Origin of the sequence: Ensifer sp. Root423 (assembly GCF_001426275.1) — a bacterium.
GTDB lineage: Bacteria > Pseudomonadota > Alphaproteobacteria > Rhizobiales > Rhizobiaceae > Ensifer > Ensifer adhaerens.
Map to the genome: position 1 here is coordinate 662,591 of NZ_LMEG01000045.1, position 57,671 is coordinate 720,261.

At 62.7% G+C, this 57,671-nt stretch carries 48 protein-coding genes and 1 tRNA gene (2 of these 49 running past the window's edge); 18 read left to right on the forward strand and 31 right to left on the reverse strand.

The genetic code is table 11. The features are described 5' to 3' along the window. Positions 1–768 carry the 3' portion of a LysR family transcriptional regulator gene (locus ASD01_RS31820; protein WP_034800840.1) on the forward strand. Its footprint begins 114 nt before the window's first position, so 768 of the gene's 882 nt are visible here — the last part of the coding sequence; the start codon falls outside the window, past its left edge; its stop codon occupies positions 766–768. A gap of 31 nt (positions 769–799) precedes the next feature. Here ASD01_RS31820 and ASD01_RS31825 read toward each other — a convergent pair whose 3' ends face one another. Beyond that, the gene (locus ASD01_RS31825; protein ID WP_034800838.1) at positions 800–2,563 is read right to left on the reverse strand and encodes an adenylate/guanylate cyclase domain-containing protein; all 1,764 of its coding nucleotides are present in this window, start codon (positions 2,561–2,563) and stop codon (positions 800–802) included. Between the two features lie 248 nt (positions 2,564–2,811). Between ASD01_RS31825 and ASD01_RS31830 the strand changes: the two genes are divergently transcribed. After that, positions 2,812–3,012: a hypothetical protein gene (locus ASD01_RS31830; protein WP_034800837.1), complete on the forward strand. Its 201-nt coding sequence runs from the start codon at positions 2,812–2,814 to the stop codon at positions 3,010–3,012. A gap of 49 nt (positions 3,013–3,061) precedes the next feature. Here the strand turns inward: ASD01_RS31830 and ASD01_RS31835 are convergent. Further along, positions 3,062–3,138 (reverse strand) — tRNA-His (locus ASD01_RS31835). A gap of 189 nt (positions 3,139–3,327) precedes the next feature. Beyond that, positions 3,328–3,777 carry a phasin gene (locus ASD01_RS31840; RefSeq protein ID WP_034800834.1) on the reverse strand — a complete coding sequence of 150 codons (450 nt, stop codon included), beginning with the start codon at positions 3,775–3,777 and terminating at the stop codon, positions 3,328–3,330. Positions 3,778–4,007: 230 nt separating this feature from the next. Between ASD01_RS31840 and ASD01_RS31845 the strand changes: the two genes are divergently transcribed. Beyond that, entirely contained in the window at positions 4,008–7,706 is a 3,699-nt protein-coding gene (locus ASD01_RS31845) for an ATP-binding protein (protein WP_034800832.1), read from the forward strand. A gap of 92 nt (positions 7,707–7,798) precedes the next feature. Beyond that, the gene (locus tag ASD01_RS31850) at positions 7,799–9,481 is read left to right on the forward strand and encodes an ABC transporter permease (RefSeq protein ID WP_034801377.1); all 1,683 of its coding nucleotides are present in this window, start codon (positions 7,799–7,801) and stop codon (positions 9,479–9,481) included. Positions 9,482–9,770: 289 nt separating this feature from the next. Here the strand turns inward: ASD01_RS31850 and ASD01_RS31855 are convergent, their stop codons facing one another. Next, positions 9,771–11,723 carry an acetoacetate--CoA ligase gene (locus tag ASD01_RS31855; protein WP_034800830.1) on the reverse strand — a complete coding sequence of 651 codons (1,953 nt, stop codon included), beginning with the start codon at positions 11,721–11,723 and terminating at the stop codon, positions 9,771–9,773. A gap of 186 nt (positions 11,724–11,909) precedes the next feature. Between ASD01_RS31855 and ASD01_RS31860 the strand changes: the two genes are divergently transcribed. Next, complete coding sequence (locus ASD01_RS31860; protein WP_034800829.1) at positions 11,910–13,727, forward strand: AsmA family protein; 1,818 nt, start codon at positions 11,910–11,912, stop codon at positions 13,725–13,727. A gap of 78 nt (positions 13,728–13,805) precedes the next feature. On the opposite strand, the gene ASD01_RS31865 is transcribed toward ASD01_RS31860, so the two are convergent. The 4 genes from ASD01_RS31865 to ASD01_RS31880 form a co-directional block, all read right to left on the reverse strand. Further along, positions 13,806–14,624 carry an ABC transporter permease subunit gene (locus ASD01_RS31865; RefSeq protein ID WP_034800828.1) on the reverse strand — a complete coding sequence of 273 codons (819 nt, stop codon included), beginning with the start codon at positions 14,622–14,624 and terminating at the stop codon, positions 13,806–13,808. Positions 14,625–14,627: 3 nt separating this feature from the next. Further along, complete coding sequence (locus ASD01_RS31870; RefSeq protein ID WP_034800826.1) at positions 14,628–15,539, reverse strand: ABC transporter permease subunit; 912 nt, start codon at positions 15,537–15,539, stop codon at positions 14,628–14,630. Between the two features lie 4 nt (positions 15,540–15,543). After that, positions 15,544–16,686, reverse strand: a complete 1,143-nt coding sequence (locus ASD01_RS31875; RefSeq protein WP_034801375.1) for an ABC transporter ATP-binding protein — start codon at positions 16,684–16,686, stop codon at positions 15,544–15,546. A 104-nt stretch (positions 16,687–16,790) separates the two neighbouring features. Further along, positions 16,791–17,885: a polyamine ABC transporter substrate-binding protein gene (locus ASD01_RS31880; RefSeq protein WP_034800823.1), complete on the reverse strand. Its 1,095-nt coding sequence runs from the start codon at positions 17,883–17,885 to the stop codon at positions 16,791–16,793. Positions 17,886–18,220: 335 nt separating this feature from the next. Between ASD01_RS31880 and ASD01_RS31885 the strand changes: the two genes are divergently transcribed. Further along, complete coding sequence (locus ASD01_RS31885; protein WP_051659564.1) at positions 18,221–19,189, forward strand: fatty acid desaturase family protein; 969 nt, start codon at positions 18,221–18,223, stop codon at positions 19,187–19,189. On the opposite strand, the gene ASD01_RS31890 is transcribed toward ASD01_RS31885, so the two are convergent. After that, the gene (locus ASD01_RS31890) at positions 19,183–20,592 is read right to left on the reverse strand and encodes a helix-turn-helix domain-containing protein (protein ID WP_034800820.1); all 1,410 of its coding nucleotides are present in this window, start codon (positions 20,590–20,592) and stop codon (positions 19,183–19,185) included. The two genes, ASD01_RS31885 and ASD01_RS31890, sit on opposite strands and share 7 nt — an antisense overlap. Before the next feature lie 228 nt (positions 20,593–20,820). Here ASD01_RS31890 and aceA point away from each other — a divergent pair, with 228 nt between their 5' ends. From aceA to ASD01_RS31905, 3 genes are all read left to right on the forward strand, one after another. Then, a complete protein-coding gene (gene aceA / locus ASD01_RS31895; protein ID WP_034800818.1) occupies positions 20,821–22,110 on the forward strand; it encodes an isocitrate lyase in 1,290 nt (429 codons plus the stop codon). 120 nt (positions 22,111–22,230) lie between these two features. Beyond that, positions 22,231–22,470: an SMc00767 family acetate metabolism repressor gene (locus ASD01_RS31900; protein ID WP_034800815.1), complete on the forward strand. Its 240-nt coding sequence runs from the start codon at positions 22,231–22,233 to the stop codon at positions 22,468–22,470. 269 nt (positions 22,471–22,739) lie between these two features. Next, on the forward strand, positions 22,740–23,849 hold the full coding sequence (locus tag ASD01_RS31905; protein ID WP_034800812.1) for a helix-turn-helix transcriptional regulator: 1,110 nt from the start codon (positions 22,740–22,742) through the stop codon (positions 23,847–23,849). Positions 23,850–23,913: 64 nt separating this feature from the next. Here the strand turns inward: ASD01_RS31905 and ASD01_RS31910 are convergent, their stop codons facing one another. Beyond that, entirely contained in the window at positions 23,914–24,795 is an 882-nt protein-coding gene (locus ASD01_RS31910) for a LysR family transcriptional regulator (RefSeq protein WP_034800810.1), read from the reverse strand. Between the two features lie 89 nt (positions 24,796–24,884). On the opposite strand from ASD01_RS31910, the gene ASD01_RS31915 reads away from it, so the two are divergent. Then, the gene (locus tag ASD01_RS31915) at positions 24,885–25,088 is read left to right on the forward strand and encodes a hypothetical protein (RefSeq protein ID WP_034800807.1); all 204 of its coding nucleotides are present in this window, start codon (positions 24,885–24,887) and stop codon (positions 25,086–25,088) included. Between the two features lie 90 nt (positions 25,089–25,178). Here ASD01_RS31915 and ASD01_RS31920 read toward each other — a convergent pair whose 3' ends face one another. From ASD01_RS31920 to ASD01_RS31925, 3 genes are all read right to left on the reverse strand, one after another. Beyond that, positions 25,179–27,704 carry a methyl-accepting chemotaxis protein gene (locus ASD01_RS31920; protein WP_034800805.1) on the reverse strand — a complete coding sequence of 842 codons (2,526 nt, stop codon included), beginning with the start codon at positions 27,702–27,704 and terminating at the stop codon, positions 25,179–25,181. Between the two features lie 354 nt (positions 27,705–28,058). Continuing rightward, positions 28,059–28,205 (reverse strand): hypothetical protein, encoded by a 147-nt coding sequence (locus ASD01_RS36330; RefSeq protein WP_089044690.1) that lies wholly within the window; start codon positions 28,203–28,205, stop codon positions 28,059–28,061. Positions 28,206–28,440: 235 nt separating this feature from the next. Next, complete coding sequence (locus ASD01_RS31925; RefSeq protein ID WP_034800802.1) at positions 28,441–29,625, reverse strand: BaiN/RdsA family NAD(P)/FAD-dependent oxidoreductase; 1,185 nt, start codon at positions 29,623–29,625, stop codon at positions 28,441–28,443. A gap of 123 nt (positions 29,626–29,748) precedes the next feature. Here ASD01_RS31925 and ASD01_RS31930 point away from each other — a divergent pair, with 123 nt between their 5' ends. The 5 genes from ASD01_RS31930 to edd all read left to right on the forward strand — a co-directional run bounded on the left by ASD01_RS31930 (position 29,749) and on the right by edd (position 36,782). Next, complete coding sequence (locus ASD01_RS31930) at positions 29,749–31,185, forward strand: glutamine synthetase family protein (RefSeq protein ID WP_034800800.1); 1,437 nt, start codon at positions 29,749–29,751, stop codon at positions 31,183–31,185. Between the two features lie 15 nt (positions 31,186–31,200). Next, a complete protein-coding gene (locus tag ASD01_RS31935) occupies positions 31,201–32,487 on the forward strand; it encodes an NAD(P)/FAD-dependent oxidoreductase (RefSeq protein ID WP_034800797.1) in 1,287 nt (428 codons plus the stop codon). 96 nt (positions 32,488–32,583) lie between these two features. Continuing rightward, positions 32,584–34,059 (forward strand): glucose-6-phosphate dehydrogenase, encoded by a 1,476-nt coding sequence (gene zwf, locus ASD01_RS31940; protein WP_034800796.1) that lies wholly within the window; start codon positions 32,584–32,586, stop codon positions 34,057–34,059. An 8-nt stretch (positions 34,060–34,067) separates the two neighbouring features. Beyond that, the gene (pgl, locus tag ASD01_RS31945) at positions 34,068–34,766 is read left to right on the forward strand and encodes a 6-phosphogluconolactonase (RefSeq protein ID WP_034800794.1); all 699 of its coding nucleotides are present in this window, start codon (positions 34,068–34,070) and stop codon (positions 34,764–34,766) included. Positions 34,767–34,961: 195 nt separating this feature from the next. After that, positions 34,962–36,782: a phosphogluconate dehydratase gene (edd, locus tag ASD01_RS31950; RefSeq protein ID WP_034800791.1), complete on the forward strand. Its 1,821-nt coding sequence runs from the start codon at positions 34,962–34,964 to the stop codon at positions 36,780–36,782. 40 nt (positions 36,783–36,822) lie between these two features. Here edd and ASD01_RS31955 read toward each other — a convergent pair whose 3' ends face one another. The 7 genes from ASD01_RS31955 to ASD01_RS31985 all read right to left on the reverse strand — a co-directional run bounded on the left by ASD01_RS31955 (position 36,823) and on the right by ASD01_RS31985 (position 44,450). Continuing rightward, positions 36,823–37,206, reverse strand: coding sequence for a GFA family protein (locus ASD01_RS31955; protein ID WP_234798730.1), 384 nt, complete (start codon positions 37,204–37,206; stop codon positions 36,823–36,825). A gap of 77 nt (positions 37,207–37,283) precedes the next feature. Further along, positions 37,284–37,691 carry a hypothetical protein gene (locus tag ASD01_RS31960; protein WP_034800789.1) on the reverse strand — a complete coding sequence of 136 codons (408 nt, stop codon included), beginning with the start codon at positions 37,689–37,691 and terminating at the stop codon, positions 37,284–37,286. Between the two features lie 228 nt (positions 37,692–37,919). After that, a complete protein-coding gene (locus ASD01_RS31965) occupies positions 37,920–39,008 on the reverse strand; it encodes an ABC transporter ATP-binding protein (RefSeq protein WP_034800786.1) in 1,089 nt (362 codons plus the stop codon). A 49-nt stretch (positions 39,009–39,057) separates the two neighbouring features. Continuing rightward, positions 39,058–40,710 carry a beta-galactosidase BglA gene (gene bglA, locus ASD01_RS31970; RefSeq protein ID WP_458574512.1) on the reverse strand — a complete coding sequence of 551 codons (1,653 nt, stop codon included), beginning with the start codon at positions 40,708–40,710 and terminating at the stop codon, positions 39,058–39,060. Between the two features lie 28 nt (positions 40,711–40,738). Continuing rightward, a complete protein-coding gene (locus ASD01_RS31975) occupies positions 40,739–41,884 on the reverse strand; it encodes a carbohydrate ABC transporter permease (protein ID WP_034800782.1) in 1,146 nt (381 codons plus the stop codon). A 1-nt stretch (position 41,885) separates the two neighbouring features. Further along, positions 41,886–42,899: a carbohydrate ABC transporter permease gene (locus ASD01_RS31980; RefSeq protein ID WP_034800780.1), complete on the reverse strand. Its 1,014-nt coding sequence runs from the start codon at positions 42,897–42,899 to the stop codon at positions 41,886–41,888. Between the two features lie 192 nt (positions 42,900–43,091). After that, the gene (locus tag ASD01_RS31985) at positions 43,092–44,450 is read right to left on the reverse strand and encodes an ABC transporter substrate-binding protein (RefSeq protein WP_034800777.1); all 1,359 of its coding nucleotides are present in this window, start codon (positions 44,448–44,450) and stop codon (positions 43,092–43,094) included. A 294-nt stretch (positions 44,451–44,744) separates the two neighbouring features. On the opposite strand from ASD01_RS31985, the gene ASD01_RS31990 reads away from it, so the two are divergent. Then, a complete protein-coding gene (locus tag ASD01_RS31990) occupies positions 44,745–45,776 on the forward strand; it encodes a substrate-binding domain-containing protein (RefSeq protein WP_034800775.1) in 1,032 nt (343 codons plus the stop codon). Positions 45,777–45,824: 48 nt separating this feature from the next. Here ASD01_RS31990 and folD read toward each other — a convergent pair whose 3' ends face one another. Together folD and ASD01_RS32000 are read right to left on the reverse strand one after the other, a co-directional pair. Continuing rightward, positions 45,825–46,724, reverse strand: coding sequence for a bifunctional methylenetetrahydrofolate dehydrogenase/methenyltetrahydrofolate cyclohydrolase FolD (folD, locus tag ASD01_RS31995; RefSeq protein WP_034800773.1), 900 nt, complete (start codon positions 46,722–46,724; stop codon positions 45,825–45,827). A 251-nt stretch (positions 46,725–46,975) separates the two neighbouring features. Further along, positions 46,976–48,988: a GumC family protein gene (locus tag ASD01_RS32000; RefSeq protein ID WP_051659563.1), complete on the reverse strand. Its 2,013-nt coding sequence runs from the start codon at positions 48,986–48,988 to the stop codon at positions 46,976–46,978. 260 nt (positions 48,989–49,248) lie between these two features. Here ASD01_RS32000 and ASD01_RS32010 point away from each other — a divergent pair, with 260 nt between their 5' ends. Beyond that, on the forward strand, positions 49,249–50,523 hold the full coding sequence (locus tag ASD01_RS32010; RefSeq protein WP_034800771.1) for a lipopolysaccharide biosynthesis protein: 1,275 nt from the start codon (positions 49,249–49,251) through the stop codon (positions 50,521–50,523). Between the two features lie 15 nt (positions 50,524–50,538). On the opposite strand, the gene ASD01_RS32015 is transcribed toward ASD01_RS32010, so the two are convergent. The 3 genes from ASD01_RS32015 to ASD01_RS32025 are packed head-to-tail and all read right to left on the reverse strand — an operon-like array spanning position 50,539 to position 53,473. Further along, complete coding sequence (locus ASD01_RS32015; protein ID WP_034801367.1) at positions 50,539–51,417, reverse strand: DUF6492 family protein; 879 nt, start codon at positions 51,415–51,417, stop codon at positions 50,539–50,541. An 11-nt stretch (positions 51,418–51,428) separates the two neighbouring features. After that, on the reverse strand, positions 51,429–52,244 hold the full coding sequence (locus tag ASD01_RS32020) for a WecB/TagA/CpsF family glycosyltransferase (protein WP_034800768.1): 816 nt from the start codon (positions 52,242–52,244) through the stop codon (positions 51,429–51,431). Beyond that, positions 52,241–53,473 (reverse strand): glycosyltransferase family 4 protein, encoded by a 1,233-nt coding sequence (locus ASD01_RS32025; protein ID WP_060516518.1) that lies wholly within the window; start codon positions 53,471–53,473, stop codon positions 52,241–52,243. Before ASD01_RS32025 ends, ASD01_RS32020 begins: the two co-directional genes overlap by 4 nt. 155 nt (positions 53,474–53,628) lie before the next feature. On the opposite strand from ASD01_RS32025, the gene ASD01_RS32030 reads away from it, so the two are divergent. After that, the gene (locus ASD01_RS32030) at positions 53,629–54,618 is read left to right on the forward strand and encodes a glycosyltransferase family 2 protein (protein WP_034800766.1); all 990 of its coding nucleotides are present in this window, start codon (positions 53,629–53,631) and stop codon (positions 54,616–54,618) included. Positions 54,619–54,685: 67 nt separating this feature from the next. Here the strand turns inward: ASD01_RS32030 and ASD01_RS32035 are convergent, their stop codons facing one another. The 6 genes from ASD01_RS32035 to flhA all read right to left on the reverse strand — a co-directional run. Beyond that, entirely contained in the window at positions 54,686–55,252 is a 567-nt protein-coding gene (locus ASD01_RS32035) for a hypothetical protein (RefSeq protein WP_034800764.1), read from the reverse strand. Further along, the gene (locus tag ASD01_RS32040; RefSeq protein WP_034800762.1) at positions 55,252–55,620 is read right to left on the reverse strand and encodes a hypothetical protein; all 369 of its coding nucleotides are present in this window, start codon (positions 55,618–55,620) and stop codon (positions 55,252–55,254) included. Before ASD01_RS32040 ends, ASD01_RS32035 begins: the two co-directional genes overlap by 1 nt. Before the next feature lie 124 nt (positions 55,621–55,744). Then, on the reverse strand, positions 55,745–56,299 hold the full coding sequence (locus ASD01_RS32045; RefSeq protein ID WP_034800760.1) for a rod-binding protein: 555 nt from the start codon (positions 56,297–56,299) through the stop codon (positions 55,745–55,747). A gap of 80 nt (positions 56,300–56,379) precedes the next feature. Beyond that, positions 56,380–56,793: a hypothetical protein gene (locus ASD01_RS32050; RefSeq protein ID WP_034800758.1), complete on the reverse strand. Its 414-nt coding sequence runs from the start codon at positions 56,791–56,793 to the stop codon at positions 56,380–56,382. Positions 56,794–56,797: 4 nt separating this feature from the next. Further along, positions 56,798–57,550 (reverse strand): flagellar biosynthetic protein FliR, encoded by a 753-nt coding sequence (gene fliR, locus ASD01_RS32055; RefSeq protein ID WP_034800756.1) that lies wholly within the window; start codon positions 57,548–57,550, stop codon positions 56,798–56,800. Next, positions 57,547–57,671: the 3' end of a flagellar biosynthesis protein FlhA gene (flhA, locus tag ASD01_RS32060; protein ID WP_034800753.1), read on the reverse strand. 1,963 nt of this gene lie beyond the right edge of the window; 125 of the gene's 2,088 nt are visible here — the last part of the coding sequence; its start codon lies beyond the right edge, outside the window; the stop codon is at positions 57,547–57,549. Before flhA ends, fliR begins: the two co-directional genes overlap by 4 nt.

The window sequence follows — 57,671 nt, forward strand, 5'->3', positions numbered from 1 at the left end:
CTGGAAGAGGCGATGAAGACACGGTTGCTCGTTCGTCGGCCGAACGGTTGCGAACTGACCGCCGAGGGCGAAATCTTCCTTGCGGCAGCCGAGCGCATGGAAACGGAAATGCTGGCGGCGCAATCGCAGATCGGCCGGATCGACACGGCGATCGCCGGCACGGTGCGCATCGGTGCACCCGACGGTTTCGGTGTTTCTTTCCTCGCACCCCGGCTCGGCCGGCTGACGGCGCGCTATCCGGAATTGAAACTGCAGCTCGTGCCGGTCCCTCGGTCGTTCTCGCTGTCGCAGCGCGAGGCCGATATCGCGATCACCATCGAACGTCCGGAACAGGGGCGCCTCGTTTCCTCGAAACTCACCGACTATACGCTCGGCCTCTACGCCTCGGCCGACTATCTCGAAAAGCACGGCACGCCGCAGACGATCGACGACCTCAGGGAGCACCGCCGCATCGGCTACGTCGAGGATCTGATCTTCACGCCGTCGCTGAATTTTTCCGCCGAGATCATGCGCAGCTGGGATGCCTCGTTCGAGATATCGAGCGCCACCGGCCAGACGGAGGCGGTGCGTTCCAGCGCCGGCATCGGCATTCTGCACAATTACATTGCCCGCCATGCGCCGGAACTAAAACGTATCCTGCCGGAAACGACCATCCGCCGTGCCTACTGGACCACCTATCACGAAAGCGCGCGCGATCTCGTGCGCGTTCGCACCGTCGTCGCCTTTCTGCAGGAACTGGTGACCGCGGAGCACCAGATCTTCATATGAAGCGCTCAAACGCCTGACGTCGGCGCCGCACCTATAGCGAAATCCCGGCCTCCCGCAGGCCGTCAATCAGCCGCGGAATGACGGCCGGATCCTCGTAAGGCATCGCCCGCTTGAAGTGGTCGATGGAAAAGTCCGGATTGACCTCGAAGACCTCGTGCCAGTAGCGCCGCGCCTCCTCATGGCGTCCGGTGCGGCCATAAAGACAGGCGAGATAGAAGCGCGTCATGTCCGAACGCGGTGCCAAGGCCAGGCGCCGCTTGAAGGCAATCTCGGCTTCGTCGAAACGGCCGAGATTGAGCAGGGTCCGGCCGAGGAAATGCAGCGCCAGGTCGAACTGCGGATCGAGCCTGTGGGCGCGGGTATAGAAGGGCAAGGCCTCCTCGAACTGGCCCAGGAAATCTCTGATCGTGCCGAGCTGCGTGTGGCCGCCGGCGGAGTTCGGGTCGAGCTCGATCGTGCGTTGGGCGGCCCGCTCGGCCTCGTCGAAGCGGCGCTTCCAGCAGAGCGCAATCGCGAGCGCGTGGTGGCCGTGGGGTTCATGCTCGTCGGTCTCGACGGCCTTCTGTGCAAGCTTGAGAGCGCGCTCGATATTGTCGACGGTGCCACCGTTCCACCGGTTGATGTAGTCGGTCATGGCAATGATCGCGAGCGACCCATACGCCGCGGCAAGCGCCGGGTCGATGGCGATCGCACGTTCGAGCATGCTGCGCGCCTCCGCAGACGATACCGCGTCGAACCGCAGGATCGCCTGGCGCGACCGTACGAGCAGATCATAGGCCTCCGGATCGACCTTGCCGCGCCCCTCGCGCCGCTCCGTTTCTCCGGCCGTCAGCTTCACCTTGAGCGCCGTCACGATGGTGCGCGTCACCTCGTCCTGAACCTCGAAAATATCCTCGATGCCGCGATCGTAGCGCTCGGCCCAGAGATGGCCCCCGGTGGTGCCGTCGATCATCTGAGCGTTGATGCGAATGCGGTTGGCGGCGCGGCGCACGCTGCCTTCGAGCACATAGCGAACGCCGAGGTCGCGGCTCACCTGGCGGATATCCGCCGACTTGCCCTTATAGGCGAAGGAGGAATTGCGGGCGATCACGAAGAGACCGGAGACCTTCGAGAGATCGGTGATGATGTCCTCGGTAATGCCGTCGGCGAAATAGCCCTGCTCCGGATCGCCGGACATATTGTCGAACGGCAGCACGGCGATCGACGGCCGGCTCGGAAGCTGCGGTGGCACCTCGGCGGCGACCTTGATGGGCGCGTCGGCATACTCGTCCGGCGACCAGCTCCAGATATGCACCGGCCGCTCGATGTTCTTGACCTCGTGATGGCCGCTGTCGACGAAAATGAGATCGATGCGGCCGTGCACATATTCGTGCACCCCGTCCGAAATCGCCACGCCGCCGGGCCTCGCAAGCGCCTCGATCCGGGCTGCGACATTGACGCCGTCGCCGTAGAGGTCGCTGTCGGCGACCATGATGTCGCCCATGTTGATGCCGACGCGCAGCACGATTTGCTGATCGTGGGGCACGTCCGCATTGGCGGAGATCATCGCCCGCTGCAAGGCAGCCGCACATTCGACCGCATTGACCGCGCTGGAAAACTCGACCAGCACGCCGTCGCCCGTTCGCTTGAACACCCGGCCCTGGTGGGTTTCGACGAGCGGTTCCAGCACTTCGCTCCAGCGCGCCATGAGCTGCGTATAGGTGGTTTTCTCGTCTCGCTCCATCAGCCGGCTATAGCCAACGACATCAGCAGCCAGGATGGCGGCAAGCCGCCGTGTGATGGATTCTTTGGCCATGGATTGCGACGCCTTACTGGGAATCCTCTTGGCGAAATTTTACCGGCGGATGAGCCCTATGTCCATTCGAACCGGATCCGACCCGCGCCCAAGCGCTAGCCCGAATTGGGTATTGCCGCGACAGGAACCTGGCGCGGTATCCCGACGTTGCCTTCACAGGGAATTGAGCTGCTTGCTCAAGGCGATGGCTGCGAGCACGCCGGTCGCAATCGGCTCGCGCTCCCATTTCGACAAAGGAGTGTGAAAGGATGCTTGTGTCCATACCGGGCCCGCCGATCCTGCCGGGTGAACTCACCAAGATCGACGATGTCTTCAAGGAAACACTAAGAGAGCGAGAGCTGTCGCGCCAGTCGGGAGAGGCAACGGCGCTCGCCGCCCGGCTGATCGAACTTTATCAGAATGGCGTACAGGACGTGGTGGCGCTCAGAGCCTTGGCCAAGCTGTTCTGAAGAAGCAAGGCGCCCCGCAAATCGCGATACCTATCGTATAGGGAAGAAATGGTACGGTTGGTGGGAATCGAACCTACGACCTCAGGTGCCACAAACCTGCGCTCTAACCAACTGAGCTACAACCGCACATAAAGCGACATCAGTCGCTTGGCGGCTCACATACGGAGACTTCCGTCGCTTTGCAAGCCTTAACTTGAGATTATCCTGGAAAAAATCCGGATGGCAAGCCATCCGGATTCTTGGTTTTGGGCGCAGATGGCAGAATTCGGCGACAGCAGTCTGTCGCCATCGTTCAGCCGGCGCGCTCGGTTGACTTTAGACCTTCTTGAAGGACGACATCGCTTTTTCAGCGGCGTCCTTGCCCGGCTTGGTGACGTTTTCGGCAACCTTCTTGGTGGCTTCCTGCATCGACTTCGCCTGCTCGACGGCGAGTTCGGCCTGCTTGCGGACAAAGCTCGTCTGCAGTTCGACGAATTCCGACAGCGACTTCACGCCGAGCAGCGCTTCCATGTGAGACAGCGAGTTTTCGGCATTGGTGCGCAGTGCGTCGATGGCCTTGAGACCGAGTTCGACGGAGCCGGTCTGGGCGCTTTCGAGCGTTGCTTCAACGGTCTTCGTTGCCTCTTCGGCAGCGGTCTTCATCTTGGCATAGGCTTCCTTCGACTGGACGGCACCCTTTTCCGCGAAGTCGCGGAAGCTGTCGGTGAACTTCGCCGGGTCGAAAGAGGAAAGGGAAAATACGTCGTCGGTCTTCTTGGTAGCCATGAAAGCGCTCCTTGGTGTCTGGCCCTCTTCAGAGGCGCCGTTGATTGATGCGCATTATATAAACTACTTGCTTGTGCATTGCAATAAAATTGTGCAGTGCACAAAATCCGGAGAATTAACCTTTCGCGCTGAAAGCCGTGACGAAGCTCCGGCCCTCGCTGGACCCTTGCGGGCCTGCCGGGTATTAATAGAGTGTTAACCCGCAAGCGATCCGTCAATAGGCCCCCTTTATGCCCGCGAGACAGTATCCCTTCATTGATATCGCCGTGCATGCGCGGGTGCGGGAGCATTTTGCCCGCGGCGACGCGGCGATCCTGTTTTCGCGGGACTTTGCGCGCATTCTCTGGGCCAACGACCAGGGCGCGGCCTTTTTCGGCGCCGGGTCGATCTATGATTTCATCGATGCGGGACCGGACCAGGGCGAGCTGTCGCTGCGTCAGCTCAAGGCCGCGGGAGCGCAGCTCGTGCGCGCCGGCGACCGGCGCCAGCTTTCGATCCGGAAGTTCTCGGGTTTCCGCGGCACACCGCTGAATGTGAGCGTGGAGATGATCCGCGTGCGCCCGGACGAGGACGCGGTGCTCTTTACTGCACCGCATTCGGGCACGCCGCTGTCGCTTGAGGATCGCGCTGCGCGCATGATCGCCGGCCTCGACGGCCCGGACACCCACATGGCCGTTCTCGATGGCAACGGCGGCATCATCGCACACTCGCCGGGCTTCATCGATCTCGGCATGTCGGACGAGACGCGCAAGCAGCTCGTCGATACGGTCGGCCGAGACCACGACTGGCTGATCAAGCGCCCGGTCGCAACGCGGAAGGGGCACCTGCCGGCCGCGGTCGGCAAGATCGCCGACGAACCGTCGCTGCATCTGCTCTTTGCTGTCGAGACCATTCTCGGCACGCTCGATCCGGACGAAGAGACCCCGGCAGCGCAAGTGTTGCCGATCTTGCCGCTGGCCGAAGAGCTGGAACCGACCGCCGAGACACCGGCCCCGGAGGCAAAGGATATCGTCGAACCGGCCGAAGCGCTGGTCGAAAGCGCTGCACCAGCCGAAGACGCTGCCCTGGCCGACGCATTCGAACAGGCGGAGTCCGTCGAACCGGTTGCCGCGCCACAGGACGATGGCGACCTTGAGGACGCAGGCGTCCACGTCGCTGCAGGCCAGGTCGCTTTACCGGAGGAACCGGAGGCGCTTGCCGCCGCAGATGCGGAAACGTCGGCGCAGGGCGTGGAGCCAGCGGAAGATGACGGCGAGCCGGCGCTTGCAGTCGCGACCGACGTGACCGCGAACGATACGCCGGTTGCCGCGGAAATCCCCGTGACGGAAGAGGTCACTCGCGAGGATGAGACGGTAGAGGCGACCGATGCCGGCACCGCTGAAACGGAACAGGCCGACTTCGCCTTCGTGCCCGGCGGCCGTGCCGTCCGCTTCGTCTGGAAGATCGACGCCGAAGGCCGCTTCAGCGAGATATCCGAGGAATTCGCCACCGCCGTCGGTCCGCGCGCCGCCGATGTGATCGGCGCCACCTTTAACCACGTGGCAGCACGCTACGGCCTCGATCCTGATCAGAAGATCGGCGCGCTGCTGCAACGCCGCGACACCTGGTCGGGCAAGACGATTTTCTGGCCCGTGCAGGGCACCAGCCTCAAGGTTCCGGTCGACCTGGCGGCCCTGCCCACCTACTCGCGCGCACGCGAATTCGACGGCTTTCGCGGTTTCGGTATCGTGCGCCTTGCCGATGCCGTCGAAGACGAGCACGCCAACGGCCTGACGTTCGGCGCCGCAACGGACATGACGGCAGAAGCTGCCGCGGAAGCGACGCCGTCGGAAGACCACGCGCATACTCCAGCGGTCGATCCTGAGACCGTCGGCCCTGAGATCGAGGAGCGGTCCGCCGACGAGGTGCAGGTCGTCGCGCAGAGGTCCTCCGAAACGGAGGCCGAGCCTGTCGCAGCTGCGCAGGATCGTGATGCGCCCCAAGACCAGACCCTCACCTCCAGCGAGGAGGCAGAGGCAGAGCCGGACCATGCAGCCGAAGTTGCCGCGGACGAACAGGTCGCCGCAACTGACGATCTCTTCCAGGGAGAGCGCCCTGCCCTACAGCTCGTCGACAACGCTGAGCCCCCCGTCTCCGACAAGATCGTCGAACTCGAGAAGCATCGCGCGGCGACCGCGCTGACGCGGGGCGAACAGGCGGCGTTCCGCGAGATCGCGCGGCAATTGGGCGAGCATTTTGGCAGGCCGGCGGAAACCGCACCGGCAGAGGAAAGCGACGCAGCGGCCGATGCAAGCACACCCTTCCCGGTAGACGCGCACGAAGCCATCACTTCCTCGACGCCAGCGGCAGAAGAACCGACTGGCGTGGAAGAAACCGGAGAAGAGACCGACGACGGCGCAGCCGAGGACGAACAGGCGAACGTGCATCTCGAGCAGCAAGGGGCAGATATCGGCCTTAGCGGCGAGATCCTCGACAGCCTGCCAATCGGTATGCTCGTGCATCGCGGGGAAAAGCTGCTGCACGCCAATCCGGAATTTCTGCGGCTCACCGCCTATGGCGACCTCGACGACTTTGTCCGGGAAGGCGGCCTTGACGCACTCTTTGCCAATGGCGAAGAGGCGACCGACCAGGAACCCGACGGCACGATGATGCTGATCCGCAGGGACGGTCAGATGCGGCCGGTCATCGCACGGCTGCACACGATCCGCTGGGAAGGCCGGAGCGCGCTGATGCTGGCGCTGACGCCGGCGGCCGCGAACGCGCCGTCGACGAAAGCAGACGATGCCATCTCCGGTGACGACGTCGACCGTCTGAAGACGGAAATCGACGAACTCAAGTCCATCCTCGAAACCGCAACCGATGGCGTTGTCATTCTCGGGCATGACGGCGACATCCGCTCGATGAACCGCTCGGCAAGCGCGCTCTTCAACTATGACGAGGGCGAGATCCGCGGCAAACCTTTCGCCGCGCTCTTCGCTCACGAAAGCCAGAAGGCAGTCATCGACTACCTGCACGGGCTTTCCGGCCACGGCGTCGCGAGTGTGCTGAACGACGGACGCGAGGTGATCGGGCGGGAAGCGAATGGCGGCTTCATTCCGCTGTTCATGACCATCGGCCGACTTTCGGCCTCCAATGGCTTTTGCGCCGTGATCCGCGACATCACCCAGTGGAAACGCACCGAAGAGGAACTCCGGAACGCCAAGCGCGCCGCGGAAACGGCCAATGCCCACAAGACCGAGTTCCTCGCCCGCGTCAGCCACGAGATCCGCACGCCGCTCAACGCGATCATCGGCTTTTCCGACATGATGGCGAGCGAGCATTTCGGCCCGGTCGGTCACCCGCGCTACATCGAATATGCCGGCGACATCGGCCGGTCGGGCCGCCACGTGCTCGATATCGTCAACGATCTGCTCGACATCTCGAAGATCGAAGCAGGCGAAATGGAACTCGATTTCGGCGCCGTCGAGATCAACGACGCGGTCTCTGAAGCCGTGTCGCTCGTCCAGCCGCAGGCCAACAGCCAGCGCGTCATCATCCGCACCTCGCTTTCGGCAGCCGTGCCGAACGTCGTGGCCGACGGCCGGTCGATCAAGCAGATCGCGCTCAACATTCTGGCGAACGCCATCCGTTTCACGCCTTCGGGCGGCCAGATCGTGGTGTCGACCTCCTACGAGGCGAACGGTAGCGTCATGCTGAGGATCCGCGACACCGGCGTAGGCATGACCCGCGGCGAACTGGACCAGGCGATGAAACCGTTCCGGCAGGTGACGACAGGCGCGCGCAAGCGTGGCGACGGCACCGGGCTCGGGCTGCCGCTCACCAAGGCGATGGCGGAGGCGAACCGCGCCCACTTCTCGATCACCTCGGCACCCAACGAGGGAACGCTGGTGGAAATTTCCTTCCCGTCACAACGCGTCTTGGCGAACTGAGGCCGGATGCTATAAGGAAATGTTGACTTGTGGTGGCCAGTTTGCTGGCCGCCATTGGCCATTTCTTGCCGTCATGCCGCGGAATCGATCGATTGCAGTCCACATCTCAGAGCATCAAGCGCCGCCATGCGCGTGCCGGAACCGGTCTTTCGCATCCCCTGCTGGCGACATGGGCCGGATTGACATCGGTGATCGTGCTGATGCCGATCATCGCGATCGCCTGGCTGGCGATCTCGGGCGGCGGCGGCGACTGGCCGCATCTGATGCAGAACGTCATTCCGCGCGCCACCGGGCGCACGCTGCTCTTGATCTCGCTGACGGGTGCCGTGACCGCCTTCGTCGGCATCCTCACGGCCTGGCTTGTCGCAAGCTGCGAGTTTCCGCTGCGGCGCTTCCTGTCGGCAGCACTGGTGTTGCCGCTCGCAATCCCCGCCTATCTCGCTGCCTATGCGTTCGGCGAGCTTTTCACCTTTACCGGGCCGGTGCAGGGACTGATCCGCGCGATCTTCGGCTTCAAGACGAGCCGTGACTACTGGTTTCCGGATATCCGCTCGCTCGGCGGCGCCGTGCTCGTGCTGAGTTCGGTTCTCTATCCCTATATCTACCTCGCCTGCCGTTCGATGTTCCTGATGCAGGGACGCGCGGCCGCCGACGTCGCCCGCACGCTCGGCGCCGGGCCGCTGAAGGTGTTCTTCCGCATCCAGATCCCGATGGCCCGCCCGGCCATCATGATCGGCCTGACGCTGGTGGCGATGGAAACGCTGAACGACATCGGCGCGGTCGAATTCCTTGGCGTGCAGACGCTGACCTTCTCGATCTTCGACACCTGGCTGAACCGCGGCAGCCTCGCGGGCGCCGCGCAGATCGCCTGCATCATGCTGGTCTTCGTCATCGGCCTGATGATGATCGAGCGGGCCGCACGGCGACGCCAGCGCTTCTCCAGCCAGAAGACGACGTCCGCCGTCCACGATGCTGCCCGGCTCATACTGTCCGGCTGGAAGAAGTGGGCCGCCATGGTCGCCTGCCTGCTGCCCGTGGTTTCAGGCTTTGCCGTACCCGTGCTGATCCTCGGCAATTATGCGCTCAAGCGCATCGACCAGTTCATCGAGCCGCGGCTGCTCAACGCGCTCTTTCATAGCATCCTCGTCTCAGGTGCGACCGCAACGGTGACCGTTCTGCTCGGTTTCGTGCTCGCCTATGCGGCGCGCACGGGGCATTCTCGGGTGAGCGACATCGCCGGGCGGCTCGCCTCCTTCGGCTATGGCGTGCCCGGCACTGTTCTTGCGATCGGCGTGCTCTTCCCGCTGGCCGCTCTCGACAACATTATCGATGCCGGCATGCGCGATACGTTCGGTATCTCCACCGGGTTGATGATGACCGGCACCGGCTTTGCGATCATCTACGCCTGCAGCGTGCGCTTCCTCACCATGGCCGAGGGCTCGCTCGAAGCGGGTTTCCAGAAGCTTTCGCCGCATCTCGACATGGCGGCGCGCGCGCTCGGCCGGACCGGCGGCCAGACTTTGCGCACCGTGCTTTTGCCGATGATGCGGCCGGCGGTACTGACCGCCGCTCTCCTCGTCTTCATCGAGACGATGAAGGAGCTTTCGGCAACGATCATGCTCAGACCCTTCAACTTCAACACGCTCGCCACGCTCGTCTACGAAGACGCGTCTCGGGCCAAGGTCGAAGACGCTTCGGTCGCCGCGATGATCATCGTCGTCGCCGGCATGATCCCGGTCATCCTCGTGTCGCGGTCGCTCGAACGCCGCTCCTGAGCCCCGTTCAGCAAGGCCTGGCGGGCGAGAAACGCATAAAAAAAAGGTGGCTGGGAGGCCACCTCGATAGTTGAATGCTAAACCAACAATCGCTCGAGAAGTAACGACGTCATGTCCGCGACGGCATCTCTGCCGAACGCCGATCCAACATCGATCGGCCTCAAGTTGGCATGACCATGCGCCCCCAATCCTTAACAAGACCTTACCCGCCGGATCCGCAATTTTAGGGATTTTTCAGCAAGTCTGAAGCCTTGGTTAATTCCAATCACGCGAATCCGTTAACGCGCCCTCAATTTTTAAGGGCATCCAGTCCGGCGTAAAGATCAAGCGCCTCGGGGTTGGCGAGCGCCTCCTTGTTCTTCACCGGACGGCCGTGCACCACATCACGGACCGCGAGTTCGACGATCTTGCCGGACTTCGTGCGCGGGATATCGGCGACCGCGATCACCTTTGCCGGCACGTGGCGCGGCGAGGCGCCGACGCGGATGCGGTTCTTGATCGCCTTCGTCAGGTCGTCGGTCAGGGCGACGCCGGCGGCGAGACGAACGAAGAGAACGACGCGCACGTCGTCTTCCCAGTCCTGCCCGATGCAGAGCGCCTCTGCGACCTCCTCCATCTGCTCGACCTGATTGTAGATTTCCGCCGTGCCGATGCGCACCCCACCGGGATTAAGCGTCGCGTCCGACCGGCCGTGGATGATGATGCCGCCATGCTCTGTCCATTCGGCGAAGTCGCCATGGCACCAGACATTGTCAAAGCGCTCGAAATAGGCGGCGCGATACTTGGCGCCCTCGGGATCGTTCCAGAACATCACCGGCATCGACGGGAATGCCTTGGTGCAGACGAGTTCCCCCTTCTCACCGCGCACCGATTGCCCCTCATCGTTCCAGACGTCGATCGCCAAGCCAAGACCCGGCCCCTGGATCTCGCCGCGCCAGACGGGCTTCAGCGGGTTGCCGAGGACGAAGCAGGAAACAATGTCGGTCCCGCCCGAGATCGACGCAAGCTGAACGTCAGACTTGATGCCTTCGTAGACGAAGGAGAAGCCTTCCGGCGACAGCGGCGAACCGGTCGAGGTCAACAGCCGAAGGGTGGAAAGATCATGCGTGTTGGCCGGTACGAAGCCGCCCTTGCGCACGGCGTCGATGTATTTCGCCGAGGTGCCGAACACCGCGAACGTCTCGGCTGCGGCATAGTCGAAGAGCACGTTGCCGTCGGGATAGAAGGGCGAGCCGTCGAACAGGCAGAGGGTCGCGCCGACGGCCAATCCGGAAACCAGCCAGTTCCACATCATCCAGCCGCAGGTGGTGAAATAGAAGAGCTTTTCGCCGCGGCGAAGGCTGCAGTGGAAACGATGCTCCTTCAGATGCTGCAGCAGGGTGCCACCGGCCGAATGCACGATGCATTTGGGAACGCCTGTCGTGCCCGAGGAAAACAGCACGTAGAGCGGATGGCTGAAGGGCAAGCGTTCGAAGGTCAGGGTTGTTGCCGCAAACGGCGCGATGAAATCGGCAAGGGTTGCGCCACCCTCGATCGAGGCCGCCAGCGCGGCGCTGTCGCCGGCATAGGGAACGATCAGCGCCGGCACGCCAAGGGCCTTGGAGACCGCGCGAACCTTCACATCGACGTCCTGGCCCTTGCCGTTGTACCAATAGCCGTCGCAGGCAATGAACAGCTTCGGCGTGATCTGGCCGAAACGATCGAGGACGCCCTGCTCGCCGAAATCGGGAGAACAGGACGACCAGATCGCGCCGATCGAGGCGGTCGCCAGCATCAAAGCGATGGTTTCGGGCATGTTCGGCATCATCGCCGCAACGCGATCGCCGGGGCCGATACCCTGAGCCTTCAGCGCCTGCTGCAGGCGCGACACGAGCGCGCGAAGCTCGTCCCACGACAGGCGATACTCGACCTTGTCTTCACCGCGGAAGACGAGCGCGTCGCCGTCGCCGGTTTCGCGAAGAAGGTTCTCGGCAAAGTTCAGCTTCGCGTCGGGGAAGAAGCGGGCGTCGAGCATGCGGTCGCCGTTGACGAGGGCTGTTGCGCCGCGTTCTCCGATGACGCCGCAGTGCTCCCAAACCGCGGTCCAGAAGTCACCGCGCTCGGCCACCGACCAGGCGTGGAAGGCATCGTAATCCGCAAAGGTTCTGCCGAAGCGTTTGCTGCTCCAGGCGATGAATTCGGCCATGGGGCTATGCGCAAGGATTTCCGGACCTGGAACCCACAACGGCTGCTCTGCGTGCATGCTTTCCTCCACTCCTGCTCCATGCCCTCTATACCATGCTGCATCGCAAAATAAACAGCACCGGAAAGCGCCTCGTCATCGCGTGGACGACATTTACCTGTCTGTTGCCTGTCCGTCGCATTTGATTTCTGAGGACCGAAGGCCTATCCAAGCTCACGTGACCCAAGCGACGGCGACCAGGCGGACATGAGACGTAAATTTCTGCATATGATGCGCGACGTACGCCTGTTGTCGCAGCTGCGGCGCCGCCATTTCCTGTGGCCGGCCGCGATCGGCGTCGGGCTTGCAGCCGGCTACAACGCCGTCCTGCCTCTGGTGATTTCGACGACGAACGTGCGTCCGACCGTGGAGCATATGCTGGACGCCTGGTCCGGCGGAAAGAGCCGAATATCGGGCAATCCCGAGATCAGCTTCTGGCCGGAACCGACTTTGACGCTCCGCTCGGCGACGATCGAAACTACGGATGGATCGTCCCGCAAGCTCGCGCATATCGGCAGCATTACCGCGACGTTCAGCCTGTTTTCAGCGATCGACGGCACACCGGCGCTGGACGATATCCGGCTGATCGAGCCCGTCGTCACGCTCGAGCGGCACACGGACGGCACACTCAACTGGCAGCGGCCGCACTGGCTGAGTACCCCGGACACACAGGCTGCCGAGAAGGATACGCCGTTCGGCGATGTCACCGTCGAAAACGGCCGCCTGCAGATCATCGACCTCGTCACCAACCAGACCCGGGAATTTTCCGGCATATCCGGAACCGTCTCCTGGCCTTCGTTCACCAAGCAGCTCAGCGCCCGGCTTTCGGGAAGCCTTGGCGGACAGACGGTGGCCTGGACGCTCGAATGCAACGAACCGCTGATGCTGCTGACCGGCCACGATGCGGCGCTCAAGACGTCGCTATCCTCGGCGGCGCTCAGTCTCTCGTTCGAAGGCAACGGCAATCTCTCCCCTGCACCGACTGCCGCGGGACGGCTGCAGGTTTCGACGGCCTCGCTGCAGGCCCTTGCCGCCTGGTACAAAGGCAAGGCGGCGGGCGCATTGCCGGACAGCGGCTTCAGCCTCAGCGCCAACGTCACCAGCGGTAAGGCCTCGCTGAAGCTCGACGAGCTTCAGCTGACGCTCGGCGGTGCCAACGCGACCGGCATCCTCGACATCTCCACGCCGATCGACGATACCCACCGCGTCGAAGGCACGCTCGCCTTCGACCGCATCGATCTCAATGGGCTGCAGCCGTTCATCGACCCGCTGGAGCCGGACGAACTCACACAACAACTCGGCGACGCGTTCGCGCGCAGCTGGCGTGCCGATGTGCGGCTGTCGGCGCAGGAGGCACTGGTAGGCCCGCTACGGCTCGAAGATCTCGCCGCCGGCGTCATCATCGATCACGGGCGCGCCTCCATCGACGTCGCCGACAGCACCTATGCCAATGGCCGGCTCAGCGGGCGGCTCGCCGCTTCGGAAGAGGGGCTGGCCGGCGGTGGCCGTCTGGAACTGGTGCTGAAGAATGCCGACCTTGCCGCCGCCCTTGCTGACTTCGGTTTCACCGGCCCGGTTCCGACCGGCCGGGGCAATGTCAATCTGGACCTTACGACGGAACACCCGTTCTGGCGCGCGCAGGTGGCCGAGGCTTCCGGCCGCATCAGGCTTTCGCTCGCCAACGGCAACCTCACCGGCTTCGACGCAAATGCCTTTGCGAACCTTGTCCGGGCCGGAGAATTCTTTTCGCTGGCGCAGGCGAGCGACGGCAACTTCGCCTTCCAGACGGCGGATATCGAAGCCAGCTTCGGGGAAGGGTCGGCGCGGCTGAACCGAGCGCTCTTTGCCGGCCAGACCGGCAATCTCTCGGTCAACGGCGTCATTCCCTACCGCAGCGGCAGCCTGGCGCTCGCAGGCACCTACACCGACACATTGAATGCCGGGCAAAGGCTGCGTTTCTTCGTCGGCGGTTCCTGGCCGAATGCAGTGATCTCACCCCTGTCGGTTCTTGGCGAACCCAACTGAAAACGGCCGGCGTCAGAGACACCAGCCGTCGGTTCGTGGCGGACAAGCCGCGTCACGCTAGTCTCGAATTCGCACCGTTCAGGACTGGGCGAAGGCCGCCCGCTCGTCCCGTTCGCGCTGCGCCTCGCGCTGCTTGGTGACGATCGAGGCAACGACCACCCCGATGGCGACGACACCGATGAGGATGGTGCAGATCGCGTTGATTTCCGGCGTCACGCCCAGCCGCACCTGGCTGTAGATCTTCATCGGCAGCGTGGTGGCGCCCGGTCCCGTGGTGAAACTCGAGATCACCAGATCGTCCAGCGACAGCGTGAAGGCGAGAACCCAGCCGGAAAACACCGCGGGCGCGATGACCGGAAGGGTGATCGAGAAGAAGGTCGTGACCGGCGTGGCGCCGAGATCGAGGGCTGCCTCTTCGATCGACCGGTCGAAGCTGAGCAACCGCGACTGCACCACCACAGCAACGAAGCACATGGTGAAGGTGATGTGCGCCAGCGTGATCGTCCAGAAGCCGCGGTCGAGACCGATGGCAACGAACAACAACAGCAGCGACAGGCCGGTGATCACCTCGGGCATGACGAGCGGTGCATAGACCATGCCGGAAAACAGCATGCGGCCACGGAAGCGCGTGTAGCGGACGAGCGCCAAAGCCGCGAGCGTACCGAGCACGGTGGCGAAGGTCGCCGAGATCAGCGCGACGCGGATCGTCACCCAGGCGGCATCGAGCAGCGCCTGGTTATGCCAGAGCTGCGTGTACCATTTGGTCGAAAAGCCCGCCCAGACGGTGACGAGCTTCGATTCGTTGAAGGAGAAGATCACCAGAAGCACGATCGGCAGGTAGAGAAAGCCGAAACCGAGCACGATCGAGGCGATGTTGAAGCGTGACCAGTTGCCCATGTCCTACCTCCCCTCGCTGTCGGCTTTGGCCTGGGCGTTCTGGAAGTAGACGATCGGCAACACCAGGATCAGAAGCAGGATCGTCGCCACGGCCGAAGAGACCGGCCAGTCGCGGTTGGCGTTGAACTCGTTCCAGAGCGTCTTGCCGATCATCAGCGTTTCCGAACCGCCAAGCAGGTCGGGGATAACGAATTCGCCGACGGCTGGGATGAAGACCAGCAGGCAGCCGGCGACGACGCCCGCCAGCGACAGCGGGAATGTCACGCGCCAGAAGGCGGTAAACGGCGTGCAGCCGAGGTCGAGCGCGGCCTCCGTCAGGGTGTGATCCATCTTCTCAAGCGACGAATAGATCGGCAGCACCATGAAGGGCAGATAGGAATAGACGATGCCGATATAGATCGCCCAATTGGTGTTGAGGATGATCAGCGGTTGGTCGATGACGTTGATGCTCATCAGGAACTGGTTGAGCAGCCCCTCGGGTTTGAGGATCGCGATCCAGGCGTAGACGCGGATCAGGAAGCTCGTCCAGAAGGGCAGGATCACCAGCATCAGCAGCGTCGGGCGAATGGTCTTCGGCGCTTTCGCCATACCGTAGGCAACCGGATAGGCGATCAGCAGCGTCAGCACGGTCGAGACGCCCGCGATGATGACGCTCGACACATAGGCGTTGAAGTAGAGGACGTCTTCCGTCAGCCAGACGTAGTTGTCGAAGGAGAATTCCCGCGCCTTTTCAAGGATGCCGGACAGGCCGCCGAACAGATCGAAGACCGGCGTATAGGGCGGCATGGCCACCGCCGTCTGCGACAGCGAGATGCGGAAGACGATGAAGAAGGGGATCAGGAAGAAGAACAGCAGCCAGGCATAGGGGATGATGATGACGAGGCGGCTGAAGAGGGCGGATGCGACACGGGTCATGGCCTCAATCCTTCAGAACGACGCCGGCATCTTCGCCGAAGGAAACCCAGACCTCCTGGTCGTAGCCGAGCGGATCCTCGACCGCGCGCACCGCGTTGAGCGACGAGGCCTTGATCACGCGTCCGTCCTTCAGGCGCACGTGGAAGACGGTCATGTCGCCGAGATAACCGATATCCCAGATCTCGCCCTGAACGGTGTTGACGGGCGCGTGCGCCGGCGGCTGGCGGCTGACGCGGATCTTTTCCGGGCGGACGGCGACGGCGGACTTGCCGCCGGCAGCCGGCGTCTCGGGCGATGCCATGCGGATCGGGAAACCGTTGGTGCCCTCAAGGCGCACATAGCCGCCCTCGGCGCCGGAAACAGCGCCCTCGAAAATGTTGACGTCGCCGATGAAGTCCGCGACGAAACGGGAGTTCGGCGCCTCGTAGATTTCGGCAGGCGTCGCCACCTGAATGACCTTGCCGTGGCTCATCACCGCGATGCGGTCGGCCATGGTCATTGCCTCTTCCTGGTCGTGGGTGACGACGACGAAGGTGAGACCGAGTTCCTGCTGCAGATCCATCAGTTCGAACTGGGTCTCCTCGCGCAGCTTCTTGTCGAGCGCGCCGAGCGGTTCGTCGAGGAGCAGCACCTTCGGCCGCTTGGCAAGTGAGCGGGCAAGCGCGACACGCTGGCGCTGACCGCCCGAAAGCTGGTGCGGCTTGCGCTGGGAAAACTTTTCGAGCTTCACCAGCTTCAACATCTGGGCGACGCGCTCGGCAATATCCGCCTTCGGCATGCCATCCTGCTTCAGGCCGAAGGCGATGTTCTTCTCCACGTTCATATGCGGGAAGAGCGCGTAGGACTGGAACATCATGTTGACCGGACGCCTGTAGGGCGGAATGCCGGCCAGGCTCTGTCCGTCGAGAATGATCTCACCCGACGTCGGCTGTTCGAAGCCGGCGAGCATGCGCAGAAGCGTCGACTTTCCGCAGCCGGACGCACCGAGCAGCGCAAAGAACTCGCGCGTGTAGATATCCAGCGAAAGGTCGTCGACGGCGGTGAAATCGCCGAACCGCTTGGTCACGTTCTTGAAGGAAATGAATGGCTTGGAAGCGGGATCCGCCCAAGGGGCAAAGGACCGCCGGATACTGCCGAGAGACTTCATCATCTATCCCCGAATGATACAGCCGATGGGCACTCTCGTTTTCCCCGGTGCCCCCTTAAGAAAATTGCCCGGATTTTGAGGTCCGGGCAATTCGTTTTCCGCTCTTACTGGCCGGTTACGACCTTTGTCCAGAGACGGGTCAATACCCTCTGCTCTTTCGCCTCGAAGGGCGTCACCGTGAACAGTTTCTGCATCACCTCTTCCGTCGGGTAGATGGCGGTATCTTCCATGACGGCCTTGTCGAGGAACTGCTGCGAGGCCTTGTTGCCGTTGGCGTAGAAGACATAGTTCGATGCCTTGGCGACGACCTCGGGCTTCATCATGTAGTTGAGGAAGGCGTGCGCCTCCTCGACGTGCGGTGCATCAGCCGGAATCGCAAGCATGTCGAACCACATCTGCGCGCCCTGGGACGGGATCGCGTAGTCGACGGTCACACCAGCCTTGGCTTCGGCCGCACGGTCGCGGGCCTGGAAGACGTCGCCGGAAAAGCCGATTGCAAGGCAGATGTCGCCGTTGGCGAGCGCGTTGATGTATTCCGAGGAATGGAACTTGCGCACATTGGGGCGGATGCTCGCCAGCAGCTCAGCCGCCTTTTCGAGATCGGCCGCCTCGTGGCTATCCGGGTTGAGGCCGAGATAGGCGAGCGCCGAAGGCATCACGTCGGTCGGGGAATCGAGGATGTGGATGCCGCAATCCTTGAACTTCGCCGCCAGTTCCGGCTTGAAGATGACGTCCCAGTTGGGCTTCTCGTCCGTGCCAAGGATCGCCTTCATCTTGTCGACATTGTAGCCGATGCCGGTTGTGCCCCACATGTAGTCGATGGCATAGTCGTTGCCCGGATCGTACTTGGCCGTACGCTCCATGATCACGTCCCACATATTGGAAAGGTTCGGCAGCTTCGACTTGTCGAGCTTCTGGAACACGCCCGCGGCGATCTGCCGCTGCAGGAAGGTTGCCGTCGGCACCACCACGTCGTAGCCGGAGCCACCTGCAAGCAGCTTCGTCTCCAGGATCTCGTTGGAATCGAAGACGTCGTAGACGACCTTGATACCGGTCTCCTTGGTGAAATCTTCCAGAATGCTGCTGTCGATATAGTCCGACCAGTTGTAGACGTTGACCACGCGCTCCTGCGCCGAGGCCAGCATGGTCGAGCCGGCCAGAACGGCTGCCGCCAGGGTTGTGACGATGAGCTTGGACATACAACTCCCCTCTTGGTTTTTTCGTATCGGGCCCGGCACGCCGGGACACCGTCCAATCCGCTTCGTTCAGGCCGGAGGTTAGGCATCTTTCTCGATAACCTCAAGCGCTTTCGTGCCGATAAGAAGCGCCGCCCTGTGGGCTCATCAGTTTCACAAGTCGAAGAAAAACGGGCACTTATGGCGCCTTGCTTCCAGCCTGTCGCCTTCGACCCGGCCGCGGCGGCACCGTTAACCATAGCTTTGCCGCCTCTGTACGGACCGCCATTTACGATTGATTAACCATGATCGCCATGCGATTTTCCCGACAGTTGCGGTTCAGGATCTCAGGTGTCGTCATGGGTGAGCAGATCGTCGGCGGGAAAAGCCGCAGGATCGATCCGAAGCAGTTGAAGCGCCTGTCGGTGCTCGAGCCGCAAAAGGCCCTTGCGGCAATCGCATTCGACTGGACGATGATCGCAGCAGCCATCGCCGTCAGCGAGTATTTCGGCAATGTCTTCGTCTACCTGATTGCCGTGGTGCTGATCGCCGGACGCATGCATGCGCTCGGCTGCATGATCCACGAGGCGGCGCACTATCGCATCATCCGCAACCGGAAACTCAGCGACTGGATGAGCGACCTGCTGCTCGCCTGGCCGGTGCTGGCCACGGTCGATGGCTACCGCCAGAACCATCTCGCCCACCATCAGCACGCCAATAGCGACGAGGATCCGGACTGGACAGCGAAGCTCGGCATGCCGCAATTCACCTTTCCGCAAAAGGTTGCGCGCGGCGTCACGCAATTGCTCGGTTACCTCGTCGCGGTCAATTCGCTGCGCGACATGCTGCATATGGCCAAACGCATGGGCAAGAACGACCGTTCAACGCTGCAGTACAAGCTGCTGCGCGTCGGCTTCTACGCCGCCGCCGCCGCGATCTTCACGCTCTTCGGCATCTGGCGGGAAGTGGCGCTCTACTGGGTGGTGCCGTTCCTCACCTTCTTCTGCCTGTTCCTTTATATACGCAGCGTCGCCGAGCATTTCGGCAGCATGGACTATAGCGACGAACTGACGAGCTCACGCACCGTCTATCCGCACGCCTGGGAGAAGCTGTTCTTCGCGCCCCACAACATCAACTACCACCTGGAGCACCATCTGTATCCCGGTGTGCCGTTCTACAATCTACCGGAACTGCACGCGATCCTGATGCGCAACAAGGCCTATGCTGACACGGCCCATATCACCCGCGGCTATACTACCGGGCTACCGGCGGAATGCTTTGCCGCGAATGCGCCGCTTCTGCCCAACCAGCACCCCGTCAGCTACTGAAAATCGAAAACGCTGAGCCCGGTCGCCATCTCATCAAGTCCGAGCGGCCGGGTAACGGGCGGCTCGGCACGCGCCAGGCAGCCCTGGCGCTCGCAGAGCCGACAGCCGGCACCGATTTCGACCGCCGGCAGCAGCACCGAACCGTAGACGGTCTCGTCGGCAAACGAAGCTTCGCAGCCTAGAAGCAGGGCTGTGCGCCGGACGCGCTCGTGGAACGCCGCCTGCGGACCCTCCAGCGTGCGTGCGATGGTCAAGAATGCAGCGCCGTCGGGCATCTCGACACGATCGACCAGTAGCTGGCCCGGCACTGAGAAGGCGGCATGGATATTGAGCTTGGGACAGCCACCGCCGAACTTTGCCTGAGGGAAGCCCGATGCGCCCGCCCTCCGCAATCGGTGGCCGGCATTGTCGATCTCCATCAGGAAGAATGGCAGCCCTTGGGCGCCCGGCCGTTGCAGCATGGTCAGCCGGTTGGCCGCCTGTTCGAAGGAGACCTGGAAACGGGCGCGCAGGACATCGAGGTCGTACTTCGCCCGTTGTGCGGCGGCGAGGAACGCAGCATAGGGCATCATCAGCGCATGCGCGCCATAGCGCGCCAGCTCGAAGCGAGCAATACGGCGTGCCTCCGCGGTCGAAAGCCGTAACGACCCAAGCTCGGCCGTGATCGCCTCGTGGCAGGCAATCGACACGGCCTCCATCGCGATCTCGCGCAACTGGTCGTAGGGCGACAGCCGCTCGGAAACGAAGAGGCGCATGGAGTGCCTGTCGAAGCGACGGCGCAGGTTCGGCATGGCATGGACCGGCAGGCTGCGCACGACGAGGCCATGCTCCTTCTTCAGCCAGGCCTTGAGCGCGCCGATGAGATCATCACCCGGCGAGAGCGCCTCGTGGAAGGCTTCCGCCGCCGCCTCGATGCCGGCAAAATAATTCGGCCGCCCCTCGAAGGTCTCGCGTACCTCGTCCATCGGCAACCGTGTGCCCGAAAGCGCCTCCATGTGCCCCTGCCCCGCCAGGAGGTCAGCCAAGTCCCTGAGACGCGCTGCCTGCTCGCGATAGGCGCGGTAGAGCTTGACGACGCCGCCGGCAGCATTGGGGGCCGCTTCTGCCACCTCGATCAGCTCCTGCTCTCCCGGCAGCTCGGCCGACAGCAGTGGATCGGCGAAAACCTCGCGCAATTGCGTGAGGCTGCCGCCGGTTTCGCCCTGCAACTCGTCGAGGTCGACCTTGTAGACCGAGGCAAGCTTCAAAAGCAGCTGCACCGTCAGCGGCCGCTGGTTGCGCTCGATCAGATTGAGATAGGACGGCGAGATACCGAGGGCCTCGGCCATGGCCGTCTGCGTCAGCGACAGGCCGTTACGAATGCGCCTGACCCGCGGGCCGGCAAAGATCTTGTTCTCGGCCATTTGTAACTACCTTTACAATCCGCTCAACGCAGGGCGTTTTACATTTTTTACAAATTTACTTCGCCGCCCTGTCAAAGGCAAGACAACATAACCCTTTTGATCTCTGCAAACGACCGTTTCCAATAGCCGAATACTGCAGCGCAATGTAAAAACTGTCACATGAACTCGAAACACAAGTCGCCATACGACAAAAGTCGAATGGGTGTTTGATTTTGACAGGAGGAAGTAATGACTGATTTTTACAAGCTCGTTCCCAGCGCACCGCAAGGCCGCTTCGATGGCGTCGATCGCCCCTATACCGCAGAGACCGTGAAGCGGCTGCGCGGGTCGGTCGAGATCCGCTATTCGCTGGCCGAAATGGGCGCGAACCGCTTGTGGAAACTCATTCACGAAGACGACTTCGTCAACGCACTCGGCGCACTTTCGGGCAACCAGGCAATGCAGATGGTGCGCGCCGGCCTGAAGGCGATCTACCTCTCCGGCTGGCAGGTCGCAGCCGATGCCAACACCGCTTCGGCCATGTATCCGGACCAGTCGCTCTATCCGGCCAATGCCGCGCCTGAGCTTGCCAAGCGCATCAATCGCACGCTGCAGCGCGCCGACCAGATCGAGACCTCAGAAGGCAAGGGCCTTTCGGTCGACACCTGGTTCGCACCGATCGTCGCTGACGCCGAAGCCGGTTTCGGCGGTCCGCTCAACGCCTTCGAGATCATGAAGGCCTTCATCGAGGCGGGCGCTGCCGGCGTCCACTACGAGGATCAGCTTGCTTCGGAGAAGAAGTGCGGCCATCTCGGCGGCAAGGTGCTGATCCCGACGGCAGCCCATATCCGCAACCTGAACGCGGCACGGCTTGCCGCCGACGTCATGGGCACGCCGACGCTGGTCATCGCCCGCACCGATGCGGAAGCGGCAAAGTTGCTCACCTCCGACATCGACGAGCGCGATCGCCCCTTCGTCGACTACGATGCCGGCCGCACGGTCGAAGGCTTCTACCAGGTGAAGAACGGGCTTGAGCCCTGCATTGCCCGCGCCATCGCCTATGCGCCGCATTGCGACCTGATCTGGTGTGAGACCTCCAAGCCGGACCTGGAACAGGCCCGCAAGTTCGCCGAGGGCGTGCACAAGGCGCATCCGGGCAAGCTGCTCGCCTACAATTGCTCGCCGTCGTTCAACTGGAAAAAGAACCTCGACGACGCGACGATCGCCAAGTTCCAGCGAGAGCTGGGCGCGATGGGCTACAAGTTCCAGTTCATCACGCTTGCCGGCTTCCACCAGCTGAACTTCGGCATGTTCGAACTGGCGCGCGGCTACAAGGCACGGCAGATGGCCGCCTATTCGGAGCTGCAGGAGGCGGAATTCGCCGCCGAGGTCAACGGCTACACCGCGACCAAGCACCAACGCGAAGTCGGCACCGGCTACTTCGACGCCGTCTCGATGGCGATCACCGGCGGCCAGTCCTCGACAACAGCCATGAAGGAATCGACCGAGCACGATCAATTCCGCCCGGCCGCAGAGTGAAAGCCCGGCGGGAGCGTGGCAATCCCTGCCCGCTGCGCTCCTGCCGACCCCTCGTAAGTGAAATGGATGCGGGCGGAAAACCGCAAGCACCTCCAGCCTCGAACCTCAAGGAGAAGTCCAATGACAGTCCAGACACGCGTCAAGGAACGGGCCGAGGAACAGTCTTCGGCGATGACCCCGGACCAGCAGGCGGCAATCCGCATGGTCGCCAACGACCTGCACCGCCTCAACCAGTCCGTCATGAAGGCCGTCGATGCCGGCGTTTCGGTCGAGCTCGTGCGCTCCGCCCGCCACCACGGCGGCGAAGGCAACTGGGGCGACCTGCTGATCCCGGTTATCGTCACCCAGGGCCGGCCATGATGCTCGCCACAACGCTGTTCGCGACGATCCTGCTGTCGCCGCTAGCGCTCCGCCACACAGCTGTGGCCGCGAACGTGAGAGCAACCAAAAGTTGATTTCACCGAAACCGGTTGAAAGTGGGAGAAATTGGAATAGCCGGCTCTTTGCCGGCTATTCTGCGTTGTCAGGATGGCAACGCACGCAACGAATGCTTGTCTCCGCTATTTCAGGTTGATCGAACCCGTGATGCCTGACTATATTAGGCATACCTGTCTTAGACAAAGGCACGCATGTATCGTTCGACGAAACCTGCAGATACCGCCGAACTGACGGAGCTGATCTACGGCGCCGCCTTTGGCGATTGCGGCTGGCAGGATTTTCTCGACCGGCTGACGACGACCATGCCCGATGGATGCTCTGCGCTCCACTATCATGACCTCACAGCGCCAGCGTCGTGCGTGCCCTATGTCTCCGGCTTTACCTCTGATGCCATCGACCAGTTCAACGATCACTTCGCGGCGATCAATCCCTGGATACCGAAATCGGTTCTCGTGCCGGTGGGCCGCGGTCTCTCCGGCGAGCATATCGTCTCGCGCTCGGAGCTGATGAAATCGGAATTCTACAATGACTGGCTGAAGCGCCAGACCGGCAGCGAGACCACCGTCGGCGTGACCATCGTGCGCAGCCCGACGCGGACCCTGCTCGTGTCGACCTGCACCTCGTCGACCGACGAGGAACTCAACCAGCAGGCGGCGGACCAGTACACGCTTCTTGCGCCCCACCTGAAGCGCGCCTTCGACTTCCTGCGGCGGCGCGACCTGATGATGGCCGAGCAGCATGAGGGCCGGACCCTGCTCGATACGATCGGCGTCGGCGTGATTTATGTGGGCGGCAATCTGCGCATCCGCTCGATGAACCACAACGCCGAGCGAATGGCGGCGAACGGCTCACCGTTCCGGGTCGCGGTCAACGGCCGCCTGTTCATGGACGAACCGGAAACCAATGCGGCGCTCGAGCTTCTGGCCTCGCCGGTCGGCGCACCGGCACAGCCGCAACTGCGTGTCGTCAGGACCGCGGAGCACGGCGCCTTCCGCATTACCTTGGTGCGGCGAAGTGCCAGCATCTTTACCGAACTTCTCGACGGACCGACTGTGGCGGTTCTGGTCGAGCCCGCGACGTCGCTGCTCGGCGATCTCAGGCACGACCATCTGAAGGACAATTATGGTCTGACCCCCGCCGAAATCCGCATCGCCTGCGGTATCGCCGCCGGCCTGACGCTGAAGGAAATGTCGCAGGCCAACGGCGTCAGCTATGAGACGATCCGGACGCAGCTCAAAAGCATCTACGCCAAGACCCGGGTCAACTCGCAGGCGGCACTCGTCAAGCTGCTGATGCGCTGACCCATATACAAAAAAGACCACGGCGGTAGCGTTCCCAGCAGCAGGGTTCAGTCCTTGCTCCGCCTCAGCTGCGGCGCGGTCGCTTTCCGGCAAAGATGTCCACGTGACTACGCAACAGCCTGGTCATGCGGTCGACGACCGTTCGTATTTCCTTGCGGTGGCGATCCTCATTGTTCATGACGATCCATTGCCGGTGCCGGAGCGCCGGGATCTCCTCGCCGGCGCGCTCCAGCATCGGATCGAGATCGCCGACGAAACAAGGAAGCACCGCACAGCCGGCGCCGGCGCGGGCGAGATCGAGCAGCGAGCGCGGCCGCGTGACCGTGGCGACGATCCGCCCCTCCCAGCCCCCCTTCATCTGCTCGTGCGGCCAGCGCAGATAGGCGGAGATCGCCTCCTCCTCGCCGACGGCCACCCATCGCGCGCTCGCGCCCGACGGCGCGTTCTTTTGACGATAGGCGGCATAGGCGACGTCGCCGACCGGACTTGCCGCCAGATAGGCCTCCTCGGGCTCGAAGGCGCGGATGCCGATATCGGTCTCGCGATAGGCGAGGCTGGCGCGTGTTTCGCCGACCGTGATCGCGAGGCTGAAGCCGTCCCTTTCGGTGCAGAGCGCCGGAAAGTTCTCCGCCAGCAGCCAGGCGATCCAGGTACCGACGGTGATGCGGACCGTTACGCCCTCGCCTTCCTGCCGCCAGCTCTCGACCCGGCGCGCCGCCGATTCCATTTCCTGAAGCTGCTCGAACAGCAGTTCACCATCGCCGGTAAGCTGGTAGCCGGTCTGGCTGCGCAGAAACAGCGCGCGGCCCGTGCGCTCCTCGAGTTCCAGCATCCGCCGGCCAACGGTCGCCGGGCTGGAGCCGAGCGCCTGCGCCGCTCCGGTGAGCCCACCAGCGCGCGCCACGCTCATGAAACAGCGATAGATATCCCAATCCATGTCTTTCATCGGTGAAAAACATAGAGCGATACCCGATGTATGTAAAACTAGTTTTGCTGCATAAAAGAAGTGATGCCCATCAACTAAGGAGCATCGCGATGGAAATGATGGCAATGGTCTACATCGCCGACATGGCCCTGAAAACGCGCCGCTGGGACGAGGATTTCGATCCGAAACCGCCCGCCCTTCTACGTCGAACCTTCACAACACTCGCGGCCGCGGTCACCAAGCGACGCAAGAGCAGCCTCTACGCCGATAAAAAAAGCACCGCGAAGCCCTGCGGCCACGCGGTGCAATGTTAGCCCCTGCCCTTGTTATATCGCACGGCACCGGTTGCCGTGCTTTCGGCTGGCGGCGTTGCCTGCCGCCAGCGAAACCGTCTACCGCACGCCTCAGGCCGCCCGGTAGTTGTCGTAGTCTTCCGCCGCCGGCTCCAGCCGGAACTGCTCGACCAGCATCATCAGCGTGTCGGCCTGGTTTGAGAGCGCGCGGCTCGTCGCCGTCGCCTCTTCCACCATCGAGGCGTTCTGCTGCGTCATCTGGTCCATCTGGTTGACTGAGCCGTTGACCTCGTTGAGCGCCACGGCCTGGTCGCGGCTGGCAGTCGCGATCATCTCGACGTGCTGGCTGACCGTGACGATCTGGGCGCTGATCGAAGCCAGCACTTCGCCGGTTTCCTTGACCAGGTGCGAGCCGGCATTGACCTCGTTGGTCGACTTGTTGATCAAGCCCTTGATCTCGCGCGCAGCTTCTGCCGAGCGCTGGGCCAGTTCACGCACTTCCTGGGCGACGACGGCAAAGCCCTTTCCGGCTTCACCCGCCCGTGCCGCCTCGATGCCGGCGTTCAGCGCCAGGAGGTTGGTCTGGAAGGCGATGTCGTCGATCACTTCGATGATTTGCTCGATCTGGCGCGAGGCCTCCTCGATGCGTCCCATGGCGGCGATCGCGTTGGTGACGACGGTCGCCGAGCTATCGGCGCTGCGTTTCGTCTGGATCACCGCATGGTTGGCTTCGCCGGCACGCTCGGCCGAGGAACGGACGGTGACGGTGATCTGGTCGACGGCGGCCGCCGTCTCTTCGAGGGAGGCGGCCTGGGCCTCCGTGCGCTTCGACAGCGAATCTGCCGCATGGTGCATGCTGGAGCCGCTCTCCTGGATCGCCTGCGCATTGGCGCGGATCTGGGCGAGCGTGTCCTGCAGGCGGATCAGCGAACCGTTGAAGTCCTGGCGAAGCTGTTCGAGGCGACCATGGAACGGCACGTCGATCTGGCGCGACAGGTCGCCCTGGGCCAGGCGGCCGAGACCAGCGGCAAGCTCGCTGACGGCAAGATCGATCTGGCGATCGAGCTCGCGTTTTTCCTGGTCGTTGCGGCTACGCTCGATTTCGGCGCGGCTGCGCTGCTCCTCGCTTTCCGCTTCGATGCGGACCTTGGAGAGCGCGTTCTCCTTGAACACGCCGAGCGCACGGGCCATGTCGCCGATTTCGTCGCGACGACCATCGCCATCGATCGTCGTGTCGAGGCGGCCATCGGCGAGACGACGCATCGCCGCGGTGATCTGACCGATCGGCTTCTTCAGCGTCAGCGTCAGCGCGATGCCGGCCAGAAGCGCGATGACGACGCCGGCAACGGTGGCGGCAACCGAGATCTGGTTCGCCTCGTTGCGCTCGGTCCCGGCGGCAACCTTCTGCTGTTCGGCAAATTCGGTGAGATCGGTCCAGATCTGGTTGATCGATTGTCCGGCGGCGTCGAAGTCTGCGGTGCGCTTGACCGTGATTTCGACGAGCGCTGCGGCATCCTTCTTCATCGCGGTCAGGATCGGCATCAACGTGTCGGCGATCTTGTCGAAGGATGCGCCGTCGCTTGCGACACCGCGAAGCGTCGCCATGTTCTGCTGAACGGCAAGCGACTTGTCGAGCAGCTTCTGGCGATTGCCCTCGTTCGTCTGCCCCATGAAGGTGGCGGCGGAAATCTGGATATCGGTGATCGACGACGACAGCCTACGGGTAGCGGTCAGAACCGATTCCGTCGTGACGATCTGTTCGTCGAGTTCGGCGAAAATCCGCGTGGCGTCGCGCATCTTGCCGACGGAAGCCGCTTCCAGGCGGAAGCTCGCAGTGCGGAAGCGGTCGACATATTTGGAAATGCCGGCAAGCGTTTCCGGTCCGGCGGGCGCCTTCAGGATCGAGCCGATCTCGCTCGAAGCCGAGGTGATGGTCTCGGTGAGCGACTTTTCGTCCTTCGGCAGCAGGCGGAAGATGTCACGCTCGGTGCGGCCGATCATCGGGAAGCGTTCCTTGACCGCCTTCAGCTTCTCCTCGACGGTGATCGCCTTGCTCACTTCGGTGCCGAACTCGTTGAAGAAGCGGCTTGCGCGCATCAGCTTTTCGGCTTCGCGCAGCATGGTCTTGGCGGCGTTCTCGCTCTTGCGAACGGCGTATTGCAGGCGGTTCGACTCTTCATTGATCTTGGCGCGCTCGATCAGCAAGGCGTCGAGGTTCGAGCTCATTGCCGTGCGCAGGTCCTGCTCGCCAACGTGCAGCGTCCAAAGGCCGCCGATGCGCGCTTCGATGTCGCTGGTCGCCGCGATCGCCGCCTTCAATTCGTCCTGGCCGTTCTGGCCGGCAACCTGTGCAGCGGTATCGGCGAGCACGTCCTTCTGCGCCGAGATCGTCGATTGCACGGCATCACGTGTTTCTTCGGTGGTCGAATGCAGGAAGGCGTTCATGCCCGCATAGACATCCTTGAAGCCGCTCAAGGTCTGCAACACGCTGTTGGAAATCTCCATGCGTCCCTGAAGCAGGCCGGATGCATAGAGGCCGGTGATACCGACGGCACAGATGCTGACGACGAAGGGCAGGATGAAAAACAGCACCTTCGTCTGGATCTTGAAGCGGGCAAGAATTCTATCGATGAACATGGAAAACACCTTGGCTCGCAGCTCGCATTCGCCTCCCCCGACGGCTCACTACGTCTTCGCACTCAACGACAAGGCGTGAATGTGCGAACGATCGAGAGCCACCCGATGCGCAAACAGGCTGATGTTTTTCGAAAAATCATGCGGCGCACACCGCCAGTCCGTCGGCAATCATTGCGGATCCACGGCGCCACTCCTCGGCAACGTGAACCTGACGAAACTCACATCGTCACACTATCTGTTTTGAACGATTAAAATTTGTATAAGCGCGTTCCGCCCGCGACAGAAAATCCGTAGGCGTGCGCGGACGCGTCAAATGCGCCCGAGAGACGGCCGCTCAGGGCCGATCCCCTGAACTCAGAACCAAAGAGCCGGGAGGGCTGCGAGGGCAGCAACGGCAAAGAATGCAATCAAGGCGAGGCGCGTGAGCACGGCCTTCTGCTGACGGCTTTCATCGGTGCGGGCGATCGCGATGGCGCGGGGACGGCGGCGGATTTGGTTCATGGCATCCTGTCCTTGTCACATTGACCGGCAACGTTCGGTCCGGATGACCCCGCATTGCCTGTCACAGTTATATTGCAGCCATGCCGTGGCGGAAGAAAGTCAAAAAATTAGAAACAGTGTTATTTCCGTTTACGCGACAATCCGATCCACCAACTGCCGGCTGTGCCGACAAGGATAAAGGTTCGGCGAGATACATTAACAATCACTGAAGCTCGATCCGCCAAAAGCGGGGAGATCAGGCGTCCTGGCCGGCCGCAAAGCCCGATGCCCAGGCCCATTGGAAATTGTAGCCGCCGAGCCATCCGGTCACATCGACGCACTCACCGACAAAATAGAGCCCCGGCACCGCCTTGGCCTGCATCGTCTTGGAGTCGAGCCCGTTGGTATCGACGCCGCCAAGCGTAACTTCGGCCGTCCGGTAGCCTTCCGAACCGGCTGGCTTGATGGTCCAGGCCTGGATCGAGGTAGCAAGCTGATTGATGGCCTTATCCGAGAGGTCGGCAAGCTGGCGCCCGGTCAGCTTTGCGCCGTCGGCGAAAAACTGTGCCAGCCGCCGCGGCAGGATATCGCCGAGCGCCGTCTGCACCGCCTGTTTGCCGTGGGTGCGGCGGATTTCTTTCAGGATCGCGGCAATGTCGATGTCGGGCATCAGCCTGAGCACGATCTCCTGCCCTTCGCGCCAATAGGAGGATATCTGCAGGATCGCAGGGCCGCTCAGGCCGCGATGGGTGATCAGCACCGCCTCGCGGAACGCCGTCTTGCCGGACCGCGCTTCCGCATCTGCGGCGACGCCGGCCAGTTCCCCGATCGCTTCGAGCTGCGCCGGGTCGAGCGTCAGCGGCACGAGACCGGGCCGCGTTTCAATGAGCCCGAGACCGAACTGCTCGGCGATCCGGTAGGCAAGCCCGGTCGCCCCCATCTTCGGGATCGACTTGCCGCCGCTGGCAACGACCAGCGACTGCGCATCGATCGGCCCCTCGCCCGTCATCACGCGAAAACCGGCGCCATGGCGCTCGACACTCTCGATCGCCGTTTCGAGGCGAAGATCGGCATGCACGTCACGCATTTCGGAAAGCAGCATCTTGATGATGTCTTTCGCCGAATGGTCGCAGAAGAGTTGGCCGAGGGTCTTTTCGTGCCAGGCTATGCCATGCTTTTCGACAAGAGCCAGGAAATCGCGCGGGGTGTAGCGCGCCAGCGCCGACTTTGAGAAATGCGGGTTGGTCGACAGGAAGTTCTTCGGTCCCGCATGGATGTTCGTGAAATTGCAGCGGCCGCCGCCGGAGATGCGGATCTTTTCGCCCGGCGCCTTGGCATGGTCGAGCACGGCCACGCGGCGGCCGCGCTTGCCCGCCTCGATGGCGCACATCATGCCGGCGGCACCGGCGCCAATGATGACCACATCTGTCTTTTCAGCCACGAAACACTCCGCTCGTTTGTCCTTCCATTCCGGGGGCAAAGCAGAAAGTCAATGATCAAGCCCATCTAGCCAATTGCCAATCTGTGGTTATGATGCGCTATCCGAAGCCAAAACCGGTGATTTATGCCCTCCAAGAGAAGTGCTGCCCAACAAACAACGAAAATCAGCAAAACTTCGAAAATACCTCCCGCCCTCCACTCCCTCCGAGGTGTAAAGACCTGGAAGGAAGCCACGGACTGGCTCAAGATCCGCGGCATCGAAGACGTCGAATGCATCACGCCCGATCTTGCCGGCGTTCCGCGCGGCAAGATGATGCCGACCTCGAAGTTCACCTCCAATACCTCGCTGGCGCTGCCGTCCGCCGTCTATCGCCACACGATCTCGGGCGAATATCCAGACGAAACCGGCCAGTTCCGCTACGATTCCCGCGACAGCGACATCAAGCTCGTGCCCGATCTCTCGACCCTTTCGGTCGTGCCCTGGGAGACCGACCCGACGGCGCAGGTGATCTGCGACATCGTCGGATCGCAGGGCGAACAGATCAGCTACACGCCGCGCAACGTGCTGAAGCGCGTGGTCGATCTCTACAAGCAGAAAGGCTGGAAGCCGGTCGTAGCACCCGAGATCGAATTCTACCTCGTCGCCACCAATGACGATCCGGATTATCCCCTGCATCCACCGAAGGGCCGCTCCGGTCGCTCGATTCTCGGCGGCCAGGGCTATTCGATCGCCGGCATCAACGAATTCGACGAACTGATCGACGACATCTACCACTTCTCGGAGAAGCAGGGTCTCGAGATCGATACGCTGATCCACGAAGAAGGGCCGGCGCAGCTGGAGATCAACCTGCGCCATGGCGATCCGATCGAGCTGGCCGACCAGGTGTTCCTGTTCAAGCGCACCATCCGCGAGGCGGCGCTGAAACACGGCATCTACGCCACCTTCATGGCGAAGCCCATGCAGGGCCAGCCGGGCTCGGCGATGCACATTCACCAGTCGGTGGTCGAGATCAACACCGGCCGCAACCTGTTCTCCAACCCGGACGGTTCCGCATCGAAGGAATTCTTCCACTTCATTGGCGGCATGCAGCACTATGTGCCGCGCACGCTTGTGATGATGGCGCCCTATGTGAACTCCTTCCGCCGACTGACGCCCGACATGTCGGCGCCGGTCAACACCGCCTGGGGTTACGACAACCGCACCACCGCCTTCCGCATCCCGGTGTCGGAGCCGGTCGCCCGGCGTATCGAGAACCGGCTGCCGAGTTCAGATGCCAATCCCTATCTGGCGCTCGCGGCCTCGCTTGCCTGCGGTTATCTCGGCATCATCGAACAGCGCGAACCGACGGCGCCGACCGAGGACACGGCCAACGAGGGCGAGATCGACTTGCCCCGCGGCCTGCTCGAAGCCGTGGCCCTACTGGAATCGGCACCGTCGCTGGCCGAGGTGCTGAGCCCGGAGTTCATCGCCATCTATGCCGGCGTCAAACGCGGCGAGTTCGAGACCTTCATGCAGGTCATCAGTCCCTGGGAACGCGAATTCCTGCTTCTCAACGTCTGACCTCAGAGGTTCTCCATGTCCTGGCAAAGCCCGATCTCGCCCGGTTACTCCTGGTATGAGGCGACGGTTCCGGACCGACCGGAGTATCCGGCCATGCCGGGATCGCGGAAAGCCAATGTCGCGATCGTGGGCGGCGGCTATACGGGATTGCAGGCGGCTTACAACCTTGCCAAGCAAGGCGTCGACGTCACCCTGATCGACGCCTGCCGCTTCGGCGACGGCGCCTCTGGCCGCAATGGCGGCCAGTTCGGCACAGGTCAGCGCGCCTGGGCGGATGAGACGGAGGAAAGCCTCGGCCATGAGCGGGCGCAGGCACTGTTCGACATGGCCGAGAACGCCAAGCGTTACGTGCTCGACTTCGCGAACGGGAACGGGATCGACATCGAATTCGTGCCAGGCCAGCTCTCGGTCGGGCACAAGCAAAGCCTCGAAAAAGACTATCGCGACCATGCCGAAGCGATGGCGGCGCGCTTCGGCTATCCGCATCTGACTTTCATGGAGCGCGAGGAAACAGCAAGCCGGCTCGGATCGAACCACTACCACTTCGGCATTCGCGATGCCGGCACCGGCCATATCCACCCCATGAAGCTGCTGGTCGGCCTTGCGAAACAGGCAGCGCTTGCCGGCGCCAACCTTTTCGAGCAGACCAGGGCCCTGAAAATCGACCGCCAGGGTGGCGCGATCGTCATTGCCACCGACCGCGGCACCATCACCGCCGACCGCGTTCTCGTCGCCTGCAATGCCTATATCGGCAACCTGGAGCCGGTGAGCGCCAGCCACGTCATGCCGATCCGTTCCTTCATCGGCGCGACGACGGTGCTTTCGGACCACCCTGATGTCATTCCCGGCGGCGAATCGGTCGACGATTCGCGCTTCGTCGTGCGCTACTTCCGCAAGTCGCGGGATGGTCGGCTGCTGTTCGGCGGCCGCGAAGCCTATACGGCCGACAATCCGCGCGACATCTCCACCCATATCCGCCGGCAGATCAGCGAGATCTACCCGCAGCTCGCCAATGTCGAGATCACCCACGCCTGGGGCGGCTCCGTCGGTATCACCATGCCGCGCACCCCCTTTTGTCGCGAGGTCATGCCGGGCGTCACCTCGATCGGCGGCTATTCCGGCCACGGTGTGATGCTCTCCAACTATTGCGGCAAGCTCTATGCGGACCTGGCGCTCGGCAAGGGCACCGAGCTCGACCTCTTGAAGGCTCTGAAAATCCCGGCTTTTCCGGGCGGAACCCGGTTCCGCTCCGCCCTTCTCTTCTTCGCGCTTAGCTGGTACGCATTACGCGACAGGTTTTGAAAAACGCTTGCGGCGGCATTTTATTGCGCCGCACTCTAGCGCCTTTAAATCGATTAGATTATATGTGCCCCTGACCTGAACAGATCGAGATATCCCATGAGCAGCCAGATCATCCCCGTCGAACCATTTGACTATGTGGTGTTCGGGGGCACCGGCGATCTTGCGGAGCGCAAGCTGTTGCCGGCGCTCTATCACCGCCAGTTGGAAGGCCAGATCACCGAGCCGACGCGCATCATCGGCGCCTCGCGCGCGGCGCTCAGCCATGAGGACTATCGCAAGTTTGCCGTCGATGCTCTGAAGGAACATCTGAAGGCGGAAGAGTACAAGGAAGAGGAAGTCGCGAAGTTCGCTGCACGCCTGTTCTACGTCTCCGTCGACGCCAAGTCCGACCAGGGTTGGGACTCGCTGAAGAAGATCCTCGAAGAGGGCAAGGAGCGCATCCGCGCCTTCTATCTCGCCGTCGGCCCTGCGATCTTCGGCGACATCTCCGAGCGCATCCGCGATCACAAGCTGATCACCAAGAACACCCGCATCGTCGTCGAAAAGCCGATCGGCCGCGACCTCGCCTCTGCGACCGAACTCAACGACACGATCGGCAAGGTTTTCCGCGAAGAGCAGATCTTCCGCATCGACCACTATCTCGGCAAGGAGACGGTGCAGAACCTGATGGCGCTGCGCTTTGCCAACGCGCTCTACGAGCCGCTGTGGAACTCGGCCCATATCGACCACGTGCAGATCACCGTGTCGGAAGCCGTCGGGCTTGAAAATCGTGCCGGCTACTACGACAAGGCCGGCGCGCTGCGCGACATGGTGCAGAACCACATCCTGCAGCTCGTCTGCTTCGTCGCCATGGAAGCGCCGACCTCGATGGACGCCGAAGCGGTGCGCGACGAGAAGCTGAAGGTTCTGCGCGCGCTGAAGCCGATCACCTCGTCGAATGTCGAGCAGGTGACGGTGCGCGGCCAGTACCGCGCCGGCGCTTCGGCCGGCGGCCCGGTCAAGGGCTACCTCGAAGAACTCGAAGGCGGCGTTTCGAACACCGAGACCTTTGTGGCGATCAAGGCGGAAGTCAGCAACTGGCGCTGGGCCGGCGTGCCTTTCTACATCCGCACCGGCAAGCGCCTTGCCGGCCGCATGTCGGAAATCGTCATCACCTTCAAGCAGATCCCGCATTCGATCTTCGACAGCAATGCCGGCCGCATCTCGGCCAACCAACTGGTCATCCGCCTGCAGCCGAACGAAGGCGTGAAGCAGTCGCTGATGATCAAGGACCCGGGCCCGGGCGGCATGCGCCTGCGCAGCGTCTCGCTGGACATGAGCTTTGCCGAAGCCTTCGCCGTGCGCAATGCGGATGCCTATGAGCGGCTGCTCTTCGACGTCATCCGCAACAACCAGACGCTGTTCGTGCGCCGCGACGAGGTCGAGGCCGCATGGAAGTGGGTCGATCCGATCCTGAAGGCCTGGGAAGAAACCGGGCAGCAGGTTCAGGGCTACACCGCCGGCACCTGGGGTCCGAGCCAGTCAATTGCGCTGATCGAGCGTGACGGCCGGACCTGGAACGACGCGATATAGGTGCGCCGATGACGTCTAAGCTTCATACATTCGAAAACGGCGCAGCACTGGCGCAAGGCCTTGCCGATGCGGTCAGCAGCGCTCTTGCTGCCGGTGTCGCCGCACGCGGCTCCGCAAGCATCGCCGTCTCCGGCGGCTCCACGCCCAAGGCATTCTTCCAGGCGCTTTCGAAGAAGGACATCGCCTGGGACAAGGTGACGGTGACGCTGGTCGACGAACGCTTCGTGCCGCCGGAAAGCGACCGCTCCAACCACGGCCTCGTGGCGGCCAACCTGCTTCAGGACAAGGCCGCTGCAGCAACTTTCCTGCCGCTCTACCAGGCGGCCCCGACAGCGGAGGCCGCGGCTGATCTCGCAAGCCGGGAAACGGCGAAGATCGGTGCACCGTTCGACGTGGCGATCCTCGGCATGGGAACGGACGGGCACACTGCATCGTTCTTCCCGGGCGGATCGCAGCTCGCGCGCGCCATCGATCCGGCAACGCCGCGCGGCGTGATCACGATGGAAGCCGAGGGTGCCGGCGAAACCCGGCTGACCTTTACTTTTGCCAGCCTCCAGGATGCGCGGCTTCTGGTGCTGCACATCGAAGGCGAAGGCAAGAAGACGGTTCTCGCCAAGGCCGAAGAAGCTGGCGACGAGAAGGACATGCCGATCCGCGCGATGCTGCGCCGCGCCGCGTCGCCGGTGCAGATTTACTGGGCGCCGTAGATCGGAATGATGTTGGGCCGAACCGGCCCGATAGGAACTTTGGAGACACGTTCAGCCGGTGGCGCGCTCCCGTCGGAATGGACAGGTGTTTCTGAGAAACGCCGGGACGCGGCTTGCGCTCTCCCAAGCTCGCCGCGCTCCGGACGATGACTGGATGAAGATGAGGAGTCTGAAGACTCCGGAACAGGATTTGTCATGTCCGCCGATTCCCGCATTGCCTCGATCACGGCTCGCATCGTCGAGCGCTCGAAACCCCACCGCGAGCCCTATCTCGATCGCGTCCGCCGGGCGGCATCGAGCGGTCCGCATCGCAGCGTGCTCGGCTGCGGCAACCTCGCGCATGGATTTGCGGTCTGTTCCCCCGCCGAGAAGGTAGCGCTTGCGGGCGACCGCGTGGCCAATCTCGGCATCATCACCTCCTACAATGACATGCTTTCGGCGCATCAGCCGTTCGAGACCTATCCGGCGCTGATCCGCCAGGCGGCAAGCGAGGCAGGGGGCGTCGCACAGGTTGCCGGCGGCGTGCCGGCCATGTGCGACGGCGTCACGCAGGGGCAGCCGGGCATGGAGCTCTCGCTGTTTTCCCGCGACCTGATCGCCATGGCCGCCGGCGTCGGCCTGTCGCACAACATGTTTGATTCCACCGTCTATCTCGGCGTCTGCGACAAGATCGTGCCGGGCCTCGTGATCGCAGCGCTCACCTTCGGCCACCTGCCGGCGATCTTCGTTCCCGCCGGACCAATGACCTCGGGCCTACCGAACGACGAGAAGGCGCGGGTCCGCCAGTTGTTCGCCGAAGGCAAGGTCGGCCGCGACGAACTGCTCGAGGCGGAATCCAAGTCCTACCACGGACCGGGAACCTGCACCTTCTACGGCACCGCCAACTCCAACCAGATGCTGATGGAGATCATGGGCTTCCACCTGCCCGGCGCTTCCTTCATCAATCCGGGCACGCCGCTGCGCGACGCGCTGACCAAGGAAGCCGCTAAGCGGGCGCTGGCGATCACCGCCATGGGCAACGAGTTCACCCCGGCGGGCGAAATGATCGACGAGCGCTCGATCGTCAACGGCGTCGTCGGCCTGCATGCGACCGGCGGCTCGACCAACCACACGATGCACCTCGTCGCCATGGCGCGGGCTGCCGGCATCGTGCTCACCTGGCAGGACATTTCAGAGCTCTCGGACATCGTTCCGCTGCTGGCCCGCGTCTATCCGAACGGGCTTGCCGACGTGAACCACTTCCACGCCGCCGGCGGCATGGGCTTCCTGATCAGCCAGCTGCTTCGCGCCGGCCTGCTGCACGACGACGTGCGCACCGTCGTCGGCCAGGGGCTCGACGCCTACAAGATCGACGTCCGGCTTGGCGCCGACGGCAATGTCGAACGCGTGCCGACGCCGAAGGAAAGCGCTGACCCGAAGGTGCTTGCGACCATCGATCAGCCGTTCCAGCATTCGGGCGGCCTGAAAATGCTGACCGGCAATCTCGGCAAGGCCGTCATCAAGATCTCTGCCGTCAAGCCGGACCGTCACATCATCGAGGCGCCAGCCAAGATCTTCCACGACCAGGCCGAGCTCAATGCCGCCTTCAAGGCCGGCAAGCTCGAGGGCGACTTCGTCGCCGTCGTGCGCTTCCAGGGCCCGAAGGCCAACGGCATGCCGGAACTGCACAAGCTGACGACCGTGCTCGGCATTCTGCAGGACCGCGGCCAGCGCGTCGCCATCCTGACGGACGGCCGCATGTCGGGTGCGTCCGGCAAGGTGCCGGCGGCAATCCACGTGACGCCGGAGGCCAAGGACGGCGGCCCGATCGCCCGCATCCAGGAAGGCGATATCGTCCGCATCGACGCTGTTGCCGGAACGATCGAGGTGTTGGTCGAGGACATCGCACTCAAGACACGTGTGCCCGCGCATGCGGATCTGTCGGACAACGACTTCGGCATGGGCCGCGAGCTGTTCGCGCCGTTCCGCGCGATCGCGGGTGCGGCTGATCAGGGCGCCAGCGTTCTCTTCCACTGACATAGAAAAGCGCCGCTCCCGTTGGGGCGGCGCTTGGTCTTCAAACGATCGTGAAAAGCTCAGGGCAGTGGCCCGGGGAACATGTCGTTGCGCCCGTCATAGCGCTCGATTTCCAGCGTGAAGACATCAACCCCTCGATGCAGCGCGCATTGATCGAGATCTTGTTATCCGGATAGCCGCTGCGCATGATCGGGGTCGAACAGGTCGGGCAGAAATGGTGCCCCTCGTTGACGCCGCGCCAGATGTAGCTCGACAGGCGACGCTTTTCGGTCAAGAGCTTTACCTTTGCGGCGTCCACCTTCCAGTGCAGAAAGCCGGAGCGCCGGCAGGTCGAGCAGTTGCAGTCGACGAGACCACCAAGCTCTTGGTCGACTTCGACGGCGATATCGCCGCAATGGCACGAAAGCCGATAGGGTCGCTGCATGGTTCAGGTCCGAATCCGTTGATTGAGACCACAACCATCCATTGAGCGCGGTGGAGCCGTCAAGCCCAGCATGGCACTCAGCGGTAGATGTCGAGCGTCCGGTTGCGGTGGTTCGGATGGCTGCTGTAGACGAAGATACGATTGAGGTCGCGGTCGGTCAGCATGCGCAGGAAGCGCGCCTCGATGACGTTGTTGGCATGCACCCGCTTCAACAGGCAGCCGACCATCTGGATGCGTGCGCTCGGGATATCCAGGTAGAAATTCTGTGGCAGCTGGTACTGCGTGAGGATGCTGATCAGCGCGCCGCTTTTCGAAAGCTTGATGATTTCGCAGCGACGAGAGCTCAGTTGCGTCATGCCCTTCTCAGTGTATTCGATGCGCGCCTCGTTTCGCGTGTCCTCCATCGGGAAACTGGTCTCCCGATCGTACATGAAGGACTCTTCCTTGTTCAGGAAGTGCTGCAAGACAGGTGCCGCGCCGTTCATCGAAATGCCTTTCCATATCCCCTTTTGATACAGACTAGCGGCAGAGATTTAACAGACGGTTGGTCCGACGACCGGATGAAAAACCGCCCGGCAAAAACCGGGCGGAGCAAGTTCGTGACCAGGAATCTTGGTTACGCAATCCTCAACGCAAAGCCGCTTCGCACGTTTCCTTGGAAGTAGGCCGCAACTCCGGACGGAAAACCGCTTCGCACTTTTCCTGCAATTGCTTCAGACGCGGTAGCTGCGGCCCTCGTCGTTGAAGAGGTGTAGCTTGGCCTTGTCGGCCGTGAAGCGCACCTTGTCGCCGCGGTGAACCGGCAGGATGCCGGGGATCTTGGCGATGATCGGCTCCTTGTCGACGAGACCCTCGATATAGAGCAGGGTCACTTCGCCGAGCGCCTCAACGATCGAGATCGTGCCTTCGAACAGGAAGTCGTCGCCTATCGAGACCTGCAGGTCTTCCGGGCGAACGCCGAAACTCGCAATCTTGCCGTTCTGCGAGGAGTCGGTCGGGATATCGAGCGTCACGCTCTTACCGCCGGTCAGCTTCACCGTCGTCTGCGCGCCGGTCGCCGTGATCGTCGAAGGGATGATGTTCATCGCCGGCGAGCCGATGAAGCGCGCGACGAACAGATTGGCCGGACGCTCATAGAGTTCGAGCGGCGGGCCTACCTGCTCGATGTGCCCCTGCGACAGCACGACGATGCGGTCGGCGAGCGTCATTGCCTCCACCTGGTCGTGGGTGACGTAGATCATCGTCGTGCCCGCCATCTGTTCGCTGAGCTTGGCGATCTCGATGCGGGTGGCGACACGAAGGGCCGCGTCGAGGTTCGAGAGCGGCTCGTCGAATAGGAAGACCTTGGGGTCACGGCAGATGGCGCGGCCGATGGCGACGCGCTGTCTCTGCCCGCCGGAGAGCGCCTTCGGCAGACGGTCGAGATACTTGGTCAGCTGCAGGATATCGGCGGCGTTGCGCACGCGACGGTCGATCTCTTCCTTGCTTTCCTTGGCGATCCGCATGCCGAAAGCCATGTTGTCGTAGACGGTCATGTGCGGATAGAGCGCGTAGGACTGGAACACCATGGCGATGCCGCGCTTCGACGGGGGCACGGTGTTGACGCGCTCGCCGTCGATGAACATATCGCCGCCAGTGATCTCCTCGAGACCGGCAATCATGCGCAGAAGCGTCGACTTTCCACAGCCGGACGGGCCGACGAAAACGATGAACTCGCCCTGCTTGATGTCGAGATTGATGCCGTGGATGACATCGACCGCGCCGTAGGACTTGCGGATATCTTTAAGCAGCAGACCCGTCATTGCACCCTCCTCTTCGGTTCTTCCCGTCTATCTCTGTTGTCATCTGCCTTCACACCAGCCGCGCGAAGTAGGCGCCCCAGGCCGGCAGATGCACCGTTCCGTTCTTGACCTCGGACACGAAGCCGTGCCCTTCCAATGCAGCCACCGGCTCGTTCGGCAGCGTGGCCGCAGCCGGCACGCCGCTCATGTTGAACAGGCAGAAAAGATTCTCGTTGCCGTGGCTGCGCACGAAAGCAAGCACCGAGCCGTCCGTGCTCAGGAACTCGATCTCGCCCTTGGCAAACGCCGGATACGCCTTGCGGAAATGCAGGAAGCGACGGTAGTGCTCGAGCACCGAGGCCGGATCGCCCTGCTGCGCCGACACGGCGCGGGCGAGATGTTCGGCCGGAACTGGCAGCCAGGGTTTTGCGCTGCCGAAGCCGCCATTGACCGTGGCACCGTCCCAGACCATCGGTGTGCGGCAACCGTCGCGACCCTTGAAATCCGGCCAGAACTGGATGCCATAGGGATCCTTCAGGTCTTCATAGGCAAGCTCGGCTTCCGACAGCGCCAGTTCCTCGCCCTGATAGATGCAGACCGAGCCGCGCAAAGACATCAAAAGGCTCGCCAGCAGCTTGGCGTGGGCGTCGCGGTCGGCCACGCCTTTCCCCCAGCGGCTGACATGGCGCACGACATCGTGGTTGGAAAACGCCCAGCAGGCCCAGCCCTCGGGCGCGGCCTTCTGAAAATTCCTCAGAACCTCGGCGACAGTCGCCGGTGTCAGCGGATCCGGCGCCAGGAATTCGAAGGCGTAGCACATCTGCATCTTGTCGCCGCCGGAGGTATATTCGCCGGCGATCTCCAACCCGCGCTGGCTGTCGCCGACTTCGCCGACCGCAGCGATCGCCGGGAACTCGTCCATAACGGCGCGGAAGCGCTTCAGGAACTCGAGGTTCTCCGGCTGGTTCTTGTCGTAGAGATGTTCCTGATAGTTGTAGGGGTTGACCGCCGGTGCGGTCTGGGCGTTACGGCGCTCCGGCGCCAGCGCCGGATTGTCGCGCAGCTGCTTGTCGTGGAAATAGAAGTTGATGGTGTCGAGGCGGAAGCCGTCGACGCCGCGCTCCAGCCAGAAACGCTCGACGGCCAGCAGTGCATCCTGCACTTCCGGATTGTGCAGGTTGAGGTCCGGCTGCGAGGTCAGGAAGTTGTGCATGTAATATTGCAGGCGCGTCGGATCCCACGCCCAGGCCGAGCCGCCGAAGATCGACAGCCAGTTGTTGGGCGGGGTGCCGTCCGGCCTGGAATCAGCCCAGACGTACCAATCAGCCTTCGCGTTCGTCCGGCTCGACCGACTTTCGACGAACCAGGGATGCTGGTCCGACGTGTGCGAGAGAACAAGGTCGATCATCACCCGGATGCCAAGGCGGTGCGCCTCGGCTATGACCGCGTCGAAGTCGGCAAGGCTGCCGAAGATCGGGTCGACATCGCTATAGTTGGAGACGTCATAACCGAAGTCCTTCATCGGCGAGGTGAAGAACGGCGAAATCCAGATTGCGTCGGCACCGAGGGCGGCAATATGCGGCAAGCGGGCAACGATGCCCTTGAGGTCACCGATGCCGTCGCCGTTGGAGTCCTGGTAGGAGCGCGGATAGATCTGGTAGATCATCGCGCCGCGCCACCAATCCCGATCGGCCTGCAAAGTGGAAGTGCTCATTTCGGTCATGCTCATTGTCGTCGAAAGTCCTTAGATGTCAGCCGCCCTTGACCGAGCCCGCCAGCAGGCCGCGCACGAGATAGCGCTGCAGGCTGAAGAAGACGATCAGCGGAACGATGATGGTAATGAAGGCGGAGGCCGTCAGGATCTCCCAGTTGCCGCCGCGTGAACCGAGCAAGTTGACGAGCCGGCCGGTCAGAACCAGTTCGTCAGGCCCCGCGCCCAGGAACACGATGGCGACCAGCAGGTCGTTCCAGGTCCACAGGAACTGGAAGATCGCGAAGGAAGCGAGCGCCGGGAAGGACAGCGGCAGGATGATCTTGACGAAGATATCGAAATCGCTGGCGCCATCGACGCGGGCGGATTCCATGATTTCGCGCGGCAGGCCGGCCATGTAGTTGCGAAGCAGATAGATCGCCAGCGGCAGGCCGAAACCGGTATGGGCGAGCCAAATGCCGACATAGGTCTTGGCCGGCACGCCAAAGAAGGCGCCGACGCCGTTATAAAGCTTCAAGAGCGGGATCAGCGACATCTGCAGCGGCACGACGAGGAGGCCGACGACCACGGCGATCAGGATCGCACGGCCCGGAAACGGCATCCAGGCAAGCGCATAGGCCGCGAAGGCGGCGATCATGATCGGGATGATGGTCGCTGGCACGGCGACCGTCAGCGAATTGATGAAGGAGCGGCCGATGCCTTCGGCGCTCAGGACTTCGACATAGTTGTCGAAGGTAAAGCGCGGCGGCGATGATGCGGTGACGAAGACGCGCTGGCCGCGCGATCCCTCCATCTTCTTGTCGGAAACGATCTCGAAGTTGCCGTCGGCCTGAACGGTCAGTTTCTCGCCGTCGTTGAGCTCGGCGGTTTCGCCGGCCCTGAACGCAGTCGGCTCACGGCTGTTGAAGCCGAAGGCGGAGATCTGGCCCGGCTGACCTTCGAGCAAATTGCCGGAGATCACGAACTTGCCGTCGCGCTCCACCTGGCTTTCGGGGCCGGGCGCTCTCACGACGGTGTTCTGCGACGAAGTCGAAAGGGAAGTCCACCAGCCGGAGACGGCAAGCTGGTCCTTGTCGCGCAGCGACGAGATCAGAAGGCCTGCGGTCGGCAGCGTCCACAGTGCGACGATCAGAAAGACCGAGAGGTGGACGACCCACATGAGGGGAGAGCGTGTCGCTGGGTTCATCTCAGTGCCCCTTCATTTCCTTGGCCGCATTGCGGATGTTCCAGACCATGATCGGAATGACGAGGATCATGATGACGACGGCGATCGCAGCCCCTCGGCCGAAGTCGCCGCCACCGCGGAACATCCAGTCGAACATGAGGTTGGCGAGCACCTGGCTCTGCCACTGGCCGTTGGTCATGGCGAGCACGATGTCGAAGACCTTCAGCACCAGGATGGTGATGGTCGTCCAGACGACGGCGATCGTGCCCCAGATCTGCGGCACCATGATCTTGAAGAAGATCTGCCAGCCATTGGCGCCGTCGATGACGGCAGCCTCGATCGTCTCCTCCGGGATGCCACGAAGGGCTGCCGACAGGATGACCATGGCAAAGCCGGTCTGGATCCAGACGAGGATCGCCATCAGGAAGAAGTTGTTCCAGAAGGGCAGCGTGATCCAGGCCTGCGGCGCGGCGCCGAAGGCAACGACGATGGCGTTCAGAAGGCCGATCTGCTCTGCCCCTTCAGGCCGGAAGTCATAGATGAATTTCCAGATGACCGCAGCGCCGACGAACGAGATCGCCATCGGCATGAAGATCAAGGTTTTTGCGATGTTGCCCCACCAGATCCTGTCGGTGAGCGCAGCGATCACCAGGCCGAAGAAGGTCGCAAGCGCCGGGACGACGAGCAGCCAGAGGAAATTGTTGTAGATCGACTGACGGAACTCGCCGTCATTGATCATCCAGGCGTAGTTGCTGACGCCGACGAAATTCTGCCCGGCGCGATCGTGCACGCTGTACCAGAGCGACATGAAGACCGGATAGATGAGATAGGTCGCAAGCGCGAAGAGCGCCGGCGCCAGGAACAGCCACGGCCGGATGGCATTGGTGATCCGCAGGTTCCGCGACGCAACCGCACCGGATTTTCCCTTGGACGGGAAGATCAGGTCGAGGACGAAGCTTGTTCCCCAGAAATAGGCGGCGCAGCCGAGCACACCGGCCAGCATGAACCCCGCAGCAGCGGCAAGCTGATAAAACATGACATGTCCCTCCCCTTCGATGCACGTCCCCGTGCAGGGCTGGCGATTGTCGCCGTTCTCATTGGGGCGCGCGGCGTCTTGCAGGCAGAGTGCGGGAAACGAACGGAGAACCGCATACGCTTCTCCTCGTCCCGCTCTGGCAGCGAACCCGGGTCGGCAACGGGCGGCATTTCTGCCGCCCGTTTTGGGCTGTTACTTGATGGCGTCCCAGGCCTTCTGCACGCCGTCGGCGACGTCGGCCGAGGACTTGCCGCCGACGAAATCGACCATGCCGGTCCAGAACGCACCCGCACCGATCTTGCCGGGCATCAGGTCGGAACCGTCAAAGCGGAACGTGGTGGCGTTCAAGAGGATCTCGCCCTGCTTCTTCAGCGGCGGGTTGCCGTAGGTGTCGACATTGACGCTCTTGTAGGGCGTCAGGAAGCTCGTCTGCGCCATCCAGACTTCATGGGCGATCGGGGTCTTCAGGAACTCGATGAAGGCGCGTGCAGCCGGCGTGTCCTTGGTGATCATCGCCAGCGTGCCGGCGCCAAGCACCGGATTGCCGAGCTCCTTCTTGCTCTCGTAAGGCGGCATGTAGAAGAAGTCGGCGTCCTCGCCGATCTTCGTGCCCTCGGGGAAGAAGGACGGGATGAACGACGCCTGGTGGTGCAGGTAGCACTTCGGCGGCGAGGCAAAGAGGCCCTTCGGGCTGTCGCGGAAGTCGGTCGAGGCAACCGCTGCTGCACCGCCATCGACGAACTTGTCGTTCTTGGCGAACCAACCGAACTCGTCGATCGCACCGACGACGGCCGGATCGGTGAACGGGATCTCGTTCTTCACCCACTTGTCGTAGACGTCGGCCGGCTGCGTACGCAGCATCATGTCTTCCACCCAGTCGGTGGCCGGCCAGCCGGTGGCACCACCGGAGCCAAGGCCGATGCACCAGGGCTTACCGCCATCGGCGGCGATCTTCTCTGTCAGCGCCTTCAGCTCTTCCATGGTCTTCGGCACTTCGTAGCCGGCGTCCTCGAAGTTCTCCGGCGAGTACCAGACGAGCGACTTCACGTCGATCTTGTAGGGGAATGCAAAGAGCGCAGCATTGCCGTCCTTGCCCTTGTAGGTCGACAGATCGACCCAGGACTGACCGGCGGCATAGTTGTCGAGCAGCCACTTCTGGGTTTCGTCGCCGAGCGGCGTCAGGTAGCCCTTGGAGGCGAGATCGGCGATCAGACCCGGCTGCGGGAGGATCGAGATTTCGGAGGGGCTGCCGGCCTGGGTGTCGATGACGATCTGCTGCTCGTAGTTTTCAGACGAGGAGTACTTGATCTCGGCGCCCGTCGCTTCGGTGAAGTAGGCATAGACGCTCTTGAACAGCGCCTCGTCTTCGCCGCGCCAGGGGCCGAAGATCGTCAGCGTCTGGCCCTTGAGGTCGTGGCCCTTCTTGAACTCCTCGAAGCTCGCCCAGTTGAACTTCGTATCTTCGCCCGGCTTGAACTTGAGGTCGGCGGCGCCGGCTGCACCTGCAATCAGGGCAAAGGCGGCCACGCCCAACAGCAATGATCTCTTCACGTTCTTCTCCTCCCAAAGATGAACCCGGATCCCGCCGGGCAGACGACAACGCGCGAAAAATTCAAAGCGCTTTGAGTTCGCTAACAAACCATTGCGACACGCGCGGAGTCAAGAGCTTTCCCATCGCTGTTCTCCATGCGACGTAATTGTGCCCTGCGGTAACGTTTTGCACCGCGCAATAGTTGAATTCCGCTTTGTTGCTCGAAAAACGGATGCTACACAAACCGGAGGGCGCTGGGGCCAAACACCAAAAATCATATGGGTATCCAAAGCGCTTTGAGAGGAATCCCGACCATGGCGGTCAATCTCAAGCAATTGGCGGAGCTGCTCGGCCTGTCACAGACGACGGTCAGCCGGGCGCTGAACGGCTATCCGGAAGTCAACGCCGAAACCCGTCAGCGCGTGCTGCAGGCCGTGCGTGAGACCGGCTACAGGCCGAACCGCGCAGCGCAGCGATTGGCCACCGGCAAGGCCTATTCGATCGGCATGGTCATGCCGATCGCGCCCGGCATCGATTCCGACGTACATTTCGGCGAGTTTCTGGCAGGGCTGGCGGAAGAGGCGGTCAAGCACGACTTCCACTTCGTGCTCAATCCGAGCGCGCCGGAGGACGAGGAGGTGACCTTCCGGCGCCTGGCGGCCAGCGGCAATGTCGATGCGCTTTTCCTCGCCTATATGCGCGCCAACGACCCGCGCATCGCCATGCTGAAATCGCTGTCGATCCCCTTCGTCGTGCACGGCCGGTCGATCGGCGAAAGCCGCGACTATCCGTTCCTCGACATCGACAATACGAGTGCCTTCTACGACGCGACACGGCTGCTTATACAGCTCGGACACCAGCGGATTGCGCTGATCAACGGGCCGGAATATCTGGCTTTTTCCATTCGCCGGAAAAAAGGCATGCTGCGGGCGCTCGCCGAACACGGCCTTTCGCTCGACGAGGCGCTTGTCCAGCATTCGCTGATGACCGACGAGCACGGCTACCGCAGCATGCAGCCCTTCCTGCAGCACGCGCAGCCGCCGACGGCGGTGCTCTGTTCAAGTACGGTGCTGGCGCTTGGCGCTGTCAGGGCGATCAACCAGGCGGGCTTGAAAATCGGCGAAGACATTTCGCTGATCGCCCATGACGACGTCTTGCCGATGCTGAAGCCCGAAAATTTCAGCATCCCGCTGACAACGACACGCTCGTCGCTGCGGGCCGCCGGGGCGCGTATCGCCACACGGCTGATCGGCGGCATCCTGAAGCGCGGCGACTATCCGGAGCAGGAACTCTGGCGCGCCGAACTCATCGTGCGCGCCTCGACCGGACCTGCCCCGCAAAAATGAAAACGCGCCGCAATCGCGACGCGTCTCATCATCCCATATGAGCCAGGATCAGAAGCGCGGCGGCTTGCGGCCGGCCTTGCGATAGGCGGCAATCACGGTGTTGGCCATCAGCATGGCGATGGTCATCGGTCCGACGCCACCCGGCACCGGCGTGATCACGCCTGCAACCTCGGCGGCTTCCGCAAAGGCGACGTCGCCGACGAGTTTGGACTTGCCCTCCCCCTTCTCCGGCGCTGGTACGCGGTTGATACCGACGTCGATGACCGTCGCGCCCGGCTTCACCCAGTCGGCCTTCACCATTTCGGGGCGTCCGACGGCGGCAACGAGGATATCGGCGTTGCGGCAGACGGCGGCCAGATCCTTGGTGCGCGAATGGGCGGTCGTCACCGTCGCGTTGGCGGCAAGCAGCAGCGCTGACATCGGCTTGCCGAACAGGTTCGAGCGACCGATGACGACAGCGTTCAGACCGGAGAGATCGTCGCCATGGGTCTGGCGCACGAAGACCATGGCGCCGGCCGGCGTGCAGGAGACGAGACCGCCTTCGAGATCGCCGGTCGCAAGCTTGCCGGCATTGACGACGTGCAGGCCGTCGACGTCTTTTTCGGGCAGGATCGACTGGATGATCGGCTCGGAATTCAGATGTTTCGGCAGCGGAAGCTGCACGAGGATGCCGTGGATAGAGGGATCGGCGTTGAGCTTAGCCACGAGTGCAGCGAGTTCTTCCTGGGTCGTTGCCTCGGCCAAGGTGTGCTGGACCGACAGGAAGCCGCACTCCTTGGCCATCTTGCTCTTGGAAGAAACATAAGCGTGGCTTGCCGGATCGTCGCCGACGATCACGACGGCGAGACCTGCGCGAACACCCGCATCCGTTTCGAGCGCACGGGTCGCGGCCTTCACGCTTTCGATCACCGAAGCGGCGACCTTCTTGCCATCAATCACAGTCGTCACGGCATGTTCCTCCTGGCTTCCTGTTCACGCGGCATACTCTAGTTCGCCTCAGAAAAGGCGATGGCCTCAACGCGCCCTATGCTGTCCCAAACGCATAAATGCAAGAGGCGACAACGAGGTTGGCTGCCGTTTCGATTGCCCCGATGATATTTCCTCTCAAGACTGAGAGGTGCACGTGGTTTCGCCGAAAGCCGTGAGGTCTCAGCCTCACAAGACGTTCGCGAATGAAGCGTGCCTCTCCGCCCGTCGTATCAACGGCGCGCGAGCTTCTGGCGGGAATAGTGCTCGACGCGAGACCTCAGCGCGCGAAGGCCTTCCTGGACCTTGGCGATGTCGGCGTCATCCTCGTCTACGGTCTGCGGCACAGGCTGAGCCGTGACCGGACCCGCCGTTGCGCTCCGGCGAGCAACGGCATAGGCAGCGTTTAGCGATTGCGCATGGTGCGCAGCCGGACTGAACTGCGGCGGCAGCTCGAGCCTGGCCGAAGCCGGATCAGGCTGCGGCTGCTGGCGCCGTGTGGGCTCGGGGCCGCCATCGGGTTCCGGCGGCTCGGGCGCCTCATCGTCCTCGGCCTTCCGGGTTGCGGGAAACAATCCGTTCAAGCTGCGATAGATGCCGAGCAGCACGCCGAGGCCGAGGCCGGCAAAGAAACCCGCCATGGTGGCGGCGATCACGATGATCTTGCGGGAGGGCCCTTTTGCCTGCAGCGCCGGCTCGGCCTTGGAGATCACCCGGATGTTCTTCGCGGTCAGCTTTTCCTCTTCGCGCGTCTCGCCGGCGCGCTTCAGGAAGGATTCGTAGATCTCGCGGGTCGCCGCCGCTTTTCGCTGCAGCTCGCGCAACTCGACGAATTCGGCGGAGGAATCGATCTGGCGCGCCTTCTGGACGGCAAGCTGCTGCACGAGGTCCTGTTCCGTTCGCTGGGCGCGGTCAAGCTCGGTCCCCGCCGCAGCCGCGATGCGGCGCAACTCGTTGGCGATCTCCGAGCGCGACGACTCGAGTGCCTGCTGAACGGCGATGCGTTGGGGATGGCGGGGCCCGAGGCTCGCATCAAGGGCGCTCAGTTGCGCCCTGGTCGCCGCGTATTGCTTGCGCAGTTCGGAGAGCGCCAGCGAACTGATTTCCTCGGGATAGGCGCCCGTCAGAACATCGGTGAGCTGCACCTTGCCGGACGCCTCGGCCTTGGCTTTCGCCTCGGCGATGCGATTGCGGGCCGCAGCGACCTGATCACTGAGGCTGAGGAGCTGCTTGTCGGCGATCAATTCGCCGCCGGCGCCGACAATGTCGTTGCTCGCCTTGTAATCCTCGACGGCCTTTTCGGCCGCGTCCAGTTCGGCCTTCAGTTCCTTGATACGCGCGTCGAGCGCAACCGTCGTCTTCTGGAAGAAGCCGGATTGCGCGGCGGTCTCCTCGCCGAGGAACGTGTCCACCAATCGGTTGGCAATCAGTGCCGACTTCTCGGGATCCCTGGTCTTCGCCTCAATGGTGACGATGAAGGTTTTCGGATCGCGCCAGACCTGAATTGCCTCGCCCAAGGTCTTCAGGACGCGCGCGGACGCGTCGCCACCAGCTCCCTTGCCGGCGAATTCCGGGTCCTTTTCCAGATCGAGACTGGCCGCGACCTTTTCCATAACCGTTCGCGAGCGCAACACTTCGAGCTGGCTGTCGACGATGGCGAGAATGCCTTCGGTTGCGAGCGATTGTTTCGACAGATCGGAATCCGTCAGCCGCACTTCGCGCGGATCGACGTAGAGCTTGCTTTCGGAAACGAAGACGCTGGGCGTCGACAACGCCAGCAGGACGCCACCGACGGCGCCGAGCGCCGTGGTCGCGAGAATGATCTTGCGGAGCTGCCAGACCGCGCGCACCACGGTCTTGATATCCACGAGCGGGCGGTCACCTGCGGCTCGCCCGTCGGCTGTCACTGGCGCAGCCCCCTCAGGCGGACTATCGGCAAGCCAGCGCGCAAACTTGCCACGCATGCCGCCGAGGCCGGGTTGGTTACGGGCGGCGGGTGCCTTGGCTGTCGGCCGAACCGTTTCGCCGCGCGGGGGCTGACCTTTCGAACGGTTTTCGCGCCGGGCCGCTGATTGATTGGCTGATCCACCGGAACCGGACAGACGACCGAGCAAGGACGAGCCTGCACCCTGCGGGTCGGCGGTGCGCCTGTCTCGCGCACGCGCGGGATCGCGCGCGTCCTCTGCTGCAAAATCGAGCAACGATGCACGCGGAACCGGGCGTTTCTCGTCGTCGATGTTGAACATGACTGATCCCGCGGCTGCCGAAACGGCGAATTCCGAATAGTGAAGCCAACCTAAGGAAACATGGAAAACAAATCGTTAATTTCGGCGGGAAGTGACGGCGCGAACGGCGTGATCTCACGCCTTATTAAGCTTTCCCGCCTATGACGGAGGGACGAGCGCAATTCCAGGTGAACGCTTTGAGCGCCCTGCCCTTGGAACTGTGAGATATCAAGGAGATAGAGCGTTTCCATCGGCATCGAGCGGGAAACGCGCTACTGGAAATGTCGGCCGTGCCCCATCGCATCAAAGCGCTTTATCTCCGCCACCGGGCGCTCATCCACGCTTACCTCTCGATGACCGGAGGTTCGGCGGGCCGGCTCGTGCTGTCGCTCGTCTATTTCATCGCCGTTGCCAACACGCTCGCCATCGCCGATTTCGGGTTGTTCGCGACCGCGTCTGCCGCCGGCATCATGATATCGCGCGTGCTTGCCTTCGGCTTCATGTCGCCGCTCTATCGGGTCGCGACCGTAAAGCCGCTGCTTGTCGGCACCTATAGCGCCGGCTTCCTGGTCGGCGCCGTGCTGTCGCTGCCGTTGATCGCAATCAGCTGTGCGATCACCTTCCTCGCCCTCTTTTCCCGCGACATGGCTGCCGGCACTTTTGCTGCCTTCATGCTGGCCGAGATCCTCTGCTGGCGCGGGCTGGAGACCGCCGTCATCGTGCTGAACGGTCTCGGTCGCTTCGGGCGCGGCGCCCTCCTCGTGGTGATCGGAACGGCGATCCGCACCGCCGCTGCCCTGCTCCTTGCGTTGCTCCCCTGGAAAACGCTCGAAGCCTGGTCCTACCTCTATCTGCTTGCGAATGCGCTCGGCCTTCTGGTGGCCCTTCTCTGGTTCTACCCGCCTGTCCGGCTGCGCTGGCAGCCACGGCTTTACTTCCGGCGCTGGGCGGATTCGGTGTCGGTCGCCGGCGCCGAGGTGCTGTTCTACATCCAATCGGAGTTCGACAAGATTGCGGTACTCGCCATTGGCGGGCCGGCGGTGTCCGGCCTCTATGCCATCCTGATGCGGCTGGCGGACCTGACGGCGCTGCCGGTGCGGTCATTCAACACCTTGCTCGTCCAGCGCATCATGCGAACGCCCGAGGCGATTGCCCGCTGGCGTGTCCGGCTCTCGATCGAACTCCTGGTGGCGCTTGCGTCCTTTGCCGCCATCGCGGCCATGGCATTCTATCTGTGGGTCTTCCCCGATGGGCTCGGGCGCAACGTGTCGGCAGCCGCGCCGATTGTCGCGATGATCGTGCTCGTGCCCTCGTTCCGCAACCTGATCGAGTACCACTCCGAACTGCTCTACGCGACCGGCCGCACTGTGCGGCGCATGCTGAACCTGTTGATTGCCGGCGTCGTCAAGGTGGGGCTGCTGGTTCTGTTGCTGCAGACGACGGCCGACGTCACGACCTGGGCGCCGGCGCTCAACGGGATCTTCCTGGTCCTCTACGCGCTCTCGTTCGGACTGACCTATTCGGCGCTCAGAAAGCCGGCTGATCGGGTCATCTGAAACAAGACAGATGCCTCAGGCCGCGAGTTCGAACACCGCCCGGCGAATATCGTCGAGATCGTGGCCGACGAAGGACTGCACGCCGATGCCGACCTGATGCGGCGCCATGTCCTTCAAGAACGCCCTGAGTCCGGAGAGATCCTGCCGGTAGCTGTCTTCGAACCAGAGCACATGACAGAGCGCGGCATCAGAGGGAACATGACCTTCCCCGCCCAGCACCTCGTCGACGAAGCGCCCGTAGATCGTGCATTCGGAGAAGGCGCGGGTGCGGGTCATCGCCCTCACCCAGTTCCGACCGTGCAGCGTCTCGATGTGCTCGAGCAGCTTGCGGCTGGTATCGGTGCGCCACGCGATCAGCGTGTTGATATAGTCGTTGGCCGGCAACGTGTAGGGGCCGATCCCGAGAAGCCTGTCGGAATGGGCGAGCCATTCGAGATGGTTGGAGCGCATTTGCGCATTAATCGCCCCGTCCTTGCGGTAGAGCGTCAACCGCTCTCCCTGCCAGAGGCTGCCGGGATCGAAGGCGCGCAGGAAGACGACATCGGAATCGACGGCAAACATCGCCGCCTCGTCGATGTGGCGCGCGAGCACCAGGCGGCGAAGCTGTTGGGCATGCCAGCCACGCAGCGGCAGGCCAAAGGGGCTGAGCCACAGCTTCCGGCGGCCGCCCGAAAGCGGGTCGGTGACGGGATGCAGCCACCAGGGCAGGAGATCGCGTTCGCTGATAACCTGGCGTCTGGAGCCCTCCAGTTGCCGGAAGAGCTTAACGTCGAAATCGGCAACCAGCAGATAGTGCTTCCAATCGCCCTGAAGCTTGCGGTCCATGCTTTCGCACATCAGCCGGCAGCGCTCGAAGTCATTGGCGTAGGACGCTGTGACAATGGCTGTGCGCATGGTCTGACCGTTCACGATGTTCCCGTCCGAAGGCTGGTGTCGGCGACGTTTTCCCGCGCCCGCCCCGACAGCTTGTGCCAGAGGACGTAAAACAGGAAAAGCGGGTTTCCGAGGACATAGCGACGCCACATGCGCCGCGGCTCGACCGCCAGGCGAAAGAACCATTCCAGCCGCATCCGGCGCAGGAACTTCGGCGCCCGCGGAAACGCCTCGGCGACGAAATCGAAGAGCGCGCCGACGGTAATGACCAGCCGGGCGTCCTGCGGCCCCACATGGGCATCGACCCATTTCTCCTGACCGGGGCTTCCCATCGCCACCAGCAGGATATCAGCATTCAGCGCCCGGACATCGGCAAGCACTTGCTCGGAGTGGTCACGATCGAAGAACCCGTCGGAAACGGGGAGGAACTCGTGCCATGGCGCGTGCCTGCGAAAATTCTCGGCCGCGCGCGCAAGCACCTTCGCACGGGCGCCGATCATCGCAACGCGCAGCGGCCGGTCGATGAAGGTCAGCAGCGCCGGCACGAAGTCCGTGCCGTTGAGATTGGCCGGGAACATGCTGCCGTAAAAGAGATAGGAAGCAATATCGACGCCGTGACCGTCGGGAAAGACGACCTGGCGACCGAGAACCTCGCGGTACTCGCCGTCGCGCATCATCAGGTTGGCATTGTTGGCGTTGAGGAAGGCGAGCGTTGTTTGCCCGCCCGGGCGCGACAGCGCGTCGGCCGCAAAGGCAAAGGCACTCCCCCAATCGAAATCGACCACCGGCATGCCCAGGATGAGGCGCCCGGACAGGGCGGCGTTCGCGCCGGTGGTCGTCTTGGTCACGACCGCCCCCCGTCATGGACCTTCAGCTCGGGCGGAACCGAGGGTGTCTCGGCCGAGGCACTCGGAGCGAGGCCGGCCAGCACATTGCGCATGACCCGCATCAGCTTCGCCTTCTGGGCGCGATGGAAGACCGAACCGTCAAGGCGTTGGCGGTCGCCGCCGCGCGCGCGGGTGACCTTGTCGACCAACAGGCGCGCGAACTCGGCCGGATCTTCGGCCGCGGCGCAATTCTCAGGAAGCGCCTCGATGCCGCGCAACGACGCCTGCGTCGCCACGGATGGCATGCCAAGCTCGAAGGTCTCGATGCTCTTCAGCTGGACGCCCGTACCGCCCCGGCTGACGAGCGGTATGACCGCACTTTCCGTGACGAAGGCGCGTGCATCAGGAACCCGTCCGACGAAGCGAACACCGGGATGGGAAACCGCCGGTATGCCGTCCATCTGGCCGGCAATCGCGATCGAAAGATCCTGCGGCAGATGCGGTACGACCTCGGCGAGAAACCAGTCGAGCCCCAATCGGTTCGGCCGCCAGCTCCAGGTCCCGATCAAGCCGAGGTCCTGCTGGAGGTCGGCTGCTTCTGTCGGCACTACTGCCGCATCCCAACCGGTGACCAGCGGCAGCACGAAGGCCCGGTCGCTCACGGCGCGGCCGAAGCCGAAGCGATCGGCCTCCGCAAACGTCCAGACGGCCACCGCATTCTGCGCCAGTTGCTGCTCGTAGCGTTCGAGATACTGCGCCTCGCGCCGGAAAAGAAAGCGTTCGACCGTACCCTTGGCCCGCTCGGCATTCTCAAAGGCAGAATCCGCCTCGACATTGTGCGCGACATAGATCGACGGATGGGGGCGGAAAACCTGCTGGAAAGCGGCCGGCAGTTGCACCGAGTTGAGCACGAGACCGTCGAACGGAGCGAGGCTCTCGAGGATCGACTGAATCCGGCTCGACGACACCATCAGCATCTTGCCGGATGAGACGGTCGTGCGGTTGAGGAAGGCCGTCGCGAGCCAGCTCAACTTCTGCCACGTGCCAACCTTGGCATTGGTGACTTCCAGCTCGCCGAGAAGATGCATATCGCAATCGGGCGCGGGCACGCGTCCCGGCTGGAGAAAACCGATGACGCTGACGCGGTGACCGAGCGCGCGCAGACCATCGAGCACAGCCCGGTTGGCAATGTCGAAACCGGACGCCGGATTGGCGACGGGAACGAGCGAAGAGACCAGGACCAGATGCATTTTGCCACACGTCATGAATGGAACTGCGGCCTTCATTAGCAGCATGGGGTGAAGGAGCGCTTAAAGACCCCTTTCAAAATCTGCCGCCAGGGTTCAGCATCTGTTTAGGAAGATCTGCTGTATTGCGACACAATTTTGCTTCTACAGGTTTCGCCATGACGACGACCGGCCAGGACATTTCCGTCTACTTCCGGACAGAGCTGGAAGACGCCGGCGACATCGAACTCGTCGTCGTGCTGCCGACGTTCCGTCGGCCGGATCATGTCGTCAAGACGCTGAAAACCATTGTTTCCCAAAGGCCTGACATCTCCTACGCCACGGTCGTCGTCGAAAACGATGCCGACGGGCTGGCCGGGGCTGCGGCGGCCAAAGACTTCTTCCTGGGACATCCTTCGGATTCTGTCGTGATCGTCGCGCATCAGCGCGGAAACTGCCACGCCTACAATGCCGGTTGGGCGACGGCGCTCCAAACCTACCCGAACCTCAAGGCGATCGCGATCATCGACGACGACGAAGTGGCGGCGCCCGAATGGCTCGATTGCCTCATCGCGGCACAGGAAACGACCGGTGCCGATATGGTCGGCGGCCCGCAGCTTCCGGTTTTCGAAGGCGATGGCGGGCAGAAGTGGAAACGCCATCCGGTCTTCACGCCCCATTATGACGCGACCGGGCCGGTGCCCATCCTTTATTCCTCCGGCAACGTGCTCGTTACGCGTGGAGTGCTGGACGCGATGCCGCAACCCTTCCTGGATCCCGCCTTCAACTTCATCGGCGGCGGCGATGCGGATTTCTACAGCCGCTGCAAGGCGAAAGGGTTTTCCTTTGCCTGGGCAACCGACGCCTGGGTTGCCGAGACCGTGCCCGCCCGCCGCACCAGCGCATCCTGGATCCGGGCGCGCAGCCTCAGGAACGGCGCGATCTCGACGATGCTCGAACATCGGCGTGACCCGAGCTTCAAAGGCCGGCTCAGGACCTTCGGCAAATCGCTGGCGCTGCTTGGCGCATCGGTGCCGCGCGGGCTGGAACTGTGGAACAAGAGCGGGCTGGCAGCGGCCGGACTATACCACTTCTATGTGGCGATCGGCCGGCTGATGGCGGAACTCGGCCTCATCAACGAGCAGTACCGCACCCCGGAAAAGAACTGACGGATACCGCCTCGTCGAGGGCAAGCGGCCGAGCGGAAACCCACCCGGGCGTCCCTTCCAACAATCATCAGTGCGCGCTGCTTGCCTTGACGGCGCCTTCAGGCAACTTGTCGCCGGCGACGTTGCCGTTCTTGTCGGTGATCGGGACCGGCTTTTGCCGCGGCACATTCTGGCTGTTGGCGACGCGTTTGACGTCTTCCTTGGTCAGATATTCGAGCTGCTCGACGAGCACCTCGGTAATCACCTCGTCGCCGAGCTTCTTGTTCAGGCCGTCCTTTACCGTCGTCTTGAAGGTGGGCAGGTCGAACGTACCGGTGTCGGCGATGTCGATGAATTTCGAACCGACGAGCAAATCGTAGAGTTCATCGGTGACCATCTGGCGCAGTGGCGCGCGAAGATTGTTGATCCCCTCCTTGGTGGCGGAGAAGGAAAGCTTGGTCAGGAAGTAGCCCTGAACGGAACCATCCCGGATGACCGGAATGGTGATCATCTCACCGGGAACATATTGCTCCGATGCGCGCCGGGCAGCCTCGCCGTCCGGGACGGCGGGCGCGGAGGCGCTTTGCATCGAGAAGTAGACGGATCCGAGCGTGACCGCGCAGACCCAGACCCCGGTGAAAACGAGCTTCAGCATCAGAAATCGCTATAGCGGAACTGCGCTTCGGAATAGATGCCGTCCGCATCGGCATCCTGGGCGGCGGTCTTCAGGAGGTCGACGACGGCGCGAACGGCTTCGAGATGGGCCTCGACCTTCTGCGAATTGACCGACAGCTTTTCGCGCAGGTGCAGAGCATGCGAGGAGAAAGCCGAAGAGTTTTCGCCCGGCAGCATGTCACGGTGCAGCATCGTCAGTTCGTAGAGGCAACGGCTCTTGTGCGCGTTCGATGTCTTGATATCGAATTCCGGGTCGATGCCGATCCGGCTGTTCTCGTTGTCGAGGATCATTTCCAGGCGGCCGAGCACGTTCTGGATCCGGACGTCATTGGATGCCATGGCTTCCATGAATCAACTCCCATTTGGATCACGATGATTTCTGGTCGGATCGACCGGATTCTCAAGCGCGAACTATTTCTATGAATTAGAGCGAAGTGCGGACGGAAAACTGCAAGCAGTTCCCCCACCCGCCCTAGGCTTGCTTGTTCTTGTCGTTGTCGGTCGTAAAGCCGGTCAGCGTCTTGCGCTCGTATTCCTGCACGAGGCTTGCGGCGAGGTTTCGGCTGTTACCGTCCAGCGATGCCTGAACCCGATCGGTGCCTTCGGCGCCCGCGAGCTGTTCGGCAATGCCGATGCCACCGCTCTTGGAGATCACGTCGCCGATCTGCTCGGCCATCATGCTCTTCCAGATATCACCCGCATTGCCCTTGCCGAAAACGTTCTCGCTTTCGGTCGGCAGCATCGACTTCACGAAGTTCTGCAGCACCATGGCCTCGAACTTGCGATAGGTCTCCGGAATCTTCTTCTGTTCGACGCGGTTGTTGAGGTCGCCGAGCCCGCTCGAACCTTCCGGCGACAGATTGAGAACGTTGACGGCAGCGGCAAAGCCGTTGCCGTTTTCCGCCAGACTCGTCGCCTTGAACGCGGCACGGTTGGCCTTCAACCGCGCCTGCGCTTCCTGCACTTCGGTGGGGTCGGCGGCGCGCACGACATCCATCACCAGATCGCTGGGCGGAGAGATGGCCATGACGAATCCTCTCAAAATCGAGCCTGGGCATTGGTCGGCCCGGATCCGCTCCGCCATCGGAGCAAACCGGGAATAACGTACTATCGCCCGTCAAGCTTACGGGAAGCTGGCGCGTTGCCCGTAACGTGTTGATCGATCAGGTCGTAGATGGAATTGTCGGCCTCTTCGCGGTCCTCGGACTGGCGGGCCTCCTTCATGTTTTCCTCGAGCCGGTCGGCTTTCGCGCGCTCCGTCAGCATGCGCGCCTCGTGCGTTTGCTGGATGCCGTGCAGCATCTGGTCCTTCTGCACAAGCCGTCCGATCTGCGAGGAATAGTGGCCGGAGAACATGCGGTGCATCGGATGAGCCGAGCCCATGGCATCGACGACGACATCGATCGTCTCAGCCAGAACCTCGCGCTGCCGCACCATCTCGACGAAATCCGCCTCCGCCATCTGCTCCAGATGGCGTTGGACGGCGACCAGGCGCTTGAGCTTCTGCGAGCGGGTCTTCATGCCGCTATCCTCCCTGCATGACCAGCGCGAAACCGTCGCCGAACAGGCGCAGCATCGCAGCGATACCGAGATAGAGCAGGAACAAGCCGCCCATGATCAGATAGGGCTGCGAGATGAAGTAGATCGGGATCTGTGGCGCCAGCTTGTTCACCATGCCGATCGCCACGTTGAAAAGCAGGCCATAGATGATGAAGGGGCTCGCGAGCCTCAACATGATCATGAAGATCTGCGCCAGCGAATCCGTGAGCGTGATCAGCACACCCTGCGGATCGAAGGGAGTGCCGATCGGCATGGCCCGATAGGATTGAACGATCGCCTCGATCATCACATGATGGAAATCCAGCATGAACAGCACCATCAGGCCGGCGAAGCTGATCAAGCTGGTCACCTGGTTTTCGGGCGTATCTTCGATCACATCCGACGATGGCGGCGAGGCAAAGCCCATCAACATGGTGATCGCCGTTCCGGTGAACTGCAGTCCAAGGACATAGTAGCGGGCGACAAGGCCCATGACCGCGCCGACCGCCGTCTCGGCGGCGATCAAATAGATGTAGCTGTGCCCCTTGCCGGTTACCTGCGGATAGATGTCCGTCCACATGACCGGCAGGATCGCCATGGAAACCGCGACTGCAATGAACAGCCGCACCTGCATCGGAACGCGCGCGCTGGAGAACCCGGGCATGATCATGATGCAGCCGCCGATCCGGCAGAAGGCCGCAAACAGCGCCAGCACCGTGCCCTCCGGGTCGGTGATCATGAAATGGAGCCGATGATCTTGATCTCAAGGCCCTTGGCAAGCTCGACATGCGAGAGCACGGGCAATGTGGCAAAGAGGCGCTCGATGATCATGCGCACATAAGAACGGGATTCGGGCGAAC

Excerpts from the sequence above, each read along its gene's own strand:
- ASD01_RS31825 (WP_034800838.1), bottom strand. The coding sequence starts at position 2,563 with ATGGCCAAAGAATCCATCACACGGCGGCTTGCCGCCATCCTGGCTGCT.
- ASD01_RS31830 (WP_034800837.1), top strand. The coding sequence starts at position 2,812 with ATGCTTGTGTCCATACCGGGCCCGCCGATCCTGCCGGGTGAACTCACC.
- ASD01_RS31840 (WP_034800834.1), bottom strand. The coding sequence starts at position 3,777 with ATGGCTACCAAGAAGACCGACGACGTATTTTCCCTTTCCTCTTTCGAC.
- ASD01_RS31845 (WP_034800832.1), top strand. The coding sequence starts at position 4,008 with ATGCCCGCGAGACAGTATCCCTTCATTGATATCGCCGTGCATGCGCGG.
- ASD01_RS31855 (WP_034800830.1), bottom strand. The coding sequence starts at position 11,723 with ATGCACGCAGAGCAGCCGTTGTGGGTTCCAGGTCCGGAAATCCTTGCG.
- ASD01_RS31860 (WP_034800829.1), top strand. The coding sequence starts at position 11,910 with ATGAGACGTAAATTTCTGCATATGATGCGCGACGTACGCCTGTTGTCG.
- ASD01_RS31865 (WP_034800828.1), bottom strand. The coding sequence starts at position 14,624 with ATGGGCAACTGGTCACGCTTCAACATCGCCTCGATCGTGCTCGGTTTC.
- ASD01_RS31870 (WP_034800826.1), bottom strand. The coding sequence starts at position 15,539 with ATGACCCGTGTCGCATCCGCCCTCTTCAGCCGCCTCGTCATCATCATC.
- ASD01_RS31875 (WP_034801375.1), bottom strand. The coding sequence starts at position 16,686 with ATGAAGTCTCTCGGCAGTATCCGGCGGTCCTTTGCCCCTTGGGCGGAT.
- ASD01_RS31880 (WP_034800823.1), bottom strand. The coding sequence starts at position 17,885 with ATGTCCAAGCTCATCGTCACAACCCTGGCGGCAGCCGTTCTGGCCGGC.
- ASD01_RS31885 (WP_051659564.1), top strand. The coding sequence starts at position 18,221 with ATGGGTGAGCAGATCGTCGGCGGGAAAAGCCGCAGGATCGATCCGAAG.
- ASD01_RS31890 (WP_034800820.1), bottom strand. The coding sequence starts at position 20,592 with ATGGCCGAGAACAAGATCTTTGCCGGCCCGCGGGTCAGGCGCATTCGT.
- aceA (WP_034800818.1), top strand. The coding sequence starts at position 20,821 with ATGACTGATTTTTACAAGCTCGTTCCCAGCGCACCGCAAGGCCGCTTC.
- ASD01_RS31900 (WP_034800815.1), top strand. The coding sequence starts at position 22,231 with ATGACAGTCCAGACACGCGTCAAGGAACGGGCCGAGGAACAGTCTTCG.
- ASD01_RS31905 (WP_034800812.1), top strand. The coding sequence starts at position 22,740 with ATGTATCGTTCGACGAAACCTGCAGATACCGCCGAACTGACGGAGCTG.
- ASD01_RS31910 (WP_034800810.1), bottom strand. The coding sequence starts at position 24,795 with ATGAAAGACATGGATTGGGATATCTATCGCTGTTTCATGAGCGTGGCG.
- ASD01_RS31915 (WP_034800807.1), top strand. The coding sequence starts at position 24,885 with ATGGAAATGATGGCAATGGTCTACATCGCCGACATGGCCCTGAAAACG.
- ASD01_RS31920 (WP_034800805.1), bottom strand. The coding sequence starts at position 27,704 with ATGTTCATCGATAGAATTCTTGCCCGCTTCAAGATCCAGACGAAGGTG.
- ASD01_RS36330 (WP_089044690.1), bottom strand. The coding sequence starts at position 28,205 with ATGAACCAAATCCGCCGCCGTCCCCGCGCCATCGCGATCGCCCGCACC.
- ASD01_RS31930 (WP_034800800.1), top strand. The coding sequence starts at position 29,749 with ATGCCCTCCAAGAGAAGTGCTGCCCAACAAACAACGAAAATCAGCAAA.
- ASD01_RS31935 (WP_034800797.1), top strand. The coding sequence starts at position 31,201 with ATGTCCTGGCAAAGCCCGATCTCGCCCGGTTACTCCTGGTATGAGGCG.
- zwf (WP_034800796.1), top strand. The coding sequence starts at position 32,584 with ATGAGCAGCCAGATCATCCCCGTCGAACCATTTGACTATGTGGTGTTC.
- pgl (WP_034800794.1), top strand. The coding sequence starts at position 34,068 with ATGACGTCTAAGCTTCATACATTCGAAAACGGCGCAGCACTGGCGCAA.
- edd (WP_034800791.1), top strand. The coding sequence starts at position 34,962 with ATGTCCGCCGATTCCCGCATTGCCTCGATCACGGCTCGCATCGTCGAG.
- ASD01_RS31955 (WP_234798730.1), bottom strand. The coding sequence starts at position 37,206 with ATGCAGCGACCCTATCGGCTTTCGTGCCATTGCGGCGATATCGCCGTC.
- ASD01_RS31960 (WP_034800789.1), bottom strand. The coding sequence starts at position 37,691 with ATGAACGGCGCGGCACCTGTCTTGCAGCACTTCCTGAACAAGGAAGAG.
- ASD01_RS31965 (WP_034800786.1), bottom strand. The coding sequence starts at position 39,008 with ATGACGGGTCTGCTGCTTAAAGATATCCGCAAGTCCTACGGCGCGGTC.
- bglA (WP_458574512.1), bottom strand. The coding sequence starts at position 40,710 with ATGACCGAAATGAGCACTTCCACTTTGCAGGCCGATCGGGATTGGTGG.
- ASD01_RS31975 (WP_034800782.1), bottom strand. The coding sequence starts at position 41,884 with ATGAACCCAGCGACACGCTCTCCCCTCATGTGGGTCGTCCACCTCTCG.
- ASD01_RS31980 (WP_034800780.1), bottom strand. The coding sequence starts at position 42,899 with ATGTTTTATCAGCTTGCCGCTGCTGCGGGGTTCATGCTGGCCGGTGTG.
- ASD01_RS31990 (WP_034800775.1), top strand. The coding sequence starts at position 44,745 with ATGGCGGTCAATCTCAAGCAATTGGCGGAGCTGCTCGGCCTGTCACAG.
- ASD01_RS32000 (WP_051659563.1), bottom strand. The coding sequence starts at position 48,988 with ATGTTCAACATCGACGACGAGAAACGCCCGGTTCCGCGTGCATCGTTG.
- ASD01_RS32010 (WP_034800771.1), top strand. The coding sequence starts at position 49,249 with ATGTCGGCCGTGCCCCATCGCATCAAAGCGCTTTATCTCCGCCACCGG.
- ASD01_RS32015 (WP_034801367.1), bottom strand. The coding sequence starts at position 51,417 with ATGCGCACAGCCATTGTCACAGCGTCCTACGCCAATGACTTCGAGCGC.
- ASD01_RS32025 (WP_060516518.1), bottom strand. The coding sequence starts at position 53,473 with ATGCATCTGGTCCTGGTCTCTTCGCTCGTTCCCGTCGCCAATCCGGCG.
- ASD01_RS32030 (WP_034800766.1), top strand. The coding sequence starts at position 53,629 with ATGACGACGACCGGCCAGGACATTTCCGTCTACTTCCGGACAGAGCTG.
- ASD01_RS32035 (WP_034800764.1), bottom strand. The coding sequence starts at position 55,252 with ATGCTGAAGCTCGTTTTCACCGGGGTCTGGGTCTGCGCGGTCACGCTC.
- ASD01_RS32040 (WP_034800762.1), bottom strand. The coding sequence starts at position 55,620 with ATGGAAGCCATGGCATCCAATGACGTCCGGATCCAGAACGTGCTCGGC.
- ASD01_RS32045 (WP_034800760.1), bottom strand. The coding sequence starts at position 56,299 with ATGGCCATCTCTCCGCCCAGCGATCTGGTGATGGATGTCGTGCGCGCC.
- ASD01_RS32050 (WP_034800758.1), bottom strand. The coding sequence starts at position 56,793 with ATGAAGACCCGCTCGCAGAAGCTCAAGCGCCTGGTCGCCGTCCAACGC.
- fliR (WP_034800756.1), bottom strand. The coding sequence starts at position 57,550 with ATGATCACCGACCCGGAGGGCACGGTGCTGGCGCTGTTTGCGGCCTTC.